This window comes from Kocuria rhizosphaerae (assembly GCF_044462265.1).
In the GTDB taxonomy this organism is placed as follows: domain Bacteria; phylum Actinomycetota; class Actinomycetes; order Actinomycetales; family Micrococcaceae; genus Kocuria; species Kocuria rhizosphaerae.
Genome location: NZ_JBISWL010000037.1, coordinates 1 through 44,453 on the forward strand (window position 1 = coordinate 1; position 44,453 = coordinate 44,453).

Sequence of the window (44,453 nt, forward strand, 5' to 3'; positions counted from 1 at the left end):
CGCGGATCACGGCGTTGAGGCCGGGGCAGTCCCCGCCGCTGGTCAGCAGTCCGATCTTCATCCGTGCAGTCTCCTGGGGTCTCGAGGCGTGAGGGCGGGGTCGGTCGAGGTCGTGGGGCCGGGGTGCGCCGGCAGATCCAGTCTAGTGAGTCCGGCGGCCGGGCACCGGGGCGGGCCGCGCCGTGGCCGGTCCGTTCCCGTCCCCGCCTAGACTGCCGGGGAGGGCCCCGGCGGGCCTGGGAGGAGGTTCGCGATGGACGAGAACGCACGCGAGGAGCCGGTGCGGGAGAACCTGCGGGAGTTCATCGACAAACTGGTCGGCCAGGGGTACACGGTGCGCGACGGCCAGTCCCCGGACCCGGACCTCATCGACCCCGGGGGCTCGGCGGTGGAGACCTGGCGGGAGGACTACCCCTACGAGGAGCGGATGTCGCGGGAGGAGTACGAGCTGGAGAAGTACCGGCTGCAGATCGAGCTGCTGAAGTTCCAGTACTGGGGCCAGGACCGCGACCTCAAGCACGTGGTCGTCTTCGAGGGCCGGGACGCGGCCGGCAAGGGCGGGACGATCAAGCGCTTCACCGAGCACCTCAACCCGCGGGCGGCGCGGGTGGTGGCGCTGACCAAGCCCTCCGACCGTGAGCGTGGCCAGTGGTACTTCCAGCGCTACGTCCGCCACCTGCCCACGGCCGGGGAGATCGTGATGTTCGACCGGTCCTGGTACAACCGCGCGAACGTGGAACGGGTCATGGGCTTCTGCACCCCGGAGGAGTACCGGACGTTCATGGCCCAGGCCCCGGTGTTCGAGAGGATGCTCGTGGACTCGGGGATCCACCTGACGAAGTTCTGGTTCTCCGTCACCCAGCACGAGCAGCGCACCCGGTTCGCGATCCGGCAGATCGACCCGGTGCGCCGCTGGAAGCTCTCTCCGATGGACCTGGCCTCGCTGGACCGGTGGGAGGACTACACGGAGGCGAAGGAGGAGATGTTCCTGCGCACCGACACCGACCACGCCCCGTGGATCACCGTGAAGTCCAACGACAAGAAGCGCGCCCGGCTCAACGCCATGCGCTTCTTCCTGGACCAGTTCGACTACGACGACAAGGACCGTGCCGTGGTCCATCCCCCCGACCCCCTGATCGTGCGCCGAGGCCGGGACGCCGTCGGCGACTGAACACGCTCGTCACCAGGAGGGCGGGCGCGGGGCGGGCCGCGCCGTCCTGCCGGGCGCGCCGCGGCTCAGCGGCCGGCGCGGTCCACGAGGGCCGCGTTCGCGGCGGCGTTGACGGCGGTGACGGCGAGCACGGAGGGCCAGGCGCCGATCTTCTTGGCCAGGGGGTGCGAGAGGCCGAAGCCGAGGACGTAGAGCCCGCCCAGCGCCGCCGTGGTGCCCGGCCCGCCCCGGTGCCACCACCGGTGGGCGGCGGCGGCCCCGGCCGCGGCCAGCACGGCCCCGCCGAGCGGACGGACGCCCGTGGCGCGGGCCGTCGCGTACCCGCCGATCAGCCCGCCGGAGACGAGCGCTGCCGCGGGCACCGCCCCGGCGGCGCGCAGGAGCGCGTTCCCGGCGCTCACGCGGCGCTCCCCAGGAACTCCTGGAGCCGGCGCAGGCCCTCGGCGAGGTCGTCGTCGCCCAGGGCGTAGGACAGGCGCAGGAACCCGGACGGCCCGAACGCCTCGCCCGGCACCACCGCGACCTCCGCCTCCTCCAGGACGAGCTCGGCGAGTTCGGCGGAGGTCCGCGGGGTCGCGTCGCCGAAGCGCTTGCCGAGCAGCCCGCGCACGTCCGCGTACGCGTAGAACGCGCCGGTCGGCGTCGGGCACTCCACGCCCTCGATCCCGTTGAGCGCCTCGACCATGACCCGGCGGCGGCGGTCGAAGGCCTCGCGCATCCGGTGGGCCTCGTCGAGGGGGCCCGACACGGCCGCGAGGGCCGCGCGCTGTGCCACGTTGTTGACGTTCGAGGTCAGGTGGGACTGCAGGTTCGTGGCCGCCTTGATCACGGCGGGAGCCCCGATCATCCAGCCCACCCGCCAGCCGGTCATCGCGTAGGTCTTGGCCACGCCGTTGAGGATGACCACGTTCTCGCCCAGTTCGGGGGCCGCGGCGGCGATCGAGGTGAAGGGCATCCCGTCGTAGGTGAGGTGCTGGTAGATCTCGTCGGTCAGCACGACGATGCCCTTCTCCGCGGCCCAGCGGCCCACGGCGGCGGTCTCCTCGGGGGAGTACACGGCGCCGGTCGGGTTCGACGGCGAGCAGAACAGCAGGGCCGTGGTGCGCTCGGTGACGGCCGCCTCGAGCAGCTCCGGGGTCACCTTGTAGCCCAGCTCGGGGCCGGCGAAGACCTCGACCGGGTGTCCGCCGGCGAGCCTGATCGCCTCCGGGTAGGTGGTCCAGTACGGGGCGGGCAGCAGGACGTCGTCGCCCTCGTCGACGACCGTCGCGAAGGCCTGGAACACGGCCTGCTTGCCGCCGTTGGTCACGAGCACCTGGGAGGGCTCCACCGTGTAGCCGCTGTCCCGGGCCGTCTGCTCCGCGACGGCCTTCCGCAGCTCGGGCAGGCCCGCCGCCGGGGTGTACCGGAAGTTCGCGGGGTCCCGCAGCGCCGCGGCCGCGGCGTCCACGATGTACTGCGGCGTGGGGAAGTCGGGCTCCCCGGCGCCGAAGCCGATCACGGGCCGGCCGGCGGCCTTGAGCGCCTTCGCCTTGGCGTCGACCGCGAGCGTCGCGGACTCTGCGATGGCGCCGACGCGCCGGGAGATGCGGGGTGCGGTCATGACCGGGGGCCTCCTGGAGGGGACGGGCGGGTTCCGCCGGGTGGCGGTGCGGACGTGCCCATGCTACTCGCGGCTCCGCCGACCGCGCCGGAGCCCGGGTGCCGGGGACCCCCGCCGGATTGCACGTCCCCGCACCGGTCGCCTAGGATGGTCGACTGGTGTCATCGACCCCTGCTCCGGCGCGCCCTTCGAGGGACCGCTGGTGGTAGAGTCGGTCACCGGGTCCGAGCGATCGAGACCGGCGCCGCGTGCGCCGGAAGAGGCCGCGGGACGCGAAGGGCAGTGGCGCAATTGGTAGCGCAGCGGTCTCCAAAACCGCAGGTTGCAGGTTCGAGTCCTGTCTGCCCTGCTCCGGTCCGGGTGGGCCGGCGCTCCCCACGGGAGCGCCGGCCCCGCCCGGCGACGGCGGGCCGGCAGCACCGCACGGCACGCACGAGTCCGAACAGGGAGAGTCCGATGTCGCAGACCACCGCCGGGACGGCCTCGGGCCAGCCCCCGGGGCAGGACGCCGAGGGACCGCGCGGCGTCGTCGGGCGCCTGTTCCTGTTCCTGCGCCAGGTCGTGGGGGAGCTGAAGAAGGTCGTCACCCCCACCCGGCGCGACCTGGTCAACTACGTGCTGGTCGTGCTCGTGTTCGTCGCGTTCATGATGGTGCTCATCTCGATCCTGGACCTCGCGTTCGGGCAGGCCGCCCTGTGGATCTTCGGGCAGGGTGGCGGCGCCGCCGGCTGAGGCCGGACGGCGCGCGGACGGGCGGTCCGTCGTCACCCAGCAGAGCACCACATCCACGAAAGAACAGGGAGATCCAGTGACCGAGCACGAGCTCGAAAACGGCACCGAGGCACCGGCCGCGGTCGACCAGCAGGCCCCGGAGTCCCCGGAGCCGGAGACCTCCGTGGACGACCTCGCGGCCGGCCACGAGCCGGACGAGGCCCCCGCCGTGGAGGACCCGGCGGTCGAGGAGGCCCCCGCCGTGGAGGACCCGGCGGTCGAGGAGGCCCCCGCGGTGGACCCCGTCGAGGAGTTCAAGTCGCAGCTGCGCCGCCAGGAGGGTGACTGGTACGTCATCCACACCTACGCCGGCTACGAGAACCGCGTGAAGACGAACCTCGAGACCCGCATCCAGTCCCTCAACATGGAGGACGACATCTTCCAGATCGAGGTGCCGATGGAGGAGGTCGTCGAGATCAAGAACGCCCAGCGCAAGATCGTCCGCCGCGTGCGGATCCCGGGCTACGTGCTGGTGCGCATGAACCTCACCGACGCCTCCTGGGGCGCGGTGCGCCACACCCCCGGTGTCACGGGGTTCGTGGGCCAGGACGCGTACAACCCCGTGCCGCTGCGCCTGGACGAGGTCTTCGAGATGCTCAACCCCGTCTTCGAGGCCCCGCAGGGCGCCGGCGGCGAGACCGCCGGGCAGCCCAGCGCCCAGCCCCAGGTCGACGTCGACTTCGAGGTGGGCGAGTCCGTCATCGTCAAGGAGGGCCCGTTCGAGACCCTCCCCGCCACGATCTCCGAGATCAAGGTGGAGTCCCAGCAGCTCGTGGTCCTCGTGTCGATCTTCGAGCGCGAGACCCCCGTGACGCTCGGCTTCAACCAGGTCTCCAAGATCTGAGCGGGCGGGCCCGGCCCGCCCCACAGTTCCCGGCCCCGCGGCGCATGCTTCGCCGACGGGGCCGCCCGGCCGCCGCGCCACGGCGGCCACCCGCCGTCGTACGCTCCTGTGCGCCGGTACGTCCAGCAGAAGAAGGACCCAGCACATGGCTCCCAAGAAGAAGAAGGTCTCCGGCCTCATCAAGCTGCAGATCCAGGCAGGCGCCGCCAACCCGGCGCCCCCCGTGGGCCCGGCCCTCGGTCAGCACGGCGTGAACATCATGGAATTCTGCAAGGCCTACAACGCGGCCACGGAGTCCCAGCGCGGCAACATCGTCCCCGTGGAGATCACGGTCTACGAGGACCGCTCGTTCACCTTCATCACCAAGACCCCGCCCGCCGCGCAGCTGATCAAGAAGGCCGCCGGTGTCGCGAAGGGCTCCGGCGTGCCCCACACGCAGAAGGTCGGCAAGCTCACCATGGACCAGGTCCGGGAGATCGCCGAGACCAAGAAGGAAGACCTCAACGCCAACGACATCGACGCCGCGGCGAAGATCATCGCCGGCACCGCCCGCTCGATGGGCATCGAGGTCGAGTGATCGGCCGAGGCTGACACCACCCCACCGACATTCCCGTGGCAGGACCGAGCGCGGTCCGCAGACCACAACTGCACAAGGAGAAGAAGCAGATGGCAAAGCGCAGCAAGGCATACCAGACGGCCGCCGCGAAGATCGACGAGGGCGCGCTGTACGCCCCGGCCGAGGCCGTGGCCCTCGCCAAGGAGATCGACACGGCGAAGACCGACTCCACCGTGGAGGTCGTGCTCCGTCTCGGCGTGGACCCCCGCAAGGCCGACCAGATGGTCCGCGGCACCGTGAACCTTCCCCACGGCACCGGCAAGACCGCCCGCGTGGTCGTCTTCGCGACCGGTGACAAGGCCGCCGCCGCCGAGGAGGCCGGCGCCGACCACGTGGGCTCCGACGACCTGATCGCCCGCATCCAGGGCGGCTGGACGGACTTCGACGCGGCCGTGGCGACCCCGGACATGATGGGCAAGGTCGGACGCCTCGGCAAGGTCCTCGGGCCCCGCAACCTCATGCCCAACCCGAAGACCGGCACGGTGACCATGGACGTGACCAAGGCCGTCACCGACATCAAGGGCGGCAAGATCGACTTCCGCGTGGACAAGCACTCCAACCTCCACTTCATCGTCGGCAAGACGTCGTTCGACGCCGCGAAGCTCGCCGAGAACTACGGGGCCGCCCTCGAGGAGATCCTGCGCCTGAAGCCGGCCGCGTCGAAGGGCCGCTACGTCACCAAGGCGACCGTCTCGACCACGTTCGGCCCGGGCATCCCGGTCGACCCGAACGTCACCGAGGTCGTCGTCGGCGCCTGACGCCGGACAGCGGCTCCCCCCGGGGGCGCGACGGGTGGGGGCCCGGCCGTTGCGGCCGGGCCCCTTCCCGTCGGGCGCGCCGCGCTCCCCACGCACATGACCCCACGGGCGTCCGCCGGCGCCCACGGAACGGAGAACCTCTCGTGAGCGAGCACCCCCTGGTGCGCATCGAGCAGATGCGCATTCCCGACGAGTTCGACGACGACGCCCGGGCCCTGCTCGGGCGGGTGGCGGAGCTCGTGCGCCGGTCCCGGCAGCACGTCTGGGGGATCTCGGACCTGACCGGTGACGCGTACGAGCTCTACCGCGACCTCAAGGACCCCTTCGAGCGGGTCGTCATCCTGCTGTCCTGGGCCGGCGACCGGATCACGGGGCGGGCCGAGATCCGGATGCCGCTCGTCACCCTGACCGGCTGGGCGCACATCACGGTCGACGTCGACCCGGAGACCACGGCGCAGGGCACGGGCAGCGAGCTCCTGGCGGCGGCCGAGCAGCTCGCGGTCGGGGAGTCCCGCCGGCACCTGCGCATCCAGACCGAGCACCCCGGTCCCGAGGAGATCCAGGGCGACGGCAGCGTCACCGGGGTCTTCCCGGTCATCACCCCGGGCATGGTCGAGTGGGTCGACGCCGCGGACGGCTCCGGTCGGCTGCCCGTCTCCAACCGGCAGACGCGCTTCGCGCTCAACGCGGGCTACCGGCTCGAGTCCGTCAGCGACTTCGGCGTCCTGGAGGTCCCGCTGCGGGAGGACCGGGTGGCGGAGCTGCGGAGAGAGATGGCGGCCTCCCCCTCCCCGGAGCCGTACCGGGTGCACACCTGGAGCGGTTCGGCGCCGGAACGGTGGCTCGACGAGCTCGCGGTCCTGCACTCGCGGATGGCCGCCGACACCTTCCTGCCACCGGTCGCCGCCGAGACCGAGGCGTGGGACCCCGAACGCGTGCGCCGGACCGAGCAGCTGCGCGCCGAGGCCGGGAACCTGTCCCTGGTCGCCGTCGCCGAGCACGAGGCCACCGGGCGGCTCGTGGGGATGACGGAGATCGTCCTGGCGGGCGAGGACCCGGCCATCGGGATGCAGGACGAGACCCTGGTCCTGCGCGAGCACCGCCGACGGTGGCTGGCCACCCAGCTCAAGCTCGCCAACCTGGAGCAGCTCGCGCAGGCGGCTCCCAGTGTGCGGACCGTGTACTCGTGGAGCCACAGCGGCGACGACCGGATGAGCCGGGTCAACAGCCGGCTCGGCTTCCGGGTCGTGGGGCGCAGCGGGGTCTGGTCCCGGGAGCTCTCGCCCGTCTGAGTCCCGGCGGGACGGCCGGGGCCCGGTGCGGCGCGCGATTTGGCGACCGGCCGGCGCTCGGGTACCCTGGGGAGCACCAAAGACCGCCGGTCGTGGTCCTCCATGCCTCCCGGGCACCGTTTCGGTGCCCCAGGGCGCGGGGGAGCAGCCGTAAGAGTTCCGCCAGGAACGGCCAGCGCAGGTGAACCAGCACAGCGAGCACGCGCCGTCCTGCACGGAGCGTGCCGTCGAGCCCCGGGCATCTGCGCGGGGCTTTTTCCGTGTGCGGATCCTTCCAGGCAGCGCCCGGCATCGAAGACCGGAAGGAGTACCATGGCGAACCCGGAAAAGGCAGCCGCGGTCGCCGAGTTGAAGGAGCTGTTCTCCAACTCGGACGCCGCTGTCCTGACTGAGTACCGCGGTCTCACCGTGGCCCAGCTCAAGGAGCTGCGCCGCTCGCTCGGTGAGAACGCCGAATACGCCGTGGTGAAGAACACGCTGACCGCGATCGCGGCCAGGGATCTGGGCATCGACGCGTTCGACGACCACCTCTCGGGCCCGAGCGCCATCGCCTTCATCTCGGGTGATCCCGTCGAGGCCGCCAAGAACCTGCGCGACTTCTCGAAGGCCCACCCGCAGCTCGTCCTGAAGGGCGGCTACCTCGAGGGCAAGGCGCTCAGCGCGGCAGAGATCCAGCGGCTCGCGGACCTCGAGTCCCGCGAGGTGCTGCTCGCCAAGGTCGCGGGCGCCGCGAAGGCGTCCCTGTCCAAGGCCGCCGCGCTGTTCCAGGCGCCGCTGTCCAAGACCGTGCGCACCGCCGAGGCGCTGCGCGCGAAGGTCGAGGAGCAGGGCGCCTAGCCAGCACCCGCCGCGAGGCGAATTCTTCCCACGGAACCAGACCGTCCCGCGCCGACCAGACCGGCCGGGTCACCACATCGAAAAGGAGCCACAACCATGGCCAAGCTCAGCACCGAGGAACTGATCGACGCGTTCAAGGAGCTCTCCCTCATCGAGCTCTCCGAGTTCGTGAAGGCCTTCGAGGAGACCTTCGACGTCACTGCCGCCGCCCCGGTGGCCGTGGCCGGTGCCGCGGCCCCGGCCGCCGGTGCCGCCGAGGAGGCCGAGGAGCAGACCGAGTTCGACGTCGTCCTCGAGGCCGCCGGCGAGAAGAAGATCCAGGTCATCAAGGAGGTCCGCGCGCTGACCTCCCTCGGCCTCAAGGAGGCCAAGGACCTCGTCGACTCGGCCCCCAAGGCCGTCCTCGAGGGCGCCAACAAGGAGGCCGCGGACAAGGCCAAGGAGGCCCTCGAGGGCGCCGGCGCCACCGTCACCCTCAAGTAGGACCCTCGGGACCGTCCGCCCGGACGGTCCCGCGAGGCCCCGGACGCACCGCGTCCGGGGCCTCGTCCCGTTCCGGGAGGGTGCGGCCCGGGGCGTCGCGGGCCACCGCGGGACGGGGGAGCGGTGTGCGGACCCGGGCGGGTGTGGGAGACTGGGGGGCACAACCACATTGGCCGTCCACGCGCAGCGGGAGAGTCCGACGCCGACCCGGTCCCGGGCGGCGGCCGGCGCCGAAGGAGCAAATCCTCCCCGAGAATCTCTCAGGCCCCAGTACCGCTGCGACCAGGCCACTCTGAAGAGGCTCATCGACCCGCGGCCGCCGGCCGGGGCGGAGGGCCACCGGCGGTGCAGGCCGGCCCCCGCGCGGGGACCGGCGAAAACTCTCAGGTCGACGAACAGAGCGGGGAGGTCGGACGGGCCCCCCGGGCCCTCGAACCACGAGGAGCTGACCTTGTCCTTCCTTCCACGTCACCTCGGCCCGGACGCGGCCGAGACCCGGACGATGCTCGAGACCGTCGGCGCGGCCGACCTCGACGAGCTCGTCGCCCGCGCCGTGCCGGCGACGATCGCCACGGACCGTCCCCTGGACCTGCCGGCACCGCTGTCCGAGCACGAGGCCCTGACGGCCCTGCGCCGCACGGCCGCCAAGAACCGGGTCATGACGCAGATGATCGGCCAGGGCTACGCCGACACCGTCACCCCGCCCGCGCTGCGCCGCAACATCCTCGAGAACCCGGCCTGGTACACGTCCTACACCCCGTACCAGCCCGAGATCTCCCAGGGCCGGCTCGAGGCGCTGCTGACCTTCCAGAACGCGGTCATGGACCTCACCGGCCTCGACCTCGCCAACGCGTCCCTGCTCGACGAGGCGACCGCGGTGGCCGAGGCGGTGCTCATGATGCAGCGGTCCAACCGCAGGTCCACGAGCCGGCGGGTCGTCGTGGACTCCCGGAGCCTGCCGCAGACGCTCGCGGTGCTGCGCGGACGCTGCCGGGCCGTGGGCGTGGAGCTGGTCGTCGCCGACCTCACGGAGGGCCTGCCCGAGGGCGACGCCTTCGGGGTCGTCCTCGCCCAGGTGGGCGTCGACGGCGACGTGGCGTCCCTGGAGGACCTCGTGGAGCAGGCCCGTGCGCGCGGGGCCTTCGTCACGGTGTCCACCGACCTGCTGGCCCTGACCCTGCTGCGGCCCCCCGGCGAGCAGGGCGCGGACATCGCCGTGGGCTCGGCCCAGCGTTTCGGCGTCCCCCTCTTCTTCGGCGGGCCGCACGCCGCGTTCATCGCCTGCCGCAAGGGGCTGGAGCGCAATCTGCCCGGCCGGCTGGTCGGGGTCTCGGTGGACTCCTCGGGCCGGCCCGCCTACCGGCTGGCCCTGCAGACCCGTGAGCAGCACATCCGCCGGGAGAAGGCGACCTCCAACATCTGCACGGCGCAGGCGCTGCTGGCCATCGTCGCGGGCGCCTACGCCGCCTACCACGGTCCGGAGGGGCTGCGCGCGATCGCCGAGCGGGTGCACGGGCTCGCCGCCCGCCTGGCCGCGGGACTCGCGGCGGCCGGGACCACCGTGGTCCACGACCGGTTCTTCGACACCGTCCTGGCCGAGGTCCCCGGCCGCGCCGACGAGGTCGTGGCCGCGGCCGCCGAGCGGGGGATCAACGTGCGCCGGGCCGACGCGGACCACGTCTCCGTGTCCGTGGGCGAGCCGCACGACGAGGACGACGTCGACGCGGTCCTCGCCGCGTTCGGGGCCTCGTCGCCGGAGGCCGGGGCCGCCGCCGGTGAGCTGCCGGCCGAGCTGCTGCGCACGGACGACTACCTCACCCACCCGGTGTTCACCACCCACCGGTCCGAGACCGCGATGATGCGGTGGCTGCGCGCCCTCGCGGACAAGGACCTCGCGCTCGACCGCACCATGATCCCGCTGGGCTCGTGCACCATGAAGCTCAACGCCGCCGCCGAGATGGAGCCCATCAGCTGGCCGGAGTTCGCCTCGATCCACCCGCTGGCCCCCGAGGACCAGACGGAGGGGTGGCGGGAGCTCGTCGGGCAGCTCGAGTCCTGGCTCGCGGAGATCACCGGCTACACCGCGGTCTCCGTCCAGCCCAACGCCGGCTCCCAGGGCGAGCTCGCCGGGCTGCTGGCCATCCGCCGCTACCACCTCTCGCGCGGGGACCGGCAGCGCAAGACCATCCTCATCCCGTCCTCGGCCCACGGGACCAACGCCGCCTCCGCGGTCCTCGCCGACCTCAAGGTCGTGGTCGTGGCCACCGCCGGCGACGGCTCCGTGGACATGGACGACCTGGCCGCGAAGATCGAGGCCGTGGGGGACGAGCTCGCCGGCATCATGATCACCTACCCCTCCACGCACGGCGTGTTCGAGGCGCAGGTGACCGACGTGTGCGCGGCCGTGCACGACGCCGGGGGACAGGTCTACGTGGACGGCGCCAACCTCAACGCCCTCATGGGCCTGGCCCGTCCCGGGCGCTTCGGCGGGGACGTCTCGCACCTGAACCTGCACAAGACCTTCTGCATCCCGCACGGCGGCGGGGGCCCCGGCGTGGGCCCGGTGGCGGTGGCCGAGCACCTCGTGCCGTTCCTGCCCGACGACCCGGCCGTCAGCGCCGACGAGACGGACGCGTTCCCCGTGTCCCAGGCCCGCTACGGGTCGGCCGGGGTGCTGCCGATCTCGTGGATGTACATCGCGATGACCGGCGCCGAGGGGCTCACCGCCTCGGCGCGCACGGCGATCCTCAGCGCCAACTACGTCTCCGCGCGGCTCGCCGACGTGTTCCCCACGCTCTACAACGGCCCCGGGAATCTCGTGGCCCACGAGTGCATCCTCGACCTGCGCGCGCTGACCAAGGCCTCCGGGATCACGGCCGAGGACGTCTGCAAGAGGCTCGTCGACTACGGCTTCCACGCACCCACGCTCGCCTTCCCCGTGGCCGGCACGCTCATGGTCGAGCCCACGGAGTCCGAGAACCTCGCGGAGCTCGACCGATTCGTGGACGCGATGCGGGCGATCCACGCCGAGATGACCGCCGTGGCCGAGGGCGAGGTGACGGCCGAGGACTCCGTCCTGCGCCGGGCGCCCCACACGGCCGAGGTGCTCACCGCCGACGAGTGGGACCGGCCCTACCCCCGGTCCCAGGCCGCCTACCCGCTGCCCGAGCTGCGCCTGGCCAAGTACTGGGCGCCCGTGGGCCGGGTGGAGAACGCCGCCGGCGACCGCCACCTCGTCTGCAGCTGCCCGCCGATCGAGGCGTTCGCCGTCGACGCCCCCGCGTCCGCCGGCGAGGCGATCGAGACCGGGGCCGTGGAGACCGCCCGGTGACCGGGCGCGGCTGAGTCCCGGCCGCAGCTGAGACGTTCGACACAAAATCCCTCATCCTACGGCCGGTGGGCGTTCGCGTCCACCGGCCGTGTGGACAGCACGGCGTTCCGCGCCTATGCTGGTTCTTTGCGTTGTCCCTCAATTCTGCGTGCCTTCATATAGCGGTGGGCGCCCCGGGGGAGCGGATCAGCAGGTCACCACGCTGGTCCTCGAACCTCCCGAAGACCCGATCGGGAACTGCGCGATTCAACTGCAGGTCTGTGGAAGGAATCCATCTTGGTCGCCTCGAGCACCGATTCGAACGTAACCGCTAACCGACCGGCCGACGGGGACATCCCGCGCCGCATCTCCTTCGCCAAGATCCACGAACCGCTGGACGTGCCGAACCTGCTGGCCCTCCAGACGGACAGCTTCGACCGGCTCGTCGGCAACGAGCGCTGGCAGGCCCGCGTCCGGCAGGCCGTCGAGACCGGGGAGCAGGGCATCGCCCGCACCTCCGGGCTCTCCGACATCTTCGAGGAGATCTCCCCGATCGAGGACTTCCAGGGCACCATGTCCCTGTCCTTCTCCGAGCCGGAGTTCTACGACCCGAAGTACACCATGGACGAGTGCAAGGACCGGGACGCCACGTACTCGGCCCCCCTGTACGTCAAGGCCGAGTTCATGAACAACAACACGGGCGAGATCAAGCAGCAGACCGTGTTCATGGGCGACTTCCCGCTGATGACGGAGAAGGGCACGTTCGTCATCAACGGCACCGAGCGCGTCGTCGTCTCGCAGCTCGTCCGCTCCCCGGGCGCCTACTTCGAGCGCGGCCAGGACCGCACCTCGGACAAGGACGTCTACTCCGCGAAGATCATCCCCTCGCGCGGCGCCTGGTTCGAGCTGGAGATCGACAAGCGCGACCAGGTGGGCGTGCGCCTGGACCGCAAGCGCAAGCAGTCGGTCACCGTGCTGCTCAAGGCCCTGGGCTGGACCGAGTCCCGCATCCTCGAGGAGTTCGGCGAGTTCGACTCGATCCGGGCGACCATGGAGAAGGACACCGTCGAGTCCCGCGAGGACGCGCTGCTGGACATCTACCGCAAGCTCCGGCCGGGCGAGCCGCCCACGGTCGACGCCGCGCAGGCGCTGCTGGACAACATGTACTTCAACTCGAAGCGCTACGACCTCGCCAAGGTGGGCCGCTACAAGCTCAACCGGAAGCTCGGGCTCGACAAGGACTTCGACGCCGACGACGCCTCCGTGCTCTCCGTCGACGACATCGTCGCGATGATCCGCTACCTCGTCACGCTGCACGCCGGCGGCGGCACGATCCGCGGGATGCGCGACGGCGAGCCCCGCGAGCTCGTGGTCGACGTCGACGACATCGACCACTTCGGCAACCGGCGCATCCGCGCGGTCGGCGAGCTGATCGAGAACCAGATCCGCACGGGCCTGTCCCGGATGGAGCGCGTGGTGCGCGAGCGGATGACCACGCAGGACGTCGAGGCCATCACCCCGCAGACCCTGATCAACATCCGTCCGGTCGTGGCGGCGATCAAGGAGTTCTTCGGCACCTCGCAGCTGTCGCAGTTCATGGACCAGAACAACCCGCTCGCGGGCCTGACGCACAAGCGGCGGCTCTCCGCGCTGGGCCCGGGCGGTCTCTCCCGCGACCGCGCCGGCATGGAGGTCCGCGACGTGCACCCGTCGCACTACGGCCGCATGTGCCCGATCGAGACCCCTGAGGGCTCCAACATCGGCCTCATCGGCTCGCTCGCGACCTACGGGCGGATCAACCCGTTCGGCTTCATCGAGACCCCGTACCGCAAGGTCGTCGACGGTGTCGTGACCGACGACGTCGACTACCTCACCGCCGACGACGAGCGGGGCGTGACCATCGCGCAGGCGAACGCGCCGCTGACCACGGACAGCCGCTTCGCCGAGGACGCCGTGCTCGCGCGCGCCGCCGACGGCTCGGGCGAGGCCGTGCTGGTCGACCCGACCGCGGTGCAGTACATGGACGTGTCCCCGCGGCAGATGGTGTCCGTGGCGACCGCGCTCATCCCGTACCTCGAGCACGACGACGCCAACCGCGCGCTCATGGGCGCCAACATGCAGCGCCAGGCCGTGCCGCTGCTCGAGTCCGAGGCCCCGCTGGTGGGCACCGGCATGGAGCGCTACGCGGCCCTGGACGCCGGCGACTCCGTGCTGGCCCGCAAGCCGGGCGTGGTCGACGAGGTCTCCGCCAACCTCGTGCGGGTGCTCAACGACGACGGGACGACCACGGTCTACCCGATCAACAAGTTCACCCGCTCGAACCCGGGCAACACCTACAACCAGCGCGTGATCGTCTCCGAGGGCGAGCGCGTGGAGGAGCGCTCGGTCATCGCCGACGGGCCCTCCACGGACCAGGGCGAGCTGGCCCTGGGCAAGAACCTGCTGGTGGCCTACATGTCCTGGGAGGGCCTCAACTACGAGGACGCCATCATCCTCTCCCAGCGGATGGTCTCCGAGGACGTGCTGACCTCGATCCACATCGAGGAGCACGAGATCGACGCCCGCGACACCAAGCTGGGCGCCGAGGAGATCACCCGGGACATCCCGAACGTCTCCGAGGAGGTCCTCTCGGCCCTCGACGAGCGCGGCATCATCCACATCGGCGCGGAGGTCCAGGCCGGCGACATCCTGGTGGGCAAGGTGACCCCGAAGGGGGAGACCGAGCTGACCCCGGAGGAGCGCCTGCTGCGCGCCATCTTCGGCGAGAAGTCCCGCGAGGTGCGCGACACGTCCCTGAAGGTGCCCCACGGCGAGTCGGGCACCGTCATCGGCGTGCGCGTCTTCGACCGCGACGACGAGGACGACGACCTGCCCGCGGGCGTCAACCAGGTGGTCCGGGTGTACGTCGCGCAGAAGCGCAAGATCACCGACGGCGACAAGCTCGCCGGCCGGCACGGCAACAAGGGCGTCATCTCGAAGATCCTGCCCGTCGAGGACATGCCGTTCCTCGAGGACGGCAGCCCCGTGGACATCATCCTCAACCCGCTGGGCGTGCCCGGGCGGATGAACCTCGGGCAGGTCCTCGAGGTGCACACCGGCTGGCTCGCCAAGCAGGGCTGGAACATCGAGGGCGATCCCGCCTGGCTCGAGAACCTGCCCAACTTCCCGAAGCAGTCGGGCCCCACCAACGTGGCGACCCCGGTGTTCGACGGCGCGCGCGAGGAGGAGATCTTCGACCTCCTCGACCACACCAACCCCACGCGCGACGGCGTCCGGCTGATCGACCGCTCCGGCAAGGCGCGGCTGTTCGACGGCCGCTCCGGCGAGCCGTTCCCCGACCCGGTCTCGGTGGGCTACCAGTACATCCTGAAGCTGCACCACCTGGTCGACGACAAGATCCACGCGCGCTCGACCGGCCCGTACTCCATGATCACCCAGCAGCCGCTGGGCGGTAAGGCGCAGTTCGGCGGCCAGCGCTTCGGCGAGATGGAGGTCTGGGCGCTCGAGGCCTACGGCGCCGCCTACACCCTGCAGGAGCTGCTGACGGTCAAGTCCGACGACGTCCACGGACGCGTGAAGGTCTACGAGGCCATCGTCAAGGGCGAGAACATCCCGGAGCCGGGCGTTCCCGAGTCCTTCAAGGTGCTCATCAAGGAGATGCAGTCCCTGTGCCTGAACGTCGAGGTCCTCTCGGCCGACGGCAACACCATCGAGATGCGTGACTCGGATGACGAGGTCTTCCGGGCGGCCGAGGAGCTGGGCATCGATCTCTCGCACTCCGAGCCCAGCTCGGTCGAAGAGGTCTGAGGCTCTCCGCCCACCCCCGACGAGACTTCACCCTTTCTAGAGAAAGAGATAAAGGACCCTCATGTCCAACGAATCTTCACTCGGACTCATGCGGATCGGTCTTGCGACCGCCGAGGACATCCGGACCTGGTCGTACGGCGAGGTCAAGAAGCCGGAGACCATCAACTACCGCACGCTCAAGCCCGAGAAGGACGGCCTGTTCTGCGAGAAGATCTTCGGCCCCACCCGGGACTGGGAGTGCTACTGCGGCAAGTACAAGCGCGTGCGCTACAAGGGCATCATCTGCGAGCGCTGCGGCGTGGAGGTGACCCGGGCGAAGGTGCGCCGTGAGCGCATGGGCCACATCGAGCTCGCCGCTCCCGTGACCCACATCTGGTACTTCAAGGGAGTGCCCTCGCGGCTGGGCTACCTGCTGGACCTGGCCCCGAAGGACCTCGAGAAGGTCATCTACTTCGCGGCGTACATGATCACGTCCGTGGACGAGGACGCCCGCCACGACGACCTGCCGAACCTCCAGGCCGCCGTGGACCGGGAGAAGGCGCAGATGGAGTCGACGCGCGACGCGGACATCGCCGCGATCGCCCGCGACCTGGAGACCGAGCTCGGCCGGGTCGAGGACGAGGGCGGCAAGGCCGCGGAGAAGCGCAAGCTCCGCGACTCCGCCGACCGCCAGATGGCCAACGTGCGCAAGCGCGCCAACCAGGAGATCGACCGGCTCGAGCAGGTCTGGGACCGGTTCAAGAACCTCAAGGTCAACGACCTCGAGGGCGACGAGGCGCTCTACCGCGTGATGGTCGACCGCTACGGCATGTACTTCGAGGGCTCGATGGGCGCCGAGGCGATCAAGAAGCGCCTGGAGACCTTCGACCTCGAGGCCGAGGCCGAGTCGCTGCGCGAGACCATCGCCACGGGCAAGGGCCAGCGCAAGACCCGCGCCCTGAAGCGGCTGAAGGTCGTCAACGCCTTCCTCACCACGGACAACTCCCCGCTGGGCATGGTCCTGGACGCCGTCCCGGTGATCCCGCCGGAGCTGCGCCCGATGGTGCAGCTGGACGGCGGCCGCTTCGCGACCTCGGACCTCAACGACCTGTACCGGCGCGTGATCAACCGCAACAACCGCCTCAAGCGGCTGCTGGACCTGGGCGCCCCGGAGATCATCGTCAACAACGAGAAGCGGATGCTGCAGGAGGCCGTGGACTCGCTGTTCGACAACGGCCGCCGCGGCCGGCCGGTGACCGGTCCGGGCAACCGTGCCCTGAAGTCGCTGTCCGACATGCTCAAGGGCAAGCAGGGCCGGTTCCGCCAGAACCTGCTCGGCAAGCGCGTCGACTACTCCGGCCGGTCGGTCATCGTGGTCGGTCCGCAGCTGAAGCTGCACCAGTGCGGTCTGCCCAAGCAGATGGCCCTCGAGCTGTTCAAGCCGTTCGTGATGAAGCGCCTGGTGGACCTCAACCACGCGCAGAACATCAAGTCGGCCAAGCGCATGGTCGAGCGCTACCGCCCGCAGGTGTGGGACGTGCTGGAGGAGGTCATCACCGAGCACCCCGTGCTGCTCAACCGTGCCCCCACCCTGCACCGCCTCGGCATCCAGGCGTTCGAGCCGCAGCTCGTCGAGGGCAAGGCCATCCAGCTCCACCCGCTCGTGTGCGGCGCGTTCAACGCCGACTTCGACGGTGACCAGATGGCCGTGCACCTGCCGCTGTCCCCGGAGGCCCAGGCCGAGGCGCGCATCCTGATGCTGTCCTCGAACAACATCCTCAAGCCCTCGGACGGCAAGCCGATCGCCCTGCCCTCGCAGGACATGATCATCGGCCTCTACCACCTCACCACCGTCCGCGAGGGCGAGGAGGGGGAGGGCCGGTCGTTCTCCTCGGTGGCCGAGGCGATCATGGCCCACGACGCCGGGAAGCTGCACCTCAACGCCCTGTGCACCATCGAGCTCGACCACTTCGTCCCGTTCGAGGGCTGGGAGGCCCCCGAGGGCTGGGAGCCGGGCCGGCCGCTCCTGGTGCGCACGACCCTGGGCCGAGTGCTGTTCAACGAGACGCTGCCCGAGGACTACCCCTGGGACGAGGCCGTCGCGGACAAGAAGCACCTGTCCGCGCTGGTCAACGACCTCGCGGAGCGGTACCCGATGGTGACCGTGGCGCACACGCTCGACGAGCTCAAGGACGCCGGGTTCCACTGGGCGGCCCGCTCGGGCGTGACCGTGGCCATCTCCGACATCGCGACCCCGCCCGAGAAGCCCGCCATCATGGAGGGCTACGAGGCGCAGGCCGCGAAGATCCAGGGCCAGTACGACCGCGGTCTGATCGACGACGACGAGCGCCGCTCGGAGCTGATCGACATCTGGACCAAGGCCACGGACGAGGTGGCACAGGCCATGCAGGCCAACCTGTCGCCGCTGAACACCATCAACCGCATGGTCTCCTCCGGCGCCCGGGGCAACTGGATGCAGGTCCGCCAGATCGCCGGCATCCGCGGGCTCGTGTCCAACCCCAAGGGCGAGATCATGCCCCGCCCGATCAAGTCCTCGTACCGTGAGGGCCTGTCGGTGCTGGAGTACTTCATCGCGACCCACGGCGCCCGCAAGGGCCTGGCCGACACCGCGCTGCGGACGGCGAACTCGGGCTACCTGACCCGCCGTCTCGTGGACGTCTCCCAGGACGTCATCGTGCGCGAGGCGGACTGCATGACCGAGCGCGGGCTGACCCTGCCCGTGGCGGACCTCCGCGAGACCGGTGAGCGCGTGCTCCACGAGGACATCGAGAACACCGTGCACGGCCGGGTGCTCGCGGTCGACGTCGTGGACGCCAACGGCGAGATCCTGGCCGGGGCGGGCACGGACCTCTCCGACGCGGCGATCCAGCGCGTGTTCGAGGGCGGGGCCGACACGGTGCGCGTGCGCTCCGTGCTGACCTGCGAGTCCGCGGTGGGCGTGTGCGCGTCGTGCTACGGCCGCTCGCTGGCCTCGAACCAGCTCGTGGACATCGGCGAGGCCGTGGGGATCATCGCGGCCCAGTCGATCGGTGAGCCCGGCACGCAGCTGACCATGCGCACCTTCCACACCGGTGGTGTCGCGTCCTCGGACGGTGACATCACCCAGGGTCTGCCCCGCATCCAGGAGCTCTTCGAGGCCCGCACGCCCAAGGGCGTCGCGCCGATCTCGGAGGTCGCCGGGCGGGTCACGATCGAGGACACCGAGAAGGCCCTCAAGGTCGTCGTGACCCCGGACAACGGGGACGAGGCGATCGGGTACCCGGTGCTGCGGCGCGCGAAGCTGCTCGTGGCCGAGGGCGAGCACGTCGAGGTCGGCCAGCAGCTGGTCTCTGGCGCGGTGGACCCCAAGGAGGTGCTGCGCATCCGCGGTCCGCGGCAGGCGCAGAAGCACCTCGTGGACGAGGTCCAGCGCGTGTACCGCTCGCAGGGCGTGGGCATCCACGACAAGCACGTCGAGGTCATCGTGCGGCAGATGCTCCGCCGCGTGACGATCATCGAGTCCGGCGAGACGGACCTGCTGCCGGGCGAGCTCGTGGAGAACGTCCGCTTCCTGGAGGCCAACCGGAAGGCCGTCGCGGAGACCGCCCGGCCGGCCGCGGGACGCCCCGAGCTGATGGGCATCACCAAGGCCTCGCTGGCCACCGACTCGTGGCTGTCGGCCGCGTCCTTCCAGGAGACCACCCGCGTGCTCACGCAGGCGGCCATGGAGGGCAAGTCCGACCCGCTGCTGGGGCTGAAGGAGAACGTGATCATCGGCAAGCTGATCCCGGCCGGCACGGGGCTCTCGCGCTACAACAACATCGACGTGGAGCCGACGGACGAGGCCAAGGCCTCGCTGTTCACGGAGCCGGGCACCTTCTCGGACTTCAGCTACACGGACGAGAACTCCGGGCACACGCCCGCCGAGTTCCAGGCGATCCCGCTGGAGGACTACGACTTCGGCAGCAACTGAGGCCGGCGTCCTGCGCAGGAGGTGATCACCGCGTGATCACCACGGCAGCCCCGTCCCGGAGCCACGGCTCCGGGGCGGGGCTGCCGCCGTCGGGGCCGGGCACGACTGGGGCCGGCGGCGCCGGACACGACAGGAGAGGACCAGGACCATGGCGAACTCCCCCACGGGCGAGTCCGTGCTCCAGCGCGCGGACCGGATCCTCGCGGCGTTCACCGCGCAGCGGCCCCGGCTGACGGGCGGCCAGATCGCAGCCCTCGCCGGCCTGCCCATCGCCACGGCCCACCGGCTGGCCCGGGACATGGCCGCGCAGGGCTGGCTCGAGCGCGTGGGAGGCGGGCACTACGTCGTCGGCACCCGGCTGTGGGAGCTGGCCCTGCGCTCCTCGCGCGAGCTGGACCTCGCCCGCGCCGCCCGCCCCTTCATGGGCGACATCCACGCGGTGCTGCGCCAGCACGTGCAGCTCGGGATCGTGGAGGGCCGGGAGGTCCTCATCGTCGAGCGGCTTTCGCACCCGAAGGCCGTGCCGGTGCGCGCCTCGGTCGCGGGGCGGCTGCCGCTGCACCTGTCCGCGACCGGTCTCGTGCTCCTCGCCCACGCGCCCGCCGAGGTCCGCGACGCCTACCTCGAGGGGCCGCTCACGGCGCTCACCGAGTTCTCGCCCGCGGAGCCGCGCGCCCTGGCCGCCGAGCTCGAGCGGATCCGGGCCGCGGGCCACGCCCAGCAGACGGGCTACCTCGAGCCCGGGACCACGGGCATCGCGGTGCCCGTGCGCGGGCGCGGCGAGCAGGTGGTGGCCGGCCTGGGCGTGATCACGCCCGCGGGCGACCCCGCGGCACGGGCCGGGGCCATCGTCCAGGCCCTGCACACCGCCGCGCACGGCATCCGCCGCACCCTGCGGGAGGACGCGCGCTGAGATCCGGCCACGGCGCTCCGTACCGTTGAACGGGACCGCTGTGGTGGCGCCCACAGGCCCCTGCGAGACTGGACCCGATGTCCCGTCGTATCACCAGGAGCACTCATGAGCGCAGAGCGTACTGTTCTTTCCACCCAGGTCGGCATCGTCGGGGGCGGCCCCGCCGGTCTGATGCTGTCCCACCTGCTGTCCCGCGCCGGCATCGACAGCGTCGTCGTCGAGAAGCGTGACAAGGACACCATCCACGCCACCCACCGGGCCGGGATCCTCGAGGCGGCGACGGTGGACATGCTCACCGGTTCCGGCGTCGACGGCCGGGTCCTGACCGAGGGGCACGAGCACGAGGGCACCGTCCTGCGGTTCCAGGGGGAGAGCCACCGGATCGACTTCAAGAGCCTCGTGGGCCACTCCGTGTGGCTGTACCCCCAGAACGAGGTCTTCTGGGACCTCGCCAACGCCCGGGAGCGGGACGGCGGGGACGTCCGCTGGTCGGTGACCGACACCGAGGTGGCGGACCCGACGTCCGACCGGCCGAAGATCCGCTTCACGGACGCCGAGGGCGAGGCCTTCGAGGTGCGCTGCGAGATGCTCGTGGGCGCCGACGGCTCGCAGGGCATCTCGAAGTGGGCCATCCCGCAGGAGGAGCGCACCGACAACTTCATCGAGTACCCCTTCGCGTGGTTCGGCATCCTCACCGAGGCCCCGCCGAGCGCGCCGGAGCTCATCTACTCCAACTCCGAGCACGGCTTCGCCCTGATCTCCTCGCGCAGCGAGACGGTGCAGCGGATGTACTTCCAGTGCGACCCCCAGGAGGACGTGGACGACTGGGACGACGAGCGGATCTGGGCCGAGCTGCAGCGCCGCGTCGCGGGCCCGGACGGACTCCGCCTGCAGGAGGGGCCGATCTTCGACAAGACCGTCCTGAAGTTCCGCTCCTACGTCTGTGAGCCCCTGCGCCACGGCAACCTCTTCCTCGTGGGCGACGCCGGGCACACGGTGCCCCCGACCGGCGCGAAGGGTCTCAACCTCGCGTTCTGCGACGTGCGCGTCCTCGCCCCCGCACTGATCGACTACTTCCGCACCGGCGACGACGCCGGTCTGGCCGGCTACTCCGCCAAGGCCCTGGAGCGTGTCTGGAAGGCCCAGAACTTCTCCTACTGGGCCACCAACCTCATGCACATCCAGCCCGGCGAGAACCCGTTCAACCAGAAGCGGCGGCTCGGCGAGTTCAAGGCGATCACCACCTCGCAGCGCGGCTCGGCCTACTTCGCGGAGTCCTACACCGGCTGGCCGGAGGACTGAGAGGCCGGCCCGCGTCACCGTGTGACGCACCATTTGTTCGCACCACGAACAACTGTGCGAATGATGTATCGATTGCGGTATCCTCGAGGAGAACTTCGGGGGTGCCCGCCGCGACCGGCAGGACGACCGGCACGGCACCCACCTCGCGACGAAGGAGCTGTCAGATGACCGATCAGGACCAGGGGACGCGGGAGGCCTTCGTGCACCTGACCCCGAAGGGCCCCGACGACGCGGCGGACACCCAGGCCGACATGAACCGCGAGATGGCGCGGGTCTCGGAGGAGTACGCCGCCTCGGGCGCCACCGAGACCCAGCCCCGCCTGGACTACGCCCCCTACCGCAGCTCGATCCTGCGCCACCCCACCAAGGACCCGCACCACGCGGACCCGGAGACCATCGAGCTGCACGCCCCGGCGTTCGGCCAGCGGGACGTGCACCAGCTGGAGTCCGACCTGACCATCCAGGCGCAGGGGGAGCCCATCGGCGAGCGGATCAGGATCCGCGGCCGCGTGCTCGACGGCGACGGGCGCCCGGTGCGCCGGCAGCTCGTGGAGATCTGGCAGGCCAACGCGGCGGGGCGCTACATCCACAAGCGCGACCAGCACCCAGCCCCGATCGACCCGAACTTCACCGGCGTCGGGCGCTGCATCACCGGCGACGACGGATCCTACGAGTTCGTCACCATCAAACCGGGCCCCTACCCCTGGAAGAACCACCACAACGCGTGGCGCCCCGCGCACGTGCACTTCTCCCTGTTCGGCACGGACTTCACCCAGCGGATGATCACGCAGATGTACTTCCCGTCCGATCCGCTGTTCGCCCTGGACCCCATCTACCAGTCCATCGTGGACCCGAAGGCCCGGGAGCGTCTCGTGGCCGCCTACGACCACGACGTCTCCGAGCACGAGTGGCTGCTCGGCTACCACTGGGACATCGTGCTGAGCGGATCCAACCGCACCTGGACGGAAGGCGACTCCAATGTCTGAGAACCCCTCGACCACCAAGCTCACGGCCACGCCCGGCCAGACCGTCGGCCCGTTCTACGGCTACGCCCTGCCCTACGAGAAGGGCGAGCAGCTCGTCCACCCGGCCCACCCGCGGGCGGTCCGCCTGCACGGCGTCGTGACCGACGGGCAGGGGGCCGTGGTGCCCGACGCCCTGCTGGAGATCTGGCAGGCCGACGAGAACGGCGCCGTGCCCACCGCGGACGGCTCGCTCGTGCGCGACGGCTACACCTTCACGGGCTTCGGCCGCGCGGCCGTGGACAACGTGGGCCACTACACCTTCACGACCGTGGACCCCGGTCCGACCGAGCCCGGCAAGGCGCCGTTCATCACGCTGACCGTCTTCGCGCGGGGACTGCTCAACCGGCTCTTCACCCGGATCTACCTGCCGGAGGACACCGAGGCGCTGGCGAACGACCCGCTGCTGACCTCGCTGCCCGAGGAGCGCCGCCGCACCCTCGTGGCCGAGCGGGAGGCCGACGGATCGCTGCGCTTCGACATCCGGATGCAGGGCGAGGGCGAGACCGTCTTCCTCACGTACCCGAACCTCTCGACGTGACGCGGGCGCGCGGGGGACCGGCCCCGGCGGTCCGGGACCCCGCGCGCGCCCACCCGGCCCACCGCACCCACGACCTTCCAGGAGAACGCGCATGACCGACGTCGGCCTGCTCAGTCCCGGCGCCCACCGCGGCGCCCCCTGCACGGACGACACCGCGGTGCTCCAGGCCCTGCTCGACGTCGAGGCCGCCTGGGTCGCGGCGCAGGTGGACGCGGGCCTCGCCCCGGCGGCGGCCGCCGCCGCGGCCGCCGCCGCGGCCCGCGCCGCGGACTACGACGTCGCGGACCTCGCCCTGCGCGCCGAGGGCGGCGGCAACCCCGTCATCCCGCTCCTGGCCGACTACCGGCACCGGCTGGGTGAGCTGGACCCCGACGCCGTGCGCTACGTGCACCGCGGCCTCACCAGCCAGGACGTGATGGACACGGCCCTCATGCTCGTCGTTCGGCGCGCGGCCGAGCCCCTGGTCCGCGACCTGGCCGCCGCCGCGGCGGCACTGGCCCGCCTCGCCGACGAGCACCGCGGCAGCGTGCAGGCGGCGCGCACGCTCACCCAGCACGCGCTGCCCAGCACCTTCGGGCTCAAGGCGGCGACCTGGCTCGCCGGGCTGCAGGACCTCGAGGCGGACCTCGCCGGGCTGCGCACCCCGCCCGCCGCCTACGGCGGGGCGGCGGGCACCCTGGCCGGCAGCCTCGCCCTCTTCGACGGGGCCCCCGACGCCGGCGAGCGAGCCGTCGAGCTCGCCCGCCACTGGGCCGGCCGGCTGGGGCTCGAGCTCCCGCCGCACGTGTGGCACACGACCCGCCGCCCGGTGCTGCGCGCCGCGGAGACCTTCGGGGCGGTCTGCGCGGGGCTCGGCCGGATCGCCAACGACGTCCTGCTGCTGAGCCGGCCGGAGCTGGGGGAGCTGCGGGAGCCCGCCGCCGAGGGGCGCGGGGTGTCGTCGGCGATGCCCCAGAAGCAGAACCCCGTGCTCTCCGTGCTGCTCAAGCGCACCGCGCTGAGCGCGCCGCAGCTGGTGGCCCAGCTCCACGTGGCGGCCGCGCTGTCGGTCGACGAGCGTCCGGACGGCTCCTGGCACAGCGAGTGGTCCGCCCTGCGGGAGCTGGCCCGGCTCGCCGTGGCGGCCGCCTCGCACGCCGCCGAGCTGACCAGGGGGCTCACCGTGGACACCGTCCGGATGCGGGCCAATCTCGAGGCCTCCGGACCCGGCGTGCTCGCCGAGCGGATCAGCGCCGTCCTCGCTCCCGTGCTGCCCCCCGCCGAGGGGGCCACGGGCCGGCAGCGGGTCCAGGCCGTGGTGCGCCGCCACGCCACCGACCGGGCGGGCATGCTCGAGGCCCTCGTGCGCCTCGCCGCCGGGGCCGTGCTGCCGGACGGCACGCCGGTGGACGCGGGCCTCGTCGAGCGGCTGCTGGATCCTGCCGGCTACCTCGGGGCCAACGACCTGCTGATCGACCGCGTGCTCGAGCGGCATCGCCGCGCGGCGAACGACCGTCCGTCCACCCCCGCCCCAGGAGCCGGAGCATGACCGTCCCCGTCCTCAGCCTGGTCGAGTTCGCCGGCCGTCCCGCCCCCGCCCCGGACGCGCCCCTCGTGGTGCTGGGCCCCTCCCTGGGCACCTCCGCCGCCTCGCTCTGGACCGGCGCCGCCCGCGCCCTGCCCGGGACGTTCCGGGTGGTGGGCTGGGACCTGCCGGGGCACGGGGCCTCCGTCCCGGCCGGCGAGCCCTTCACGATGGCCGAGCTGGCCCGTGGCGTGCTCGACGCGGTGGACGCCCAGTTTTCGGACGAACGACCGTTCTTCTACGCGGGCAACTCCGTGGGCGGGTGCGTGGGCCAGCAGCTCATGCTCGACGCGCCGCGGCGCGTGCGCGCGGCGGTGCTGCTCGGCACGGCGGCCCGGGTGGGCGAACCCTCGGGGTGGGCCGAGCGCGGGGAGCTCGTGGCGACCGCCGGGACCCCGACCCAGGTGGTGGGCTCGGCGCAGCGCTGGTTCGCCCCCGGCTTCATCGGACGGGACGCGGTCACGACGACCGCACTGCTGCACGACCTGCAGGACGCCGACCGCTTCTCCTACGCCCGGGTGTGCGAGGCCCTCGGCGGCTTCGACGTCCGGGAGCGGCTCGGCGCGGTCCGGACCCCGGTCCTGGCCGTGGCCGGCGCCCACGACGTCGCGACCCCGCCGGCGGACACGGCGCACCTCGCCGAGGCGACCGGGGGCCGGGCCGTCGTGCTCCCCGACGTCGCGCACCTGGTCCCGGCGGAGGCGCCGCTGGACGTGGCCCGCCTGCTGGCGGAGCACTTCACGGCCCACCTCACCCACGAGAGCGAAGGAGCACGAGCATGAACGGCGAGCGCACCCAGGAGCAGGCCCACGCCGAGGGCATGGTGGTGCGGCGGGAGGTCCTCTCCGACGCCCACGTGGACCGCGCCGAGGCCGGCAAGGACGAGTTCACCACGGAGTTCCAGGACTTCATCACCCGCTACGCGTGGGGCGAGGTCTGGACCCGCCCCGGCCTCGACCGGAGGATGCGCAGCGCCATCACCCTGACGGCGCTGATCGCCGCGGGTCACTGGGAGGAGTTCGAGATGCACGTCCGCTCCGCCCTGCGCAACGGACTGGACCGGGACGAGATCAAGGAGATCCTGCTCCAGTCCGCCATCTACCTCTCCGTGCCCAGCGCCAACAACGCCTTCAAGCACGCCAAGCAGGTCCTCGACGCCCTCGACGGCGAGCGATGACCGGCGCGGGCCCTCCCGACACCCGAACCGACGAGCGACGACGCAAGTGAGGAACACCATGACCGAGACCTACATCTACGATGCCGTGCGCACCCCGTTCGGCCGCTTCGGCGGCGCCCTGGCGGGCGTGCGCCCCGACGACCTGGCGGCCCTGGTGGTCGGCGAGCAGATCCGCCGCGCCCCCGGGCTCGACCCCGCCGCCGTGGACGAGGTGGTCCTCGGCAACGCCAACGGCGCGGGCGAGGAGAACCGCAACGTGGCCCGCATGGCCACGCTGCTGGCCGGGCTGCCCGTGGGGATCCCCGGGACCACCGTGAACCGCCTCTGCGGGTCCTCCCTGGACGCCGCGATCATCGCCTCCCGCCAGATCGGCGCCGGCGAGGCGGACGTGATGCTCGTGGGCGGCGTCGAGTCCATGAGCCGCGCCCCCTGGGTGCTGCCCAAGACCGAGAAGCCCTACCCGGCCGGCGACATGACCCTGGCCTCGACCACGCTGGGCTGGCGCCTGGTGAACCGGCGGATGAACCCCGAGTGGACCGTGTCGCTAGGCGAGGCCACCGAGCAGCTGGCGCAGCGGCACGGCGTCACCCGCGACCGGATGGACGAGTTCGCGTTCCGCTCCCACCAGCTGACCCAGCAGGCCTGGGACGAGGGCTTCTACGAGAACCTCACCGTCCGGGTCCCCGGCACCGAGCTGACGCAGGACGAGTCCGTGCGCGCCTCCTCCACCGTCGAGAAGCTCGGGGGGCTGAAGACCGTCTTCCGCCAGGAGGGCGGCACCGTGACCGCCGGCAACGCCTCGCCCCTCAACGACGGCGCCTCCGCCGCGCTGCTGGGCTCCGAGAAGGCCGCCGAGCTGACCGGGCTCGAGCCGATCGCCCGCATCGCCGGCCGGGGGGCCGCGGCCAACGAGCCGCAGTTCTTCGGCTTCGCCCCCGTCGAGGCCGCGAACATCGCCGTGCGCCGCGCCGGGATCCGCTGGGCCGACGTCGCGGCCGTCGAGCTCAACGAGGCCTTCGCTGCCCAGTCGCTGGCCTGCGTCGACGCCTGGGGCATCGACCCGGAGATCGTCAACCGGCACGGCGGCGCGATCGCGATCGGACACCCCCTCGGCGCCTCCGGCACCCGGATCCTCGGCACCCTGGCCCGCTCCCTCCAGGCCTCCGGCCGGCGCTGGGGCGTCGCCGCCATCTGCATCGGCGTGGGGCAGGGCCTGGCCGTGGTCCTCGAGAACCCGAACGCCTGACGCCCGCCCACCACCGTCCACCGAAAGAGGCAGAACACATGCTGAACATCGCAGACAGCTGTGCCCAGGCCGTCGCGCCGATCCACGACGGGGCCACCGTCATGATCGGCGGCTTCGGCGTGGCCGGTCAGCCCGTCGAGCTCATCGACGCGCTGATCGACCACGGCGCCACCGGCCTGACCGTCGTCAACAACAACGCGGGCAACGGAGACGTCGGGCTGGCCCGGCTCATCCAGCTCGGGCGGGTGCGGAGGATCATCTGCTCCTTCCCGCGCCAGTCGGACTCCTGGCACTTCGACGAGAAGTACCGGGCCGGTGAGATCGAGCTCGAGGTCGTGCCCCAGGGCAACCTCGCGGAGCGGATCCGCGCCGCGGGGGCCGGCATCGGGGCGTTCTTCACCCCCACCGGCTACGGGACGCCGCTAGCGGAGGGCAAGGAGGTGCGCGAGATCGACGGGCGCCACTACGTCCTGGAGCACCCCATCAAGGCGGACTTCTCCCTGACCAAGGCGCACGTCGCCGACCGGGCGGGCAACCTCGTCTACCGCAAGACCGCGCGCAACTTCGGGCCCATCATGGCCGCCGCCGCCACGACCTCGATCGTGCAGGTCGCGGAGCTGGTCGAGCGCGGCGCGCTGGACCCCGAGTCCGTCGTGACCCCCGGCATCTACGTGGACACCGTCGTGCGCCTCGAGTCACCGGTCCAGCCCGACCCCCGAGAGGAGCTCTGACCATGAGCGAGAACACCCAGAACGCGGCGGGCGCCGTCCCGATGACGGCCGACGCCCCGCTGAGCACCGACGACCTGGCGCGCCTCGTCGCCCGGGACATCCCGGCCGGCTCGTACGCCAACCTCGGCATCGGCCAGCCCACGCTGGTCGCCAACTACCTCACGGCCGAGGACGACGTCACCCTGCACACCGAGAACGGCATGCTCGGGATGGGCCCGGAGGCCCAGGGCGACGAGGTCGACCCGGACCTCATCAACGCCGGGAAGATCCCCGTGGTGGAGACCCCGGGCTGCTCCTACTTCCACCACGCGGACTCCTTCGCCATGATGCGCGGCGGGCACCTGGACTACTGCGTGCTCGGGGCCTTCCAGGTCGACCGCCGGGGCAACCTCGCGAACTGGCACACCGGCAAGCCCGACGCCATCCCCGCGGTCGGCGGCGCGATGGACCTGGCCACCGGCGCGAAGCAGACCTTCGTGATGATGTCCCTGCGCACGAAGAAGGGGCAGTCCAAGCTCGTCGAGGAGTGCACCATGCCCCTCACCGGCGTCGCCTGCGTGTCACGCGTCTACACCGACCTCGCCGTCTTCCTCATCGAGGAGGACGGGGTCGCGGTCCGGGAGACCTTCGGCACCAGCTTCGAGGAGCTCCAGCAGATCGTCGACGTCCCCCTGCGCCCCGCCCGCTGAGCGCGGCGCCGCGAACGGCTCCCCCGGCGGCCGGCACCCGCCGCCGGGGGAGCCGCCCAGGCCCGAGGAGGCCAACCATGACCGAGCAGGACCCCGCCGGCGAACCGGGGGAGCGGAGCGCCCAGTTCGTGCAGTCCCTGGCGCGCGGGCTCAGCGTGATCACCGCCTTCGACGCCCGGCACCCCCGGATGACCCTCAGCGACGCGGCCCGGCGCACGGGGCTGACCCGGGCGACCGCCCGCCGGTTCCTGCTGACCCTCGAGGAGCTCGGCTACGTCCGCACCGACGGCCGGCTCTTCGAGCTGACCCCCAAGGTGCTGCAGCTGGGCTACTCGTACCTCTCCTCCCTGTCCCTGCCCGCCCTGGCGGGCCCGCACCTGGAGGCGCTCTCGGCGCAGGTCGAGGAGTCCACCTCCGCGTCGGTGCTCGACGGGCACGACATCGTCTACGTGGCCCGGGTCTCGACCCACCGGATCATGACCGTCTCCATCGCCGTCGGCACCCGCTTCCCGGCCCACGCGACCTCCATGGGGCGTGTGCTGCTGGCGGGCCTGGGCCCCGAGGAGCTGGCCGAGTACTTCCGCACGGCCCGGCTCGAGCGCCTGACCGAGCGCACGACCGTGGACCGCCGCGCCCTCGAGGCCGACCTGCACCGGGTCCGGGCCCAGGGCTGGTCCGTCGTCGACCAGGAGCTCGAGCCCGGGCTGTGCTCCGTCGCCGCCCCTGTGACGGACGGGGCCGGGCGCGTGGTCGCCGCGGTCAACGTGTCCATGCGCAGCGGGGTGCCCGGCGCGGCCGACCCCGTGCGCAGGATCGTGCCCCCGCTGCTCGAGTGCGCGCGGCGGATCTCGGCGGACCTCGCCGCCACCCGTCGCTGACGGGACCGGCCCGCCCCGTCGTTTCCGTGCCACGAGCCGGTCTGATAGGCTGTCGAGGAATTGCACGGTCATCCGCCGGCTCGCGCCGGTGGGGGGCCGCGGAGATCAATGGCAGAACGGACTCGGTCCTCTGGTACGCGGTGTGTACCAAAATGCCATCCTTTTCGTCTGCCCACGTGCCTACGGCGCGGCGACCCCGGTGTCCGCCCGCCGGGCCGCCGCCAGGCGCCGCACCCGTCCCGGTCCCGCACCGGAGGCCGGGTGGGCCGAACACCCGCGGGCCGATCCGGCCCGTCCAACCAGGAGACACTGTGCCTACAATCCAGCAGCTGGTCCGCAAGGGCCGGACCCCCAAGGTCGTCAAGACCAAGGCGCCCGCACTGAAGGGCAGCCCCATGAAGCGCGGCGTGTGCACCCGCGTGTACACCACCACCCCGAAGAAGCCGAACTCCGCGCTGCGCAAGGTCGCCCGCGTGAAGCTCAACGGCGGCATCGAGGTCACGGCCTACATCCCCGGTGAGGGCCACAACCTCCAGGAGCACTCCATCGTGCTGGTCCGCGGCGGTCGCGTGAAGGACCTCCCCGGTGTCCGCTACAAGATCGTCCGCGGCGCGCTCGACACCCAGGGTGTCAAGGGCCGCCAGCAGGCCCGTTCCCGCTACGGCGCGAAGAAGGAGAAGAAGTAATGCCTCGTAAGGGTCCCGCGCCCAAGCGCCCCCTCGTCGTCGACCCGGTCTACAGCTCCCCGGTCGTCACGCAGCTGATCAACAAGGTCCTCCAGGACGGCAAGAAGTCCACCGCCGAGCGGATCGTCTACGGCGCCCTCGAGGGCGTCCGGGCCAAGTCCGGCGCCGACCCCGTCGCCACCCTGAAGAAGGCCCTCGAGAACGTCAAGCCGGCCCTCGAGGTGAAGTCCCGCCGCGTGGGCGGCGCCACCTACCAGGTGCCCGTGGAGGTCAAGCCGGGCCGCGCCCAGGCGCTGTCCCTGCGCTGGCTGGTCGGCTACTCGAAGCTGCGCCGCGAGAACACCATGACGGAGCGTCTGCAGAACGAGATCCTGGACGCGTCCAACGGTCTCGGTGCCGCCGTGAAGCGCCGGGAGGACACCCACAAGATGGCGGAGTCCAACAAGGCCTTCGCCCACTACCGCTGGTAGAATCTTCTCTGGCCTGCCGGCCCCACCCGGGCCGGCAGGCCGCCGGCACCATCTCCGAAAGGGAATCACCGTGGCACTTGACGTGCTTACCGACCTCAAGAAGGTCCGCAACATCGGCATCATGGCCCACATCGATGCCGGCAAGACGACCACCACCGAGCGCATCCTGTTCTACACCGGCATCAGCCACAAGCTCGGTGAGACCCACGACGGTGCCTCCACCATGGACTGGATGGCCCAGGAGCAGGAACGCGGCATCACCATCACGTCGGCCGCGACGTCCTGCTACTGGCACGACAACCAGATCAACATCATCGACACCCCCGGCCACGTGGACTTCACGGTCGAGGTCGAGCGTTCCCTGCGCGTGCTCGACGGCGCCGTCGCGGTCTTCGACGGCAAGGAGGGCGTCGAGCCCCAGTCGGAGACGGTCTGGCGCCAGGCCGACAAGTACGACGTGCCCCGCATCTGCTTCGTCAACAAGATGGACAAGCTGGGCGCGGACTTCTACTTCACGGTCGACACGATCATCAACCGCCTCGGCGCGAAGCCGCTCGTGATGCAGCTCCCGATCGGTGCCGAGTCCGAGTTCACCGGCGTCGTCGACCTGCTCACCATGAAGGCCTTCGTGTGGCCGGGCGACTCCAAGGGCGACGTCTCCCTCGGCGCGAAGTACGAGATCGAGGAGATCCCGGCCGACCTCCGGGAGCGGGCCGAGCAGTACCGCAACGAGCTGGTCGAGGCCGTCGCCGAGTCCGACGACGAGCTCATGGAGAAGTACCTCGGCGGCGAGGAGCTGACCCTCGAGGAGCTCAAGGCCGGCATCCGCAAGCTCACCATCTCCTCGCAGGCCTACCCCGTGCTCTGCGGCTCCGCGTTCAAGAACCGCGGTGTGCAGCCCATGCTGGACGCGGTCATCGACTTCCTGCCGTCCCCGCTGGACGTCCCCAACGTCGAGGGCCACGCGCTCAACGACGAGGAGGAGATCCTCTCCCGCCCCGTCGACTACAGCGCCCCGTTCTCGGCGCTCGCGTTCAAGGTCGCCTCGCACCCGTTCTACGGTCAGCTGACCTACATCCGCGTGTACTCCGGCAAGGCCGTCAACGGCGAACAGGTGCTCAACTCCACCAAGGGCAAGAAGGAGCGTATCGGCAAGCTGTTCCAGATGCACTCCAACAAGGAGAACCCGGTCGACGAGATCCGGGCCGGCCACATCTACGCGGCCATCGGGCTCAAGGACACCACCACGGGTGACACCCTGTGCGACCCGCAGAACCCGATCGTGCTCGAGTCCATGACCTTCCCGGCCCCGGTCATCTCGGTGGCCATCGAGCCGAAGACCAAGGGCGACCAGGAGAAGCTCTCCACCGCGATCCAGAAGCTCTCCGCCGAGGACCCCACGTTCACCGTGTCCCTCAACGAGGAGACCGGCCAGACCGAGATCGGCGGCATGGGCGAGCTCCACCTGGACATCCTGGTGGACCGCATGAAGCGCGAGTTCAAGGTCGAGGCCAACGTCGGCAAGCCGCAGGTCGCCTACCGCGAGACGATCAAGAAGACCGTCGACAAGATCGACTACACGCACAAGAAGCAGACCGGTGGCTCCGGCCAGTTCGCGAAGGTCCAGGTCGCGTTCGAGCCGATCCCGCTGGACGCCGAGGAGCTCTACGAGTTCGACAACAAGGTCACCGGTGGCCGCGTGCCGCGCGAGTACATCCCCTCCGTGGACGCCGGGATCCAGGACGCCATGCGCCTGGGCATCCTCGCCGGCTACCCGGTGGTGGGCGTCAAGGCCACGCTGCTCGACGGCGCGTACCACGACGTCGACTCCTCCGAGATGGCCTTCAAGATCGCCGGCTCCATGGTCTTCAAGGAGGGTGCCCGCAAGGCCCAGCCGGTCCTGCTCGAGCCGCTCATGGCGGTCGAGGTGCGCACCCCCGAGGAGTACATGGGCGAGGTCATCGGCGACCTGAACTCCCGCCGCGGCCAGATCCAGTCGATGGAGGACGTCAGCGGCGTCAAGCTGGTGAGCGCGCTCGTGCCGCTGTCGGAGATGTTCGGCTACATCGGGGACCTGCGGTCCAAGACCCAGGGCCGCGCCGTCTACTCGATGCAGTTCGACAGCTACTCGGAGGTTCCCAAGGCCGTCGCCGACGAGATCGTCCAGAAGAACCGCGGCGAGTAGGCACCACCCCTCGGCCCCGGCCGGGAATTTCAACAAACAAGCACGCCCCAAGTAGACTTGCCGAGGTTTCAGTACTGCTGATCGCCTCGTCTCCCCCGACCGCAACCGTGCGGGGAAGTGCTGAGCAAGTTTCGACAATCGTTCTAGGAGGAACAACCATGGCGAAGGCCAAGTTCGAGCGCACCAAGCCGCACGTCAACATCGGCACCATCGGCCACGTCGACCACGGCAAGACGACGCTCACCGCTGCCATCTCGAAGGTCCTGCACGACAAGTACCCGGACCTCAACGAGCAGCGCGACTTCGGCGCCATCGACTCCGCTCCGGAGGAGAAGCAGCGCGGTATCACCATCAACATCGCGCACATCGAGTACCAGACGGAGAAGCGGCACTACGCCCACGTGGACGCCCCGGGCCACGCCGACTACGTCAAGAACATGATCACCGGTGCGGCCCAGATGGACGGCGCCATCCTCGTGGTCGCGGCCACCGACGGCCCCATGGCCCAGACCCGCGAGCACGTGCTGCTCGCCCGCCAGGTGGGCGTTCCCTACCTGCTGGTGGCCCTGAACAAGTCCGACATGGTCGACGACGAGGAGCTGCTGGACCTCGTCGAGATGGAGGTGCGCGAGCTCCTCTCCGACCAGGGCTTCGACGGCGACAACGCGCCGGTCGTCCGCGTCTCGGCGCTGAAGGCCCTCGAGGGCGACCCCGAGTGGGTCAAGAAGGTCGAGGAGCTCATGGAGGCCGTGGACGAGAACGTCCCCGACCCCATCCGTGACATGGACAAGCCGTTCCTCATGCCGATCGAGGACGTCTTCACCATCACCGGTCGCGGTACCGTGGTGACCGGCCGTGCCGAGCGCGGCACGCTGCCGATCAACTCCGAGGTCGAGATCGTGGGCATCCGCCCGGTGCAGAAGACCACCGTCACCGGCATCGAGATGTTCCACAAGCAGATGGACGAGGCCATGGCGGGCGAGAACTGCGGCCTGCTGCTGCGCGGTCTCAAGCGTGACGACGTCGAGCGCGGCCAGGTCGTGTGCAAGCCGGGTTCGATCACCCCGCACACCGACTTCGAGGCGAACGTCTACATCCTCTCCAAGGAGGAGGGCGGGCGGCACAACCCGTTCTACTCGAACTACCGTCCGCAGTTCTACTTCCGGACCACCGACGTCACCGGCGTCATCACGCTGCCCGAGGGCACCGAGATGGTCATGCCGGGCGACAACACCGAGATGACGGTCGCGCTGATCCAGCCGATCGCCATGGAGGAGGGCCTCGGCTTCGCCATCCGCGAGGGCGGCCGCACCGTGGGCTCCGGTCGTGTGACCAAGATCATCAAGTAGTCCCCGGACCGCCGGTCCGCGCAACCCCCCGTCGCTCGCGCNGGGGGGTTGCGCACGTCCGGGCGGGGGACCGGCCGGCGCCCGGGTGCGTTTGCACGGGGTCGGCATCTCTGGCAGGATGGACGACGTTGTTCAAGCGCCGACGTGTGCTCTCAGCGGTTCGAACCGGCAGGCCTTGCGAGCAGGATGGGGCTCCGAAGCAGAACCGAGGGCCAGCAGCCGACAGACGCTGCCACGTACGGACCACATACAGCCCGTCCCGGAAGAAGAACCCCGGTGCGCCCTCGTGTTCCGCACGAGGCGACACGCCCGAGTTCGGGGGTCGGAGCTCCAGCAGGGTGAGGAACCCGGAAGCGTCCGGATTCAGCCTGCGTGGAGGGGTGCCCAGCAGTCGGCGCCATGCACAAGGAGCGACACGCTCCATCACAGGGAAGTACTTGAGGAAAGAGAGCCACGACGCCATGGCGGGACAGAAAATCCGCATCCGGCTGAAGTCTTATGACCACGAGGTCATCGACGTCTCGGCCCGGAAGATCGTTGAGACGGTGACGCGCGCAGGCGCCACGGTGGTCGGCCCCGTGCCGCTGCCGACGGAGAAGAACGTGTACTGCGTGATCCGTTCGCCGCACAAGTACAAGGACAGCCGTGAGCACTTCGAGATGCGCACCCACAAGCGGCTGATCGACATCATCGACCCCACGCCGAAGGCCGTCGACTCGCTCATGCGCCTCGACCTGCCGGCTGACGTGAACATCGAAATCAAGCTGTAAAGAGGATCGCATCCCCATGACTACCACTTTCGAACGCCAGGTGAAGGGCCTGCTGGGCACCAAGCTCGGCATGACCCAGGTCTGGGACGAGAACGGGAAGTTCGTTCCGGTGACCGTCGTCAAGGCGGACTCCAACGTCGTGACCCAGCTGCGTCAGCAGGAGAAGGACGGCTACTCGGCCGTCCAGATCGGTTTCGGTGCGATCGACCCGCGCAAGGTGACCAAGCCGCTGGCCGGCCACTTCGAGAAGGCCGGCGTGACCCCGCGCCGCCACGTCGTCGAGCTGCGCACGTCCGACGCCGGCACCTACGAGCTGGGCCAGGAGCTCTCCGTCGAGCTCTTCGAGGCCGGCCAGAAGGTCGACGTGATCGGCACGACCAAGGGCAAGGGCACGGCCGGTGTGATGAAGCGTCACGGCTTCTCCGGCGTCGGCGCCTCCCACGGTGCCCACAAGAACCACCGCAAGCCGGGATCCATCGGCGGCGCGTCCTACCCCGCTCGCGTGTTCAAGGGCATGCGCATGGCGGGCCGCATGGGCAACGCGCGCCACACGACCCAGAACCTCACCGTTCACGCCGTGGACGCCGAGAACTCCCTGCTGCTCATCAAGGGCGCCCTGCCGGGCCCCAAGGGTTCGGTCGTCCTCGTCCGCACCGCAGTGAAGGGAGCCTGACACCATGGCAACTCAGACCGTCAACGTCGACCTGCCCGCTGAGATCTTCGACGTCCAGACCAACGTGCCGCTGCTGCACCAGGTCGTCGTCGCGCAGCTGGCCGCCGCCCGCCAGGGCACGCACAAGACCAAGACCCGCGCCGAGGTCTCCGGCGCCGGCCGCAAGCCCTTCAAGCAGAAGGGCACCGGCCGTGCGCGCCAGGGCTCGATCCGCGCCCCGCACATGACCGGCGGTGGCGTGGTGCACGGGCCCACCCCGCGCGACTACAGCCAGCGCACGCCCAAGAAGATGAAGGCCGCCGCCCTGCGCGGTGCCCTCTCGGACCGGGCGCGCAACAACCGGATCCACGTCGTGGAGTCGATCGTCGAGGGGACCGTCCCGAACACGAAGGCCGCCCGGGCGACGCTGCGCGCGCTGACCGAGCGCAAGAACCTGCTGGTCGTGCTCGGCCGCGCCGACGACGTGGCCGCGCTGTCGGTGCGCAACCTCGACGACGTCCACACCGTCTACGCCGACCAGCTCAACACGTACGACGTGCTGGTCTCCGACGACGTGGTCTTCACCAAGGACGCCTTCGAGTCCTTCGTGGCGGCCGCCGGCAAGAAGAAGCAGGAGGACGCCAAGTGAGCGCGACCACCATCAAGGACCCCCGCGACGTCATCATCGCTCCCGTCGTCTCGGAGAAGTCCTACGGGCTCATCGACGAGGGCCGCTACACGTTCTTCGTGGCGCCCGACTCCAACAAGACCGAGATCAAGTACGCCGTCGAGAAGATCTTCGGCGTCAAGGTCGAGTCCGTGAACACCATCAACCGTGCCGGGAAGCGGAAGCGCACGCGCTTCGGCTGGGGTCAGCGCAAGGGCACCAAGCGTGCCGTTGTGACCCTCAAGGAAGGCACCATCGACATCTTCGGCGGTCCGCTCGCCTGAGCGGAGACCACTTTAACGAGGAACTGACACATGGCTATCCGCAAGCACAAGCCGACAACCCCGGGCCGTCGCGGCTCCTCCGTTGCCGACTTCGCAGAAATCACGCGCACGACCCCCGAGAAGTCGCTGGTCCGGCCGCTGCCCAAGAAGGGCGGCCGGAACAGCTCCGGCCGCATCACCACCCGGCACAAGGGTGGCGGGCACAAGCGCCAGTACCGCGTCATCGACTTCCGTCGCCACGACAAGGACGGCGTCGACGCCAAGGTCGCGCACATCGAGTACGACCCGAACCGCACGGCGCGCATCGCGCTGCTGCACTACCTGGACGGCTCCAAGCGCTACATCGTGGCGCCGAACAAGCTGTCCCAGGGCGACATCGTCGAGTCCGGTCCGGGCGCCGACATCAAGCCCGGCAACAACCTCCCGCTGCGCAACATCCCCGTCGGCACCGTGATCCACGCCGTCGAGCTGCGGCCGGGCGGCGGCGCCAAGCTCGCCCGCTCCGCCGGCGCGTCCGTGCAGCTCGTGGCGAAGGAGGGCAAGTACGGCCAGCTCCGGCTGCCCTCCGGCGAGATCCGCAACGTCGACGTGCGCTGCCGCGCGACCGTCGGCGAGGTCGGCAACGCCGAGCAGTCGAACATCAACTGGGGCAAGGCCGGCCGCAACCGCTGGAAGGGCATCCGCCCGACCGTCCGTGGTGTGGTCATGAACCCGGTGGACCACCCGCACGGTGGTGGTGAGGGCAAGACCTCCGGTGGACGCCACCCGGTCAACCCGAACGGCAAGCCCGAGGGCCGCACCCGCCGCCCGAACAAGGAGAGCGACAAGCTCATCGTCCGCCGTCGTCGCACCGGCAAGAACAAGCGCTAAGGAGCCTGACCCATGCCACGCAGCCTGAAGAAGGGCCCTTTCGTCGATCAGCACCTTTTCCTGAAGGTCGCCAAGGAGAACGACAAGGGCACCAAGAACGTCATCAAGACGTGGTCCCGCCGCTCGATGATCGTCCCCGACATGCTCGGGCACACGATCGCCGTGCACGACGGCCGCAAGCACACCCCCGTGTTCATCACCGAGTCGATGGTCGGGCACAAGCTCGGCGAGTTCGCCCCCACGCGGACCTTCCGCGGCCATGTGAAGGACGACAAGAAGGGCAAGCGCCGCTGATCCGCTCGGATCGCGCAGCGTGAGCACTTCGAGAAGACGAGAGAAGGAAAGCAATGGAAGCCAAGGCATCTGCGCGCTACATCCGCGTGACGCCTATGAAGGCCCGGCGCGTCGTCAACCTGATTCGTGGCCAACAGGCGAATGAGGCTCTGGCGATTCTGAAGTTCGCCCCGCAGGGCGCTTCGGAGCCGGTGTTCAAGGTCCTCCAGTCGGCCGTCGCCAACGCGCGCCAGCTGGCCGACCGGGACGGCCTGCCGTTCAAGGAGGACGAGCTCGTGGTGAGCGAGGCCTTCGTCGACGAGGGCCCCACCATGAAGCGGTTCCGGCCGCGGGCCCAGGGCCGCGCCTACCGCATCAACAAGCGCACCAGCCACATCACCGTGATCGTGGCCAGCCCGAACAGCGAGGAGGTCCGCTAAGTGGGACAGAAGATCAACCCGCACGGGTTCCGGCTGGGCATCACCACCGACCACGTGTCGCACTGGTACGCGGACTCCACCAAGGAGGGCCAGCGCTACAAGGACTACGTCCGCGAGGACGTGAAGATCCGCAAGCTCATGTCCACGGGCATGGAGCGCGCCGGCATCGCCAAGGTCGAGATCGAGCGGACCCGGGACCGCGTGCGGGTGGACATCCACACGGCCCGCCCCGGCATCGTCATCGGCCGCCGCGGCGCCGAGGCCGACCGTATCCGCGGCGAGCTCGAGAAGCTCACGGGCAAGCAGATCCAGCTGAACATCCTCGAGGTCAAGAACCCCGAGGTCGAGGCGCAGCTGGTCGCCCAGGGCGTGGCCGAGCAGCTGGCGTCCCGCGTGGCCTTCCGCCGCGCCATGAAGAAGGCCATCCAGTCGGCCCAGCGCGCCGGTGCCAAGGGCATCCGGATCCAGTGCTCCGGCCGCCTCGGCGGCGCGGAGATGAGCCGCTCGGAGTTCTACCGCGAGGGCCGCGTGCCCCTGCACACCCTCCGCGCGAACATCGACTACGGCTTCTTCGAGGCCAAGACCACCTTCGGCCGCATCGGCGTGAAGGTCTGGATCTACAAGGGCGACCTCACCGCGAAGGAACTGGCCGCGCAGCAGGCCGCCGCTCCGTCCCGCGGCCGCGGCGGCGGCGAGCGTCGCGGCGGGCCCGGCGGCGGCGAGCGCCGTCGTCGCCCCGACCGTAACGACCGTGGCGGACGCCGTGAGCGCGGCGACTCCGCTCCCGCCTCCCAGGCTCCGGCCGCGGGGGCGACCAACGCAGAGGGTGGTAACTAAATGCTCATCCCACGTCGTGTGAAGTACCGCAAGCAGCACCACCCGAAGCGTTCGGGCGCTGCCAAGGGCGGCACCACCGTCGCCTTCGGCGAGTGGGGCATCCAGGCGCTCACGCCGGCCTACGTGACGAACCGTCAGATCGAGGCCGCGCGTATCGCCATGACCCGCCACATCAAGCGTGGCGGCAAGGTCTGGATCAACATCTACCCGGACCGTCCCCTGACCAAGAAGCCCGCCGAGACCCGCATGGGCTCCGGCAAGGGCTCCCCCGAGTGGTGGGTCGCGAACGTCAAGCCCGGTCGCGTCATGTTCGAGCTCTCCGGGGTCTCGGACGACGTCGCGCGGGAGGCCCTGCGCCTGGCGATCCACAAGCTCCCGATGAAGGCACGCATCGTGCGTCGCGAAGGTGGTGAATGAGAATGGCTGTTGGATCCAAGGATCTGAGCATGGAGAACCTCGCGGCCCTCGACAAGGACTCTCTGGGTGAGGCGCTGCGGAAGGCCAAGGAGGAGCTGTTCAACCTCCGCTTCCAGGCCGCGACCGGCCAGCTCGAGAACAACGGCCGCCTCAAGGCCGTCAAGCGTGACATCGCGCGCATCTACACGGTGCTGCGCGAGCGCGAGCTGGGCATCCGGCCCGAGGCGGACGACGCCGAGAACACCACCACCTCCGAGGAGGACGCCAAGTGACCGAGCAGATCAACAACGGGGCCGAGCCGGCCGCCGAGCGCGGGGACCGCAAGTCCCGTCGCGGCTACGTGGTCTCCGACAAGATGGACAAGACCGTCGTCGTCCAGCTGCAGGACAACGTCACGCACTCGCTCTACGGCAAGGTCATGCGCCGGTCGTCGAAGGTCAAGGCCCACGACGAGCGGAACACCGCCGGTGTCGGGGACCTGGTCCTGATCTCCGAGACCCGCCCGCTGTCCGCGACCAAGCGGTGGCGGATCGTGGAGATCCTCGAGAAGGCCAAGTAGGCTCCCCGGAGCCGAACCCGACGGCCCGTTCCTCCGCGCGAGGAACGGGCCGTCGGCCGTTTCCCGGCCGGCGCGGGCCGTCGGCGGCCTGTGCTAGGCTGGTGAGCTTGTATGGGCCGATACCGCTCTGCCCGTGCAACCCACAGCTCTTCGTGCCAGCGCATAATGACCGCGTGCAGGGCGCCCCCGTGCCACCTGGTGGCGGGTTCAGATGCTCCTGGCATGGAGGGCTGGGCCCGGTCCGGCGTGCGACGCCGGGGGAGGGCACACCATCCGACAAGCTGTTCCGCAAGGCCCGCACCGTGCTCTCGATCGGTGTTGGAACCGGCGTGACGACAGGAGTAATCAGTGATTCAGCAGGAGTCGCGACTGAAGGTCGCCGACAACACGGGTGCGAAGGAAATCCTCACCATCCGTGTTCTCGGTGGATCCGGACGCCGCTACGCAGGCATCGGTGACATCATCGTCGCCACCGTCAAGGACGCGATCCCGGGCGGGAACGTGAAGAAGGGCGACGTCGTCAAGGCCGTCATCGTCCGTACCAAGAAGGAGCGCCGTCGCCCGGACGGCTCCTACATCAAGTTCGACGAGAACGCCGCAGTGATCCTGAAGAACGACGGTGACCCCCGTGGTACCCGCATCTTCGGCCCCGTGGGCCGCGAGCTGCGCGACAAGAAGTTCATGAAGATCATCTCGCTGGCCCCGGAGGTGCTCTGACCATGGCGAAGTTCAAGATCAAGACCGGCGACCTGGTGCAGGTCATCTCCGGCAGCAAGGACAACAAGGGCAAGCAGGGCAAGGTCCTGCGGGTGATCCCGGAGACCCAGAAGGTGCTGGTCGAGGGCATCAACGTCGTGACCCGGCACCGCAAGGCCTCCATGCAGGGCGAAGCCGGCGGCATCGAGAAGATCGAGGCCCCGATCCACATCTCCAACGTGGCGCTCGTGGACCCGGAGACCCAGAAGCCGACGCGGGTCGGCTACCGCACCGAGACCGTGGAGCGCGCCGGACGCCAGAAGACCGTCCGTGTCCGCGTCTCCAAGAGCACCGGCAAGGACCTGTGATGAGCGAAACCACCGAGATCAGCGTGTCCCCGCGCTTCAAGGACAAGTACCAGCAGACCGTCGTCCCCGCGCTCCAGGAGCAGTTCTCCTACGGCAACGTCATGGAGATCCCGCGCGTGGTGAAGGTCGTCGTGAACATGGGTGTCGGCGACGCCGCCAAGGACTCCAAGCTCATCGACGGCGCCGTGCGCGACCTCACCGCGATCACCGGCCAGAAGCCGCTCGTGACCCGTGCGAAGAAGTCCATCGCGCAGTTCAAGCTGCGCGAGGGCATGCCCATCGGCGCGCACACGACGTTGCGCGGCGACCGCATGTGGGAGTTCCTGGACCGCCTGGTGACCCTGGCCCTGCCGCGCATCCGCGACTTCCGCGGTCTCTCCGACCGCCAGTTCGACGGCAACGGCAACTACACCTTCGGCCTGACCGAGCAGTCGATGTTCCACGAGATCGACCAGGACAGGATCGACCGCGTGCGCGGCATGGACATCACGGTCGTCACCACCGCGAAGACCGACGACGAGGGCCGTGCGCTGCTGAAGGCGCTCGGTTTCCCCTTCAAGACCAACTGAATCTGCTACGTTCCAGGTCCGCACCGGGCGCCCACGGGCGCCGCCAGGTGGGGAAACCGGGATGAGGAAGGGCACGTGCCCCCAAAATGACAATGACAGATCCTGTCGCGGACATGCTGACGCGTCTGCGCAACGCCAACTCCGCCTACCACGACACCGTGAGCATGCCGTACTCCAAGCTCAAGGCCCGCGTGGCGGAGATCCTCAAGACCGAGGGCTACATCGCGGACTGGAAGGAGGAGAGCGCCGAGGTCGGAAAGACCCTGACGCTGTCCCTCAAGTTCGGTCCCCACCGTGAGCGCTCCATCGCGGGCGTCCGGCGCATCTCGAAGCCGGGCCTGCGGGTCTACGCCAAGTCCACCAACCTCCCCAAGGTCCTGGGCGGCCTGGGCATCGCCATCCTGTCCACCTCCTCCGGGCTGCTGACCGACAAGCAGGCCGCGAAGAAGGGCGTGGGCGGCGAAGTCCTCGCGTACGTCTGGTAAGCCGGAACAGAAAGGAAGAGAACATGTCACGTATCGGACGTCTCCCCATCTCTGTGCCGGCCGGTGTGGAGCTCAAGGTCGACGGCAACGTCGTCTCCGTCAAGGGCGCGAAGGGCGAGCTGGAGCACACCGTGGCCAGCCCGATCACCGTCGCGCTCGAGGACGGCACCGTCACCGTCTCCCGGCCCAACGACGAGCGCGAGTCCCGCGCGCTGCACGGCCTGACCCGCACCCTGATCTCCAACATGATCCAGGGCGTCTCGCAGGGCTACAGCAAGGGCCTCGAGATCGTGGGCACCGGTTACCGCGTGCAGGCCAAGGGGCAGAACCTGGAGTTCGCGCTCGGCTACAGCCACCCGATCACCTTCGAGGCGCCGGAGGGCATCTCGTTCACCGTCGAGGGTGTCAACAAGCTCACCGTCAACGGCATCGACAAGCAGCAGGTCGGCCACGTCGCGGCGAAGATCCGCGGGCTGCGCGCCCCCGAGCCCTACAAGGGCAAGGGCGTGCGCTACGCCGGCGAGCAGATCCGCCGCAAGGCCGGAAAGGCTGGTAAGTAATCATGGCTCTGAAGATCAAGGGCAAGTCCAAGGCCGCCGCCCGCGGCCGCCGGCACGTGCGGGTGCGCAAGCACCTCTCCGGCACCGCGGCCCGCCCGCGCCTGGTGGTCAACCGCTCGGCCCGCCACGTGTTCGTCCAGGTCGTCGACGACACCAAGGGTGTCACCGTCGCCTCGGCGTCCACCATGGAGGCGGACCTGCGGGGCGCCGAGGCCGACAAGACCGCGAAGGCCAAGCGCGTGGGCGAGCTCGTGGCCGAGCGCGCCAAGGCCGCCGGTGTCGAGGCCGTCGTGTTCGACCGCGGCGGCAACAAGTACCACGGTCGCGTGGCGGCTGTCGCCGACGGCGCCCGCGAAGGAGGTCTGGCACTGTGAGCGAGCAGAACACCGAGCGCAACAACGAGAAGGAAACCCAGGTGACCGAAGCGAGCACTGCCTCCACGGAGGCGGCCCAGCAGACCACCGAGTCCACCCGCTCCCAGGACTCCCGCGGTGACCGCGGGGGCCGTGGCGAGCGCGGGGGCCGTGGCGAGCGCGGGGGCCGTGGCGAGCGCGGCGGCCGCGGCGGTGGCCGCGGCGGGCGCGACGAGGAGAAGGACAAGTTCCTCGAGCGAGTCGTGACCATCAACCGCGTGTCGAAGGTCGTCAAGGGCGGTCGTCGCTTCAGCTTCACCGCCCTGGTGGTCGTCGGCGACGGCAACGGCACGGTCGGTGTGGGCTACGGCAAGGCCAAGGAGGTGCCGGCCGCGATCTCCAAGGGTGTCGAGGAGGCGAAGAAGAACTTCTTCCGCGTCCCGCGCATCGAGGAGCGCACCATCCCGCACCGCGTGCAGGGCGAGGCCGCGGCGGGCGTCGTCATGCTCCGCCCGGCGACCCCCGGTACCGGTGTGATCGCGGGTGGCCCCGTGCGCGCCGTGCTCGAGTGCGCCGGCATCCACGACGTGCTCTCCAAGTCCCTGGGCTCGTCGAACCAGATCAACATCGTGCACGCAACGATCGAGGCCCTCCGTCAGCTCGAGGAGCCGGCCGCCGTGGCCGCCCGCCGCGGGCTGCCGATGGACGAGGTCGTCCCCGGTCCGCTGCTGCGCTCGATCCAGAAGGCAGGTGCCTGATGTCCGGCAAGCGTATCCAGCCCGACGGGGCGGAGCTGCGGATCACGCAGACCCGTTCGGTGGTCGGCCAGAAGCAGAACATGCGGGACACCCTGCGGTCCCTCGGCCTCAAGCGGCCGGGCAACGTCGTCGTCCGCAAGGCCGACGCGGTGACCGCGGGCATGGTCAACACCGTCGCCCACCTGGTCAAGGTCGAGGAGGCCAAGTAACCATGGCAGACAACACTGCTGAGAAGAACGAGAAGGTGCACGCCCTCAAGGTGCACCACCTGCGCCCGGCCCCCGGGTCCCGGACCGCCAAGACCCGCGTGGGTCGCGGTGAGGGCTCCAAGGGCAAGACCGCCGGTCGCGGCACCAAGGGCACCGCCGCCCGCTACCAGGTGAAGGCGGGCTTCGCGGGCGGGCAGCTGCCGCTGCACATGCGGCTGCCGAAGCTGCGCGGGTTCAAGAACCCGTTCCGCGTGGAGTACCAGGTCGTCAACCTGGACCGGCTCGGCGAGCTGTTCCCCGAGGGCGGCGACGTGACGGTCGACTCGCTCGTGGCCAAGGGCGCGGTCCGCAAGAACCAGCCCGTCAAGGTCCTGGGCTCCGGCGAGATCGCGGTCGCGGTCAACGTCACGGCGCACGCGTTCTCCGGCTCCGCCGCGGAGAAGATCGCCGCCGCCGGCGGCAGCACCACCGCGCTGTGAGCGCGGGCCG

At 70.5% G+C, this 44,453-nt stretch carries 48 protein-coding genes, 1 tRNA gene and 1 riboswitch; of the genes, 47 read left to right on the forward strand and 2 right to left on the reverse strand.

Annotation, left to right across the window (positions count from 1 at the left end; translation table 11 throughout):
• The first annotated feature begins 253 nt into the window (after positions 1–253).
• Positions 254–1,171 carry a polyphosphate kinase 2 gene (gene ppk2, locus ACH9EU_RS04495; RefSeq protein WP_396412746.1) on the forward strand — a complete coding sequence of 306 codons (918 nt, stop codon included), beginning with the start codon at positions 254–256 and terminating at the stop codon, positions 1,169–1,171.
• Between the two features lie 65 nt (positions 1,172–1,236).
• Here the strand turns inward: ppk2 and ACH9EU_RS04500 are convergent, their stop codons facing one another.
• A complete protein-coding gene (locus ACH9EU_RS04500) occupies positions 1,237–1,572 on the reverse strand; it encodes a hypothetical protein (RefSeq protein ID WP_396412747.1) in 336 nt (111 codons plus the stop codon).
• A complete protein-coding gene (locus ACH9EU_RS04505; RefSeq protein WP_396412748.1) occupies positions 1,569–2,774 on the reverse strand; it encodes an aminotransferase class I/II-fold pyridoxal phosphate-dependent enzyme in 1,206 nt (401 codons plus the stop codon). The genes ACH9EU_RS04500 and ACH9EU_RS04505 overlap by 4 nt, the downstream gene beginning before the upstream one ends.
• A gap of 276 nt (positions 2,775–3,050) precedes the next feature.
• Here ACH9EU_RS04505 and ACH9EU_RS04510 point away from each other — a divergent pair.
• The 46 genes from ACH9EU_RS04510 (at position 3,051) to rplO (ending at position 44,443) form a co-directional block, all read left to right on the forward strand.
• Positions 3,051–3,123, forward strand: a tRNA-Trp gene (locus tag ACH9EU_RS04510).
• Between the two features lie 107 nt (positions 3,124–3,230).
• A complete protein-coding gene (secE, locus tag ACH9EU_RS04515; RefSeq protein ID WP_396412749.1) occupies positions 3,231–3,506 on the forward strand; it encodes a preprotein translocase subunit SecE in 276 nt (91 codons plus the stop codon).
• A gap of 76 nt (positions 3,507–3,582) precedes the next feature.
• A complete protein-coding gene (gene nusG, locus ACH9EU_RS04520; protein WP_396412750.1) occupies positions 3,583–4,389 on the forward strand; it encodes a transcription termination/antitermination protein NusG in 807 nt (268 codons plus the stop codon).
• A gap of 145 nt (positions 4,390–4,534) precedes the next feature.
• The gene (gene rplK, locus ACH9EU_RS04525) at positions 4,535–4,966 is read left to right on the forward strand and encodes a 50S ribosomal protein L11 (protein WP_396412751.1); all 432 of its coding nucleotides are present in this window, start codon (positions 4,535–4,537) and stop codon (positions 4,964–4,966) included.
• An 89-nt stretch (positions 4,967–5,055) separates the two neighbouring features.
• A complete protein-coding gene (rplA, locus tag ACH9EU_RS04530; RefSeq protein ID WP_396412752.1) occupies positions 5,056–5,763 on the forward strand; it encodes a 50S ribosomal protein L1 in 708 nt (235 codons plus the stop codon).
• 143 nt (positions 5,764–5,906) lie between these two features.
• On the forward strand, positions 5,907–7,055 hold the full coding sequence (locus tag ACH9EU_RS04535; RefSeq protein WP_396412753.1) for a GNAT family N-acetyltransferase: 1,149 nt from the start codon (positions 5,907–5,909) through the stop codon (positions 7,053–7,055).
• 312 nt (positions 7,056–7,367) lie between these two features.
• On the forward strand, positions 7,368–7,892 hold the full coding sequence (rplJ, locus tag ACH9EU_RS04540; protein ID WP_396412754.1) for a 50S ribosomal protein L10: 525 nt from the start codon (positions 7,368–7,370) through the stop codon (positions 7,890–7,892).
• A gap of 96 nt (positions 7,893–7,988) precedes the next feature.
• On the forward strand, positions 7,989–8,375 hold the full coding sequence (gene rplL, locus ACH9EU_RS04545) for a 50S ribosomal protein L7/L12 (RefSeq protein ID WP_396412755.1): 387 nt from the start codon (positions 7,989–7,991) through the stop codon (positions 8,373–8,375).
• 177 nt (positions 8,376–8,552) lie between these two features.
• Positions 8,553–8,661, forward strand: a riboswitch (glycine riboswitch).
• Between the two features lie 165 nt (positions 8,662–8,826).
• On the forward strand, positions 8,827–11,706 hold the full coding sequence (gene gcvP, locus ACH9EU_RS04550) for an aminomethyl-transferring glycine dehydrogenase (protein ID WP_396412756.1): 2,880 nt from the start codon (positions 8,827–8,829) through the stop codon (positions 11,704–11,706).
• Positions 11,707–11,982: 276 nt separating this feature from the next.
• Positions 11,983–15,492, forward strand: coding sequence for a DNA-directed RNA polymerase subunit beta (gene rpoB, locus ACH9EU_RS04555; RefSeq protein ID WP_396412757.1), 3,510 nt, complete (start codon positions 11,983–11,985; stop codon positions 15,490–15,492).
• 61 nt (positions 15,493–15,553) lie between these two features.
• Positions 15,554–19,444: a DNA-directed RNA polymerase subunit beta' gene (locus ACH9EU_RS04560; RefSeq protein WP_396412758.1), complete on the forward strand. Its 3,891-nt coding sequence runs from the start codon at positions 15,554–15,556 to the stop codon at positions 19,442–19,444.
• Positions 19,445–19,592: 148 nt separating this feature from the next.
• Positions 19,593–20,357, forward strand: a complete 765-nt coding sequence (locus ACH9EU_RS04565) for an IclR family transcriptional regulator domain-containing protein (RefSeq protein WP_396412759.1) — start codon at positions 19,593–19,595, stop codon at positions 20,355–20,357.
• Positions 20,358–20,462: 105 nt separating this feature from the next.
• Positions 20,463–21,659 (forward strand): 4-hydroxybenzoate 3-monooxygenase, encoded by a 1,197-nt coding sequence (locus ACH9EU_RS04570; protein WP_396412760.1) that lies wholly within the window; start codon positions 20,463–20,465, stop codon positions 21,657–21,659.
• Positions 21,660–21,823: 164 nt separating this feature from the next.
• Positions 21,824–22,645, forward strand: coding sequence for a protocatechuate 3,4-dioxygenase subunit beta (pcaH, locus tag ACH9EU_RS04575; RefSeq protein ID WP_449555790.1), 822 nt, complete (start codon positions 21,824–21,826; stop codon positions 22,643–22,645).
• Positions 22,638–23,222 (forward strand): protocatechuate 3,4-dioxygenase subunit alpha, encoded by a 585-nt coding sequence (pcaG, locus tag ACH9EU_RS04580; RefSeq protein ID WP_396412761.1) that lies wholly within the window; start codon positions 22,638–22,640, stop codon positions 23,220–23,222. Before pcaH ends, pcaG begins: the two co-directional genes overlap by 8 nt.
• Positions 23,223–23,313: 91 nt before the next feature.
• Complete coding sequence (locus tag ACH9EU_RS04585) at positions 23,314–24,750, forward strand: lyase family protein (protein ID WP_396412762.1); 1,437 nt, start codon at positions 23,314–23,316, stop codon at positions 24,748–24,750.
• Positions 24,747–25,568, forward strand: coding sequence for an alpha/beta fold hydrolase (locus ACH9EU_RS04590; RefSeq protein ID WP_396412763.1), 822 nt, complete (start codon positions 24,747–24,749; stop codon positions 25,566–25,568). Before ACH9EU_RS04585 ends, ACH9EU_RS04590 begins: the two co-directional genes overlap by 4 nt.
• The gene (gene pcaC / locus ACH9EU_RS04595) at positions 25,565–25,963 is read left to right on the forward strand and encodes a 4-carboxymuconolactone decarboxylase (protein ID WP_396412764.1); all 399 of its coding nucleotides are present in this window, start codon (positions 25,565–25,567) and stop codon (positions 25,961–25,963) included. Before ACH9EU_RS04590 ends, pcaC begins: the two co-directional genes overlap by 4 nt.
• A gap of 58 nt (positions 25,964–26,021) precedes the next feature.
• Complete coding sequence (locus ACH9EU_RS04600) at positions 26,022–27,209, forward strand: acetyl-CoA C-acyltransferase (protein WP_396412765.1); 1,188 nt, start codon at positions 26,022–26,024, stop codon at positions 27,207–27,209.
• A gap of 38 nt (positions 27,210–27,247) precedes the next feature.
• Complete coding sequence (locus ACH9EU_RS04605) at positions 27,248–27,940, forward strand: 3-oxoacid CoA-transferase subunit A (RefSeq protein ID WP_396412766.1); 693 nt, start codon at positions 27,248–27,250, stop codon at positions 27,938–27,940.
• Between the two features lie 2 nt (positions 27,941–27,942).
• Positions 27,943–28,629: a 3-oxoacid CoA-transferase subunit B gene (locus tag ACH9EU_RS04610; RefSeq protein WP_396412767.1), complete on the forward strand. Its 687-nt coding sequence runs from the start codon at positions 27,943–27,945 to the stop codon at positions 28,627–28,629.
• A 77-nt stretch (positions 28,630–28,706) separates the two neighbouring features.
• Complete coding sequence (locus tag ACH9EU_RS04615) at positions 28,707–29,507, forward strand: IclR family transcriptional regulator domain-containing protein (RefSeq protein WP_396412768.1); 801 nt, start codon at positions 28,707–28,709, stop codon at positions 29,505–29,507.
• A 311-nt stretch (positions 29,508–29,818) separates the two neighbouring features.
• Positions 29,819–30,193 carry a 30S ribosomal protein S12 gene (gene rpsL / locus ACH9EU_RS04620; protein WP_062734959.1) on the forward strand — a complete coding sequence of 125 codons (375 nt, stop codon included), beginning with the start codon at positions 29,819–29,821 and terminating at the stop codon, positions 30,191–30,193.
• A complete protein-coding gene (rpsG, locus tag ACH9EU_RS04625; RefSeq protein WP_396412769.1) occupies positions 30,193–30,663 on the forward strand; it encodes a 30S ribosomal protein S7 in 471 nt (156 codons plus the stop codon). The genes rpsL and rpsG overlap by 1 nt, the downstream gene beginning before the upstream one ends.
• 70 nt (positions 30,664–30,733) lie before the next feature.
• Complete coding sequence (gene fusA / locus ACH9EU_RS04630; protein WP_396412770.1) at positions 30,734–32,848, forward strand: elongation factor G; 2,115 nt, start codon at positions 30,734–30,736, stop codon at positions 32,846–32,848.
• 158 nt (positions 32,849–33,006) lie between these two features.
• Positions 33,007–34,197, forward strand: coding sequence for an elongation factor Tu (tuf, locus tag ACH9EU_RS04635; protein WP_396412771.1), 1,191 nt, complete (start codon positions 33,007–33,009; stop codon positions 34,195–34,197).
• A 461-nt stretch (positions 34,198–34,658) separates the two neighbouring features.
• Positions 34,659–34,967: a 30S ribosomal protein S10 gene (gene rpsJ, locus ACH9EU_RS04640; protein WP_003803825.1), complete on the forward strand. Its 309-nt coding sequence runs from the start codon at positions 34,659–34,661 to the stop codon at positions 34,965–34,967.
• Between the two features lie 16 nt (positions 34,968–34,983).
• Complete coding sequence (rplC, locus tag ACH9EU_RS04645; protein WP_396412772.1) at positions 34,984–35,640, forward strand: 50S ribosomal protein L3; 657 nt, start codon at positions 34,984–34,986, stop codon at positions 35,638–35,640.
• 4 nt (positions 35,641–35,644) lie between these two features.
• Entirely contained in the window at positions 35,645–36,268 is a 624-nt protein-coding gene (gene rplD / locus ACH9EU_RS04650) for a 50S ribosomal protein L4 (RefSeq protein WP_396412773.1), read from the forward strand.
• Positions 36,265–36,570: a 50S ribosomal protein L23 gene (rplW, locus tag ACH9EU_RS04655; RefSeq protein ID WP_396412774.1), complete on the forward strand. Its 306-nt coding sequence runs from the start codon at positions 36,265–36,267 to the stop codon at positions 36,568–36,570. Before rplD ends, rplW begins: the two co-directional genes overlap by 4 nt.
• Before the next feature lie 30 nt (positions 36,571–36,600).
• On the forward strand, positions 36,601–37,440 hold the full coding sequence (gene rplB, locus ACH9EU_RS04660) for a 50S ribosomal protein L2 (RefSeq protein ID WP_396412775.1): 840 nt from the start codon (positions 36,601–36,603) through the stop codon (positions 37,438–37,440).
• Between the two features lie 12 nt (positions 37,441–37,452).
• Positions 37,453–37,734 (forward strand): 30S ribosomal protein S19, encoded by a 282-nt coding sequence (gene rpsS, locus ACH9EU_RS04665; protein ID WP_396412776.1) that lies wholly within the window; start codon positions 37,453–37,455, stop codon positions 37,732–37,734.
• Positions 37,735–37,787: 53 nt separating this feature from the next.
• Complete coding sequence (gene rplV, locus ACH9EU_RS04670) at positions 37,788–38,153, forward strand: 50S ribosomal protein L22 (RefSeq protein ID WP_396412777.1); 366 nt, start codon at positions 37,788–37,790, stop codon at positions 38,151–38,153.
• Complete coding sequence (gene rpsC, locus ACH9EU_RS04675) at positions 38,154–38,990, forward strand: 30S ribosomal protein S3 (RefSeq protein WP_396412778.1); 837 nt, start codon at positions 38,154–38,156, stop codon at positions 38,988–38,990.
• Positions 38,991–39,407 carry a 50S ribosomal protein L16 gene (gene rplP, locus ACH9EU_RS04680; RefSeq protein WP_396412779.1) on the forward strand — a complete coding sequence of 139 codons (417 nt, stop codon included), beginning with the start codon at positions 38,991–38,993 and terminating at the stop codon, positions 39,405–39,407.
• 2 nt (positions 39,408–39,409) lie between these two features.
• Positions 39,410–39,679 carry a 50S ribosomal protein L29 gene (gene rpmC, locus ACH9EU_RS04685; protein ID WP_396412780.1) on the forward strand — a complete coding sequence of 90 codons (270 nt, stop codon included), beginning with the start codon at positions 39,410–39,412 and terminating at the stop codon, positions 39,677–39,679.
• Entirely contained in the window at positions 39,676–39,966 is a 291-nt protein-coding gene (rpsQ, locus tag ACH9EU_RS04690; protein ID WP_396412781.1) for a 30S ribosomal protein S17, read from the forward strand. Before rpmC ends, rpsQ begins: the two co-directional genes overlap by 4 nt.
• Positions 39,967–40,314: 348 nt before the next feature.
• Positions 40,315–40,683, forward strand: coding sequence for a 50S ribosomal protein L14 (rplN, locus tag ACH9EU_RS04695; RefSeq protein WP_017833306.1), 369 nt, complete (start codon positions 40,315–40,317; stop codon positions 40,681–40,683).
• A gap of 2 nt (positions 40,684–40,685) precedes the next feature.
• Positions 40,686–41,030: a 50S ribosomal protein L24 gene (rplX, locus tag ACH9EU_RS04700; protein ID WP_396412782.1), complete on the forward strand. Its 345-nt coding sequence runs from the start codon at positions 40,686–40,688 to the stop codon at positions 41,028–41,030.
• A complete protein-coding gene (gene rplE, locus ACH9EU_RS04705) occupies positions 41,030–41,599 on the forward strand; it encodes a 50S ribosomal protein L5 (RefSeq protein WP_396412783.1) in 570 nt (189 codons plus the stop codon). The genes rplX and rplE overlap by 1 nt, the downstream gene beginning before the upstream one ends.
• An 86-nt stretch (positions 41,600–41,685) precedes the next feature.
• Positions 41,686–42,084 (forward strand): 30S ribosomal protein S8, encoded by a 399-nt coding sequence (gene rpsH / locus ACH9EU_RS04710; RefSeq protein ID WP_396412784.1) that lies wholly within the window; start codon positions 41,686–41,688, stop codon positions 42,082–42,084.
• Positions 42,085–42,107: 23 nt separating this feature from the next.
• Positions 42,108–42,644 (forward strand): 50S ribosomal protein L6, encoded by a 537-nt coding sequence (gene rplF / locus ACH9EU_RS04715; RefSeq protein ID WP_396412785.1) that lies wholly within the window; start codon positions 42,108–42,110, stop codon positions 42,642–42,644.
• Between the two features lie 2 nt (positions 42,645–42,646).
• The gene (gene rplR, locus ACH9EU_RS04720; RefSeq protein WP_396412786.1) at positions 42,647–43,018 is read left to right on the forward strand and encodes a 50S ribosomal protein L18; all 372 of its coding nucleotides are present in this window, start codon (positions 42,647–42,649) and stop codon (positions 43,016–43,018) included.
• The gene (rpsE, locus tag ACH9EU_RS04725; protein WP_396412787.1) at positions 43,015–43,755 is read left to right on the forward strand and encodes a 30S ribosomal protein S5; all 741 of its coding nucleotides are present in this window, start codon (positions 43,015–43,017) and stop codon (positions 43,753–43,755) included. The genes rplR and rpsE overlap by 4 nt, the downstream gene beginning before the upstream one ends.
• Positions 43,755–43,964: a 50S ribosomal protein L30 gene (rpmD, locus tag ACH9EU_RS04730; RefSeq protein ID WP_396412788.1), complete on the forward strand. Its 210-nt coding sequence runs from the start codon at positions 43,755–43,757 to the stop codon at positions 43,962–43,964. Before rpsE ends, rpmD begins: the two co-directional genes overlap by 1 nt.
• A 2-nt stretch (positions 43,965–43,966) precedes the next feature.
• On the forward strand, positions 43,967–44,443 hold the full coding sequence (gene rplO / locus ACH9EU_RS04735) for a 50S ribosomal protein L15 (protein WP_396412789.1): 477 nt from the start codon (positions 43,967–43,969) through the stop codon (positions 44,441–44,443).
• Positions 44,444–44,453: the final 10 nt, after the last annotated feature.

What these genes read in the sequence shown, in the direction of transcription:
- ACH9EU_RS04615 (WP_396412768.1), top strand. Translation starts at nt 28,707, where the DNA reads ATGACCGAGCAGGACCCCGCCGGCGAACCGGGGGAGCGGAGCGCCCAG.
- rpmD (WP_396412788.1), top strand. Translation starts at nt 43,755, where the DNA reads ATGTCCGGCAAGCGTATCCAGCCCGACGGGGCGGAGCTGCGGATCACG.
- ACH9EU_RS04585 (WP_396412762.1), top strand. Translation starts at nt 23,314, where the DNA reads ATGACCGACGTCGGCCTGCTCAGTCCCGGCGCCCACCGCGGCGCCCCC.
- rplP (WP_396412779.1), top strand. Translation starts at nt 38,991, where the DNA reads ATGCTCATCCCACGTCGTGTGAAGTACCGCAAGCAGCACCACCCGAAG.
- rpsH (WP_396412784.1), top strand. Translation starts at nt 41,686, where the DNA reads ATGACAATGACAGATCCTGTCGCGGACATGCTGACGCGTCTGCGCAAC.
- ACH9EU_RS04590 (WP_396412763.1), top strand. Translation starts at nt 24,747, where the DNA reads ATGACCGTCCCCGTCCTCAGCCTGGTCGAGTTCGCCGGCCGTCCCGCC.
- ACH9EU_RS04610 (WP_396412767.1), top strand. Translation starts at nt 27,943, where the DNA reads ATGAGCGAGAACACCCAGAACGCGGCGGGCGCCGTCCCGATGACGGCC.
- rplB (WP_396412775.1), top strand. Translation starts at nt 36,601, where the DNA reads ATGGCTATCCGCAAGCACAAGCCGACAACCCCGGGCCGTCGCGGCTCC.
- rplX (WP_396412782.1), top strand. Translation starts at nt 40,686, where the DNA reads ATGGCGAAGTTCAAGATCAAGACCGGCGACCTGGTGCAGGTCATCTCC.
- rplR (WP_396412786.1), top strand. Translation starts at nt 42,647, where the DNA reads ATGGCTCTGAAGATCAAGGGCAAGTCCAAGGCCGCCGCCCGCGGCCGC.
- ACH9EU_RS04600 (WP_396412765.1), top strand. Translation starts at nt 26,022, where the DNA reads ATGACCGAGACCTACATCTACGATGCCGTGCGCACCCCGTTCGGCCGC.
- rplL (WP_396412755.1), top strand. Translation starts at nt 7,989, where the DNA reads ATGGCCAAGCTCAGCACCGAGGAACTGATCGACGCGTTCAAGGAGCTC.
- tuf (WP_396412771.1), top strand. Translation starts at nt 33,007, where the DNA reads ATGGCGAAGGCCAAGTTCGAGCGCACCAAGCCGCACGTCAACATCGGC.
- rplF (WP_396412785.1), top strand. Translation starts at nt 42,108, where the DNA reads ATGTCACGTATCGGACGTCTCCCCATCTCTGTGCCGGCCGGTGTGGAG.
- rplA (WP_396412752.1), top strand. Translation starts at nt 5,056, where the DNA reads ATGGCAAAGCGCAGCAAGGCATACCAGACGGCCGCCGCGAAGATCGAC.
- ACH9EU_RS04570 (WP_396412760.1), top strand. Translation starts at nt 20,463, where the DNA reads ATGAGCGCAGAGCGTACTGTTCTTTCCACCCAGGTCGGCATCGTCGGG.
- pcaC (WP_396412764.1), top strand. Translation starts at nt 25,565, where the DNA reads ATGAACGGCGAGCGCACCCAGGAGCAGGCCCACGCCGAGGGCATGGTG.
- pcaG (WP_396412761.1), top strand. Translation starts at nt 22,638, where the DNA reads ATGTCTGAGAACCCCTCGACCACCAAGCTCACGGCCACGCCCGGCCAG.
- rplV (WP_396412777.1), top strand. Translation starts at nt 37,788, where the DNA reads ATGGAAGCCAAGGCATCTGCGCGCTACATCCGCGTGACGCCTATGAAG.
- ACH9EU_RS04605 (WP_396412766.1), top strand. Translation starts at nt 27,248, where the DNA reads ATGCTGAACATCGCAGACAGCTGTGCCCAGGCCGTCGCGCCGATCCAC.
- rplD (WP_396412773.1), top strand. Translation starts at nt 35,645, where the DNA reads ATGGCAACTCAGACCGTCAACGTCGACCTGCCCGCTGAGATCTTCGAC.
- rplO (WP_396412789.1), top strand. Translation starts at nt 43,967, where the DNA reads ATGGCAGACAACACTGCTGAGAAGAACGAGAAGGTGCACGCCCTCAAG.
- secE (WP_396412749.1), top strand. Translation starts at nt 3,231, where the DNA reads ATGTCGCAGACCACCGCCGGGACGGCCTCGGGCCAGCCCCCGGGGCAG.
- rplJ (WP_396412754.1), top strand. Translation starts at nt 7,368, where the DNA reads ATGGCGAACCCGGAAAAGGCAGCCGCGGTCGCCGAGTTGAAGGAGCTG.
- ACH9EU_RS04565 (WP_396412759.1), top strand. Translation starts at nt 19,593, where the DNA reads ATGGCGAACTCCCCCACGGGCGAGTCCGTGCTCCAGCGCGCGGACCGG.
- rpsJ (WP_003803825.1), top strand. Translation starts at nt 34,659, where the DNA reads ATGGCGGGACAGAAAATCCGCATCCGGCTGAAGTCTTATGACCACGAG.
- ACH9EU_RS04505 (WP_396412748.1), bottom strand. Translation starts at nt 2,774, where the DNA reads ATGACCGCACCCCGCATCTCCCGGCGCGTCGGCGCCATCGCAGAGTCC.
- rpmC (WP_396412780.1), top strand. Translation starts at nt 39,410, where the DNA reads ATGGCTGTTGGATCCAAGGATCTGAGCATGGAGAACCTCGCGGCCCTC.
- ppk2 (WP_396412746.1), top strand. Translation starts at nt 254, where the DNA reads ATGGACGAGAACGCACGCGAGGAGCCGGTGCGGGAGAACCTGCGGGAG.
- rpsS (WP_396412776.1), top strand. Translation starts at nt 37,453, where the DNA reads ATGCCACGCAGCCTGAAGAAGGGCCCTTTCGTCGATCAGCACCTTTTC.
- pcaH (WP_449555790.1), top strand. Translation starts at nt 21,824, where the DNA reads ATGACCGATCAGGACCAGGGGACGCGGGAGGCCTTCGTGCACCTGACC.
- rplC (WP_396412772.1), top strand. Translation starts at nt 34,984, where the DNA reads ATGACTACCACTTTCGAACGCCAGGTGAAGGGCCTGCTGGGCACCAAG.
- rplE (WP_396412783.1), top strand. Translation starts at nt 41,030, where the DNA reads ATGAGCGAAACCACCGAGATCAGCGTGTCCCCGCGCTTCAAGGACAAG.
- rpsG (WP_396412769.1), top strand. Translation starts at nt 30,193, where the DNA reads ATGCCTCGTAAGGGTCCCGCGCCCAAGCGCCCCCTCGTCGTCGACCCG.
- rplK (WP_396412751.1), top strand. Translation starts at nt 4,535, where the DNA reads ATGGCTCCCAAGAAGAAGAAGGTCTCCGGCCTCATCAAGCTGCAGATC.
- ACH9EU_RS04560 (WP_396412758.1), top strand. Translation starts at nt 15,554, where the DNA reads ATGTCCAACGAATCTTCACTCGGACTCATGCGGATCGGTCTTGCGACC.